Source organism: Caulobacter sp. FG121 (genome assembly GCF_057809815.1).
The window spans coordinates 1-57,461 of record NZ_JBMDKR010000002.1; the positions used below are offsets into that span (position 1 = coordinate 1).

Consider the following 57,461-nt stretch of genomic DNA (forward strand, 5'->3'; position numbering starts at 1 on the left):
GTGGAGTGCTCTAAAAGCTCTTGTCCGAGACTCCAGAAGCTCTTGTCGCGCTTCAACCGCCCCAAACGGGACCGGGATCGGCGCAGGCAGGATGAGGATAATATTCCTACATCAATTTTCGCAATAGGAAATTTATCCTGTCGCTTTCCCGCGTTCCTCGGGAGCCCCAAGGGCTTCGCCGAACGGAATGCAAAGTCGCGAAGGAATTGGCCGGTCAGGCCGCGCGGATGCCGCTGCCGCTGTCGCCGTGGACGCCCACGACGGCGTCGTAGCCGAGGATCATGTCGACGTCCCGGCCGTTGGTCGCCAAAGGCAGCCTGAGCCAAAGCAGGGACATGTGGCCCGCGCCGCGCCAGGACAGGCTGTGACAACCCACGCCCGGCCGCCGCTCGTCGACCACCTTGTCGAGTTCCACGCGCCAGTAGTCGGCGGCCTTGGCGCCGTAGACGTCGCCGAGGGAGCGGCCGGTGATCTCGCGACCGTAGACGCTGTAAAGGCCCGTGCCGGCAAGCCGCAGGCGGTAGTCGCGGCGAACGCCGGGGACGATGTCGATCAGGCTGACCGTGGGCAGGAGGCGCTTGAAGTCTTCGGGACGGATGTCCGCCCGGCCGGGAAGCCGGCCGGCCTGGCGCAACGAGGCCCAGTAAGCGAACAGCTCTTCATGGGCGCGGGCGGCTGTCGCCGAAGCGCCCAGTTGCGCGGCCATCTACAGAATCCTTAACAACCCCTTGGAATCACCCGTGATTCACTATCGCTTAACCAGCGAATCGGGGGCAAGCGAAATTAGCCTTCGCGCGCCAACTTTCAGTTCGGGAGTCAAGGCCCGGGCAGAAAAGCTGAGTCTTCACAACGACAAAGGGCGGCGGGCCGAGCCCGCCGCCCTCGACGTTTCCGTTCCGAAAATACGCTCTAGCGCTTCTTCTTGGCGGCCTGACGACCGCCCTGTCCCAGACCCATCTGCTTGGCGAGGTCCGAACGCGCCTTGGCGTAGTTCGGCGCGACCATCGGGTAGTCCTTCGGAAGGCCCCACTTCGCGCGGTATTCTTCCGGGCTGATGTTGTACTTCGTGCGCAGGTGGCGCTTCAGCGACTTGAACTTGCGGCCGTCTTCCAGACACACGAGGTGGTCCGGCGTGATCGAGCGGCGAACCGGCACGGCCGGTTCCTTCGGCGCGACTTCGACGGTCACAGAGCCGCTGGCGACTTCCGTGAGCGCCTTGTGAACGTTCTGGATAAGGCTGGGAATATCATTCGCAGCCACGGAATTGTTGCCGACATAAGCGGACACGATGTCCGTCGTCATCTCGATGATCGCGGATTTGTCTTCCATCTGACCTTGTTCCATCATGGTGGAGATTGAGCGCGAACGGAATCGGCGCGCACAGACTATGACGCCGGTGCATATAGCCCCTCATTGAGAGGCACAAGCACTTCGCGTCTAGAAATCGGCGTGACTTACTCCACAACGGACCAATTAAAGCAACGGCGCCTTCAATCAATCGAAGGCGCTTCACTCTTGCGTTTCTGAGTTCAGCAAGGAAGTCAGCCTCTGCGCAGATCGCCGGACAGCGCCAGCATCGCGGCGCGCTGAGGCTGTGAGAACTCATCCAGCGCCTGGTCATCCCCATCCCGGATGGCTTTGATGAGAGCCGGCGTCAGCGCCGACGAGAGTGACCAGTTCCAGTATCGCAGCACGGTTTGAGCCCGGTCTACCGCGATCGTGTCGAACAGCGTCAGCACACGTTCAAGACCCGGGTTGATGTTACCTGCGGCATCCGTCTCCGGCCGTCGCAGCGCCCGCCAGAGCAGACGCACATTGGTTTTCGGCAGACCCGTCGCCTTGCAGAGAATCGCCAGCGGCTCACCGCCCGGATCGGTGAATATCTTGGCGCCGGTCATCGGCTTGAGGCCGGACAGATAGGAGATCTCCTCGGCGACCTCGCGGGTGAAGCTCTCCGACGCGACCTGAACCGCCTCGTCGAGGCTCTCGAACGGGCTGCGGGCAATGGCCGCCCGGTTGCGCTGCCGCCGCTCGATGAACTGCAAGGCCTTGCGGGTCAGCGGATCCTGCCAGTTTTCGTCCGCGGCCATGGAGAAGACGTCGCTGACCGCTTCCTGCAGGACTTCGCGGGATACGGCGAACCGCTGGAGGATAACGCGGCGCGCCTCGGCGTCCGACCACCAGAACATCACATAGGCATGGCTTGGCCGAAGCTCGCTACGCCGCAGAAGCAATGGAATGTGGCGGGGATGATCGCGGGTGCCGGCCACAATGGTCTCGACGGCCTCGTGGCTCAGCCTGGCCAGCTCGTTGCGCAGAAGGGCCTCGATGACCGCCGGCTCGTCATGCTGGACCAGTTCGTCGCCGACCAGCTCGTTGAGGCCCCGGCGAGCCGCGATCAGGCGGCGATGCTCGGTGGTGGCGGTGCGCACACAGTCGATCAGATCGCCGTCGCCGACGGTCGCACTGTTCTCGAGCAGCGCGCGGGCGACCTCCAGGTCATCGCGCATCAGGAGCCGGGCGAGACCGGTCGGGATATCCGACACGTTGGCTATCCGCCGGGCGATGCGGATGCGTTCGTCCAGCCCTGCCTCGCGCAACAGTTCGACGATCAGATCGGCGGTCATCGACCGTTCGAAGGTGTTGACCCGGCTACCGGGCAGGCAAACCACGTCGGCCAGCCGCTTGAGCAACGTCGTCCGCGACCGTACGGCCGGCCTTGCCGCGAACGCCTCGTCGGCGCCGGCAGGATCGATAATGGGTCGGACGGCGGGATCGCTCATGGGTCTCGGGGCACGGAAGGGGCGCGGCGGGGGAACGCGCCGCCGCCCTCCAATGACAACAGACCCTTGTTAACCGGTCGTGACTGTCGACTATTTGAAGTCGCGCTTTTCCCAGTATGGCCAGATGTCCGGCAGGTCGGCGGAGACCTTGTCGGGATAGGCGGGCGCGCGCTTTTCAAGGAAGGACATCACGCCCTCCTTGGCGTCGCCCTGGGCGCCGCGGGCCATGATCGCGCGGCTGTCGGACATGTGGGCGTCCATCGGATGCGGCGCGCCGGCGTTACGGTAGAGCAGCTGGCGGGTCAGGGCGATCGAGACCGGCGCGGTGTTGTCGGCGATCTCGCGAGCGAGCGCGTAGGCCGCCGGCAGAAGATCTTCCGGCGCGTGCAGCGAGCGAACCAGTCCGCCGTCCCTGGCCTCCTGGGCCGGGAACACGCGGCCGGTGTAGCACCACTCCAGCGCCTGCTGCAGGCCGACGATGCGCGGCAGGAACCAGGACGAGGCGGCTTCCGGCGTGATGCCGCGGCGGGCGAACACGAAGCCGAACTTGGCCTCGGTCGAGGCCATGCGGATATCCATCGCCAGCTGCATGGTCACGCCGATGCCGACGGCCGCGCCGTTGACCGCGGCGATGACCGGCTTGAGGCTGTCATAGATGCGCATGGTCAGCAGACCGCCGCCGTCGCGATAGACGCCGTTGACCTTGTTGGCCTCGCGCGGATCGCTGTCCTGCTTGGCATAGTCAAAGGTCTTGGCGCCGCCGCCGAGGTCCGCGCCGGCGCAGAAGGCCCGGCCCGCGCCCGTGACCACGACCACCTTCACCGCATCGTCGGCGTCGGTGATGTCGAAGGCCTGGATCATCTCGGCCATCATCTGCGTCGTGAAGGCGTTCATCCGGTCCGGCCGGTTCAGAGTGATCGTCGCGACCCCGTCCTTGACGTCGTAGAGGATGGTTTCAAAGGTCGGATTGGCCATGACGGGCTCCTGTAAAGGTCGTTGCGGCGGATGAAGACCGCCGGACGCGGGGGAAGGCAAGAGGCCTGATCAGGCCGCCTTGCGCTCCGGCGTGAAGCTCACGCCCAGCTTGCGGATGGCGTGGACGAAGTTGTTGGGGGCGATGTCGATGTCGCCGGTCCAGCGCATGTCGGGGAACCTGGCCAGGATCTGGCGATAGGCCTCCTCCAGTTGGATCTGCGCCACCCGCTTGCCGATGCAGGTGTGCGGGCCGTAGCCGAAGGCGATGTGCTTGTCGGCGTTGGCGCGATCGACGATCAGCCGGTCGGGATCGGCGAACACCGCCGGGTCCCGGTTGGCGGCGCCGTAGTACATGATCACCTTTTCGCCCTCGGCGATCATCTGGCCGTTGATCTCCGCGTCACGGGTCGCCGTGCGGCGCATGTAGATCACCGGGCTGACCATGCGGATGAACTCGTTGACCGCGCCGGGCAGCAGGTCCGGGTTGGCGATGAGCCTGGCCTGCTGGTCGGGGAACTCGGTCAGCAGCTTCATCGAGCCGGACAGGGTGTTGCGGGTGGTGTCGTTACCGGCGAACACGATCAGCAGCCAGGACCCGTCGAGGAACTCGTCGCTCAGCTGTTCACCCTCGACCTGCGCCCGGGCGATGGCTGTCAGCAGGTCGGCCTGAGGTTCGAGCCGGCGCTTGTGCAGCATGTGCCGGCCGTACTCGAACATCTCTTCGACGTTGCTGTTGAAGTCGGCGATGAACTGCATCAGCTCCAGCGTCGGCGCGACGCCGGCCGTCGCCTGCTGCGTGGCCAGGTTCTGGGCCATCTCCAGATAGTGCATCCACTTCAGGAAGCGCGGCCGGTCTTCCGGCGGCACGCCGAGGATTTCGCACAGGGTGAACAGCGGCAGCACGGCGGAGAAGTTCTCCACGAGATCGCACTCACCCTTGTCGGCCATCGCGTCGAGCAGGCGCGTCACCTCCGCGCGTACCTTCTCGGTTACGCCGCGCAGATAGGACGGCGTAAAATAGGGCATGTGCTCACGGCGGAGCTGCAGGTGGTTGGGCGCGTCCATGTTGATCATGGCGTCCATCGAGGCGCGGTAGAGCAGCGCGTGGCGCTGTTCCGGCCGCCCCTGGGCCATCAGGATGCCGCCGCGCTGGCTGGAAAAGGTCTCCGGATCACCGTTGACGGCCATGACGTCGGCATGGCGCGTGACGGCCCAGAAGCCGGGGCCCTCGTGGCGCGACTCGGTGTGCCACATGACCGGCGCCTGCTCGCGCATCCGGGCGAAGTCGGCCCATGGCTGACCGCCGGCGAAGCTGAGGATATCGGTCAGATCGACGCCCGGAAGCGTCGGGTAGGTGACGGGAAAATTCGGTCCCGCGCGGCCGTCGACCGCCGTCTCGCTGATCAGTTGCATGACCGCATACTCCCCAAAATATGGCTGGCGGTGGGACCATAGGCGAGCGCTCCGCCGGGGCAATCGTCACGTTGCGTCACCTTCCGCCACGGCGCCCTTTCCAGAACGCCTTCCCCGCCCGTAAAGTGATCAGCGATCAGGCGCGCAGAAGACGTTCCGGTCATCACGGCATCAGGGAGCGGACGCGTGAGCGACACCATCGAGGCGGACTACATCATCGTCGGCGCCGGCAGCGCCGGCTGCGTTCTGGCCAATCGGCTGAGCGCCGACGGCAAGACCAGGGTCCTGCTGCTCGAAGCCGGCGGCGATGATCGCCCGACGAAGAACCCGTCTCAATTCATGTCCAACCTGATGATCCATGTGCCGGTCGGCTATTCGCAGACCCTGAAGGACCCCAAGGTCAACTGGCTGTACAACACCGAGCCCGACCCCGGCACCGGCGGCCGCACGCACGTCTGGCCGCGCGGCAAGGTGCTGGGCGGCTCCTCCTCGATCAACGGCCTGCTCTACATCCGCGGCCAGGACGCCGACTACGACAACTGGCGACAGCTGGGCTGCGAAGGCTGGGCCTGGGACGACGTCCTGCCCTACTTCCTGCGCTCGCAGCACCAGGAGCGGGACGCCGGCGCGTTGCACGGCAAGGGCGGCCCCCTGAACGTCTCCGACGTGACCACCAAGCACCCGGTGTCCGATGCGGTGGTCGACGCCTGCGAAGAGGCCGGCATCCCGCGCCGCGCCGACCTGAACGGCGGCGACCAGGAGGGCGTGAGCTACTACCAGCTGACGGTTAAGAACGGGCAGCGCTGCTCGGCCGCCGTCGCCTATCTGCATCCGGTCATGGGCCGTCCGAACCTGCGGGTCGAAACCAACGCCCTGGCCTCGAAAGTGCTGTTCGAGGGCAAGCGCGCCACGGGCGTGGCGTTCACCCAGAACGGCGTGAAACGGACGGCTACGGCGAAGGCGGAAGTCATCCTCGCCGGCGGCGCGGTGAACTCGCCGCAGCTGCTTCAGCTGTCCGGCGTCGGCCCGGCGGCTCTGCTGAAGGAACATGGCATCGCGGTCGTCAACGACCTCCCCGGCGTCGGCGAGAACCTGCAGGATCACTACGTCATGACCCAGACCTACCGGCTCAAGGCCGGGACCGTGTCGGTCAACGAACTGACCAAGGGCGCGCGCTTCGTCGGCGAGGCGATGAAGTTCCTGTTCCAGCGCAAGGGCCTGCTGACCCTGTCAGCGGCGCACATCGCGGTGTTCTGCAAGTCGCGGCCGGACCTCGCCCATCCCGACATCCAGTTCCACATCCTCCCGGCGACGATGGATACCGACAAGCTGATGAACGAGCAGAAGATGGAACTGGAGGGGCAGCCCGGCCTGACCATCGCCCCCTGCCAGCTTCGTCCGGAAAGCCGTGGCCATATCCGCATCAAGTCCGCCGATCCTTCGGCCTACCCCGCCATCGTCGCCAACTATCTGAGCGATCCGCTGGACCAGGAAGTCGCTGTCGCGGCGCTGAAGTGGGGTCGCAAGATCGGGTCCCAGCCCGCATTGGCGCCCTGGATCGATCACGAGATGATGCCGGGATCCGACTTCCAGTCCGACGAGATGCTGCTCGAGTACGCTCGCGCCGCCGGCACCACGATCTACCACCCGGTCGGCACCTGCCAGATGGGCAACGGCCCGCGCGCCGTGGTCGACGCCCAGCTGCGGGTTCACGGCGTGGAGGGCCTGCGGGTCGTCGACGCCTCGATCATGCCCCGGCTGGTCAGCGGCAACACCAACGCCCCGACCATCATGATCGCCGAGAAGGCCTCGGACATGATCCTCGGCAAGTCCGCACCTTCCGCCCTCGCCGCCTGACCCTTTCGTCCCCACTCAAGTCGAGCAGTCTGACCGCCATGCACCCGATCCACCACGCCCGCACGATGCCCGACAAGGTCGCCTACATCATGGCCGCCACCGGCGAGTCCGTGACCTACGGCGAGCTCGACCAGCGCGCCAACCAGGGGGCCCAGCTGTTCCGGTCGCTGGGCCTGAAGCGGGGCGACGCTGTCGCGGTCTTCATGGACAACAGCCCCCGCTACTACGAAATCCTCTACGCCACCGAGCGGGCCGGCCTCTACATCACCTGCATCTCGTCCAAGCTGACGGCCGGCGAGATCGAGTACATCGTCGGCGACTGCGGCGCGAAGGTGCTGATCGCCGGCAAAAGCCTGGCGGGGGTCGCCACGGAAGCGGCCGCTGCCCTCCCCGGGGTGAAACTGTACATGTGCGACGGCGTGGTCCCGCCGTTCGAGAGCTTCGAAGACGCCCGGGCCGCCTTCCCGACCACGATGATCGATGATCCTTCGCCGGGCATGACCATGCTTTATTCGTCAGGCACCACCGGACGCCCAAAGGGCGTGCGCCGACCCCTTCCCGAGGGCGGCGTCGGCGAGACTCCCGGTCCGCTGATGATGCTCCTTGTGGGGCTCTACGGTTCGACCCCTGACAGCGTCTACCTGTCGCCGGCGCCGCTCTATCACGCCGCGCCGCTGGGCTGGTCCGCCGGCATGCTGCAGCTGGGCGGCACGGTCGTGGTGATGGAGAAGTTCGATCCGGAAACGGCGCTCAAGTATATCGAGCAGTACAAGATCACCGTCGCCCAGTGGGTTCCGACCCACTTCGTCCGCATGCTGAAGCTGCCGGAAGAGGTTCGCGCCAAATACGACGTGTCCTCGCTGCAGGCCGTGTTCCATGCGGCCGCGCCCTGCCCGGTGCCGGTCAAGGAACAGATGATCAGCTGGTGGGGGCCGATCATCCATGAGTACTACGCCGGCACCGAGGGCAACGGCCTTACGGCGATCAACTCCGAGGAATGGCTCGCCCACAAGGGCTCAGTCGGCAAGGGCCTGACGGCCGAGGTCAAGATCTGCGACGAGGACGGCAACCCGCTGCCCCCACGCCAGGAAGGCGGCGTCTATTTCGCCGGCGGCGGGGCCTACGAGTACCACAACGACCCGAAGAAGACCGCCGAGGCCAAGAACCAGCACGGCTGGACCACCCTGGGCGACGTGGGCTGGCTGGACGAGGAAGGCTTCCTCTACCTGACCGACCGCAAGAGCTTCATGATCATCTCCGGCGGGGTGAACATCTATCCGCAGGAGATCGAGAACCTGCTGGTGACCCACCCGAAGGTCGCTGATGTGGCGGTGGTCGGCGCGCCGGACGACGAGATGGGCGAGAAGGTCGTGGCCGTCATCCAGCCCGCGAACTGGGCCGAGGCCGGCGACGAACTTGCCGCGGAGCTGAACGAGTTCGTCCGCGCCAATCTCAGCGGCGTGAAGCGGCCCCGGCAGATCGACTTCATGGAACAGCTGCCGCGCCACGACACGGGCAAGATCTACAAGCGCCTGATCCGCGACGCCTACTGGGCAGACCGCGCCGCCAAGATCGGCTGATCGCGACAACGGGCGGCCCGATCGGGGCGAGGGTGTGAAGCATGAAAAAGGTCGTTCGCATCGGCGGCGCCGGGGGATTCCTCGGCGACTCGTCCGTGGCCGCCCCGCAGCTGCTGCGCGGGGGACACCTCGACTACATGATCCTCGACTATCTGGCCGAGGCGACCATGTCGTCGCTGGGCCAGCTGCGCGCGGCGCGGCCCGACCAGGGCTACGCTCGCGACTTCACCGACTGGGTCTGGAAGGACAATCTGCGCGAGCTGAAGGCGCAGGGGGTGAAGATCATCACCAACGCCGGCGGGCTCAATCAGCGCGCCTGCCGCGCCCGGATGGAAGAACTGGCGGCCGCCGCCGGACTGTCGTTCCGCATCGCCGTGATCGAGGGCGACGACCTGGCCGGACAGCTGCCGGACCTGGCGACGCGCGGCCTGAAAGAGATGTTCACCAACGCGCCCTTCCCCGATCCGGCGAAGGTGTTCAGCGCCAACGCCTATTTCGGCGCCGCCCCGATCGCCGCCGCCCTGGCCGCCGGGGCCGACATGGTCATCACCGGCCGGGTGGTCGACAGCGCCCTGACGCTGGGCCCGCTGATGCACGAGTTCGGCTGGACCGAAGCGGATCACGACCGGCTGTCGGCCGGCTCACTGGCCGGGCACGTCATCGAGTGCGGGGCGCAGGCGACAGGCGGCCTGTTCACCGACTGGGAGGACGTCCCCGACTGGGCGCACATCGGCTATCCGGTCATCGAGTGCCACGCCAACGGCGACTTCATCGTCACCAAGCCGCCGGGCACCGGCGGTCTGGTCTCGCCGGCCGCCGTGACCGAACAGATCCTCTACGAGGTCGGCGATCCGCAGGGCTATGCCCTGCCTGACGTGATCTGCGATTTCACGGAGGTGCGGGTCGAGGCCGCCGGCGAGCAGCGCGTGCTGGTCACTGGCGCGAAGGGCTATCCGGCCAGCGGCCAGTACAAGGTCTGCGTCACCTGGGGCGACGGCCATCGTTTCATCGGCGCCATGCCGGTGGTCGGCCGCGACGCCGCCCGCAAGGCGCAGCGCCAGGCGGACGCGGTGCTGGAGCGGGTCGGCGAGATGCTGCGCGATCGCAACCTGCCGCCCCTGCGGGACCAGCGGGTCGAGATCCTCGGCGCGGAGGCCAGCTACGGCGCCAACGCCACGCCGCAGGCCCAGGGCGTGCGCGAGGTCGTCGCCCGCATCGGCGCGGAACATGACGACGCGGCCGCCCTCGGGCTGATGATGCGAGAGTTCGCCTCCCCGACGACCTCAATGAGTGTCGGCACCACCGGCTGGTTCGGCGGCGCGCCGACCATCACCCCCGTGGCCCGCGTGTTCTCGATCCTGCTCCCGCGCGAGGCCTTTCCCGCGACCGTGTCGATCGGCGACCAGACCCTGACCGTCACGCCAACGGCCGGCGGCGGCTTCGATCCGGCGAAGGTCATCGCCCCGCCCCGCCCGGCCGATCCGGAGCCGGAGGCCGACATGGTCACCGTACCGCTGGTCGATCTGGCCTGGGCCCGGTCCGGCGACAAGGGCGACGCCTTCAACATCGGCGTCATCGCCCGCGACCCGGCCTGGCTGCCCTGGATCCGCGCGGGCCTCTCCGAAGCACGGATGCGGACCTGGTTCGCGCATGAGTTCGAGGGCGCCGTGAACCCGAAGGTCATTCGCTACGAGCTGCCCGGGATGAACGCCCTGAACCTGCACTTCATCCAGGCGCTGGGCGGCGGGCAGTTTTCCAGCCTGCGGCTCGACCCGCTGGCCAAGGGCAAGGCGCAGCAGCTTCTCGACATCGGCATTGATGTGCCCAGAGCCCTCGCGCCCCGGCTCTGACGTCGTTCTGCAACGGCCGCTTGCCTGCCCCAGCGTCGCCGGCGCTCAAATGCGCCAACAGCCCGGCCCAGGAAGGCCGGCGATCCTGGGAGAACGACCATGAAACTCGACAGCAGCGTATCCGCCGTGGTCACCGGCGGCGCGTCCGGTCTCGGCGCGGCGACGGTAAAGGCGTTGCGCGACCTCGGCGTGAAGGTCGCCATCTTCGACCTCAACCCCGAGACCGGCCAGAAGAAGGCCGAGGAGCTCGGCGCGCTGTTCTGCGAGGTCAATGTGATGGACGAGGCCTCGGTCGACGCCGGCTTCGCCAAGGCCCGCGCGGCCCATGGCCAGGAGCGCTATCTGGTCAACTGCGCCGGCGGGGGCCGGGGCGGCAAGACGATCGCCCGCGACCGGCAGACCGGCGAGATCAAGCCGTTCGTCGTGTCTGACTTCGAATGGGTGCTTGGCCTGAACACGGTCGGCACCTTCCGCTGCATCGTCAAGAGCGCGGCCGGCATGGCGACGCTCGAGCCCGACGAGGACGGCGCTCGCGGCGCCATCGTCAACACCGGCTCGGTCGCGGCCGAGGACGGTCAGGTCGGCCAAGTCGCCTATGCGGCGTCGAAGGCGGCCATCAAGGGCATGACGCTGGTCATCGCCCGCGACCTGGCCAACGAGGGCATCCGCATCAACACCATCCTGCCCGGCATCATGGCCACGCCGCCGATGCTGGGGGTCAAGACGCGCGCACCGGCGATCTTCGACAGCCTGTCGGCCTCCGTGCCGTTCCCGCGCCGGCTGGGCCATCCGGCCGAGTACGCCGACCTGGCCGTGACCATGCTGCGCAACGGCTACTTCAACGGCGAGACCGTCCGGCTGGACGGCGCCATCCGCATGCCGCCGCGCTAGGCGCTTTCATTTAATTCAAGGATGTCTGAAATGTCGAAACCCCTTCGCGCGCATACCGCCGTCGGAGAAGACTATCTGGCCAAGGGGACCATCGAGGTCCGGCATGCCTTCCCGTTCCCGCCGTCGGCGGTCTGGGCGGCGCTGCTGGATGGTGACGCCTGGACCCGGTGGCTGCCGATCACCAAGGTGACCTGGACCAGTCCGGCGCCGTTCGCCGTCGGGACGACCCGCACCGTCGAGGTCGGACCGCAGGTCATCGAGGAGACCTTCTTCGGCTGGGAAGACGGAAAGCGAATGGCGTTCCGCTTCGAGCGGTCGTCGCTGCCGTTGTCGGCGGCCGTTGAGGACTACCGCGTCGAGCCGACCGCAGGCGGCTGCGAGCTGGTCTGGCGAGGCAAGGCCAGCGCCCCGTTCCCGCTCGGCTGGCTGATCTCCCGCCAGCTGGCCGGCGGCCTGCGCGCCGGTATGCCGAAACTCGAGGCGCTGATCGCGTCCGACCCGAAGCGGTTCGGCCTCTAGCCACGCGCCTCGCGGGCAGGCCTTGCCGTCGGGTCGTGGTTGAAACCGCCGCCCGCAAAGGGCATTGAGTCTCCAACAACTGTTTGAAGGGAACTGCGCCATGAAGGAAGTCGACTACAAGGATCTGGCGAGTCTGGTCGGTCAAGAGATCGGCGTCTCGGACTGGGTCCAGATCACCCAGGAACGCGTCAACCAGTTCGCCGAGGCGACCGGCGACCATCAGTGGATCCACGTCGACGTCGAGCGGGCGACCCGCGAGATGGGCGGCCCGATCGCCCACGGCTACCTGACCCTGTCGCTGATCCCGTTCCTCGGCGCCGGCCTGCTGAAGGTCAACGGCGTCACGCGCGGCATCAACTACGGCAGCGACAAGGTGCGCTTCACCAACATGGTCCGCGTCGGCAAGAAGGTGCGCATGCGCCAGAAGCTGCTGGCCGTGGAAGCCAAGGCCGGCGGCCTGCAGATGAAGAACGAATGCTCCATCGAGATCGAGGGCGAGGATCGCCCCGCCTGCGTCGCCGAGACCATCTCGGTCATCTACGGCGGCTAAGTTCAATGCTCCCCTTCGGGGGAGCTGCCGGCGAAGCCGGCTGAGGGGGCCCCCGCGATCCAGGCGGACCCCCTCCGTCTCGCCTTCGGCGATCCCCTTCCCCGATGGGGGAGGATCACAGCAACGGCCGCGGAGCGATCCGCGGCCGTTTTCTGTTGGGCGTGAAGGCGCCTATTCCTTGAAGGAACGGTCTTCCTTCATACGGGTCTCGAAGGCGCTGATTTCCTGGTCCGCCTTGTCCTTGGCGTAGCCGTAGCGCTCCTGGATCTTGCCCGCGAGCTGGTCGCGCTTGCCGGCGACAACCGTGAGGTCGTCATCGGTGAGCTTGCCCCACTGCTCCTTGACCTTGCCGGTCATCTCTTTCCACGAACCTTCGATACGGTCCCACATGGCGGTGCTCCTTGCATGACGAAGGCGTCCACGGACGCCGTGCAGGAAGAACCGTCTCGGAACGCCTAGGTTCCACGCTGAACGGCGTTTCCGGGGTTTGACCGGGGGCATCGTCCCGCCCAAGCTGCGGTGTCTGGAGCGCCGAATCCCGCGCCCGCGACACCTTCAGGCGGCCGAGGTCGCCCCCATCCCACAGATGCCCCGGAGCGTTATGTCCGCCACCGCCAAACCCGTCCCGCCCGCCGCCCGCAAGGTCCCGGTGCGCATCGAACAGCTCGGCCGGGTGCGGGTGGACGACTATGCCTGGATGAAGGACGACAACTGGCAAAAGGTCCTGCGCGATCCGTCGCTGATCAAGGCCGACGTCAGGGAACACCTGACCGCCGAGAACGCCTACACCAAGGCCATGCTGGCCTCGACCGAGGCGTTGCAGACCACGCTGTTCGAGGAGATGAAGGGCCGCATCAGGGAGGACGACGCCTCCGTGCCGGATCCCGACGGGGCCTGGGAATACTACAGCCGCTACGAAGCGGGGGCGCAGCATCCGATCCATGCCCGCCGGCCGGTCGGCAAGACCGACGGTGAGGTGATCCTGCTCGACGAGGAGGCCGAGTCGAAGGGCAAGGCCTTCTACCAGGTCGGCGCGGCCAGCCACACGGCCGACCATCGCTGCTATGGCTGGGCCGTCGATGAACAGGGCTCGGAGGTCTACCGCATCCATGTCCGTGACATCGCAACGGGCGCGGCCATCGGCGAGCCGGTCGAGAGCGTGTCCGACTTCGTGTTTTCGCCGGACTCGAAGTGGATCTTCTGGACCCTGCGCGACGACAATGGGCGGCCCGCCAAGGTCTTCCGTCGCCCGGTCGGGGGCGCGGCCAAGGACGACGTGCTCGTCTACGATGAACCGGACGAAGGCTTCTTCATCGGGGCGGGCGTCACCCAGTCGCGACAGTGGATCGTCATCGGTTGCGGCAACCAGGAAACCAGCGAGGCCTGGCTGATCCCGGCCATTGACCCGACCGCGGCGCCGAAGGTGGTCGAACCGCGCCAGGTCGGCATGCGCTACGACGTCGATCACTGGAACGACCATTTCGTGATCCGCACCAATGCCGACGGGGCGGTCGACTTCAAGCTGGTCACCGCGCCCGAGGACAAGCCGGGAAAGGCGAACTGGGAAGACTGGGTCGCGCCCGCGCCGGGCGTCCTGATCCTGGGGACCCTGCCCTTCCGCGACCATTTCGTACGGCTGGAGAAGGTCGACGCCGTCAACCGCATCGTCATCACCGCCCGGGGCGGCGAGGAGCATGTGGTCGACTTCGACGAAGCGGCCTACGCGCTCGGACTCGAGGGCGGCTATCAGTACGACACCGCCACGCTGCGCTTCACCTACACCTCGATGACCACGCCCCGGCAGTGGATCGACTACAACATGGCGACCCGCAAACGGACCCTGCGCAAGACCCAGGAGATTCCGTCCGGCCATAACCCGGCCGACTACGAGACCCGCCGGCTGAACGCCCGCGCGCCCGACGGGGCGGAGGTTCCGGTCTTCGTCCTGATGAAGAAGGGGACGCCGCTGGATGGGTCCGCGCCGCTGATGCTCTACGGCTATGGCAGCTACGGCATTTCACAGGAGCCGGGCTTCTCGATCCGCAATCTCAGCCTTGTCGACCGGGGCTGGATCTGGGCCGTCGCCTGCGTGCGCGGCGGGGCCGAAAAGGGCTGGAGCTGGTTCCTGGATGGCAAGAAGTTCAGCAAGCGGAACAGCTTCACCGACTTCATCGCCTGCGCCGAGCACCTGCATACGGCCGGCTATGGCGCGCCGGAGCGAACCGTCGCCTACGGCGGCTCGGCGGGCGGGCTGCTGGTCGGGGCCGTGGCCAACCTGCGGCCGGACCTGTGGGCCGGCATCATCGCCGCGGTGCCGTTCGTCGACGTGATCAACACCATGAGCGACACCAGCCTTCCCCTGACGCCGCCGGAATGGCCCGAGTGGGGCAACCCGATCGAGGATCCGCAGGCCTACGACTACATGTTCAGTTACAGCCCGTACGATCAGGTGTCAGCGAAGCCCTATCCGGCCGTGCTGGCGACCGGCGGGCTGTCCGATCCGCGCGTGACCTACTGGGAGCCGGAGAAGTGGACGGCCAGGCTGCGTGACTTTTCGACAAGCGGGAACCCGATCCTGCTCAAGATCAACATGGACGCCGGTCACGGCGGCGCCTCGGGCCGGTTCGACTTCCTCAAGGAGATCGCGCTGGACTACGCTTTTGCTGTCTGGGCGGTGGATCGGGGATGGACGACAGCTTGATCATTCGGGCGGCGACGGCGGGCGACGCGGAGGCCCTTGCGGCCATCTATGGCGACGCCTGTCTGCACGGCACGGGCACCTTCGAGGAGGAGCCGCCCGGCGCGGCGGCCATGGCCGAGCGGCTGGCGGCGATCCGGGCCAAGGGTCTGCCCTACTACGTCGCCGAACTGGACGGGCGGGTCGCGGGCTATGCCTACGCCTCGCCGTTCCGGCCGCGCACCGGCTATCGCTACACCGCCGAGGACAGCGTCTACATCGCGCCCTGGGCCAAGGGGCGTGGCCTGGGCAAGATCCTGCTGACGCCGGTGATCGCCGACTGCGAGCGGCTGGGACTGCGCCAGCTGATGGCGGTGATCGGCGGGTCGGAGAACGCGCCGTCGATCGCCCTGCACCGCTCGCTGGGCTTCGAGCTGAAAGGCGTGATGACCGGCGTCGGCTTCAAGTTCGGCCGGTGGATGGACATCGTGATGATGATGAAACCGCTGAACGGCGGTGTTGAGACCTTGCCGGAAGGGCCGGGGCTGCCGCTGGGCGGGGGGTAGGGTGCGTGGTTCGAGACGCGGACCCGAGGGTCCGCTCCTCACCATGACGAACACAAGCGCAAGCCAACTCTGCCCGTCATCCTGAGGAGCGATCCCTCAGGATCGCGTCTCGAAGGACGCATTGCCATCGCCCCGCCCCCTCCCTACTTTCCCGGTCATGCAGGCCCTGCGCACCCTGGTGATGATCCTGATCGCGACGCTGTTCGTCGCGGGCGGGACCGCGCGGGCAATGCCTATGCCGGCCGGGCAGCCGCCCTGCCACGAAGCGCCCGCTGACCACGGCAAGTCTGTCCCCGCCCAGGCGGCGATGACCTGCTGCGTCGGTTGCCTGCCGGCGCCGACCGAAGCCGCATCCCTGGCGCGCGCCCTTCCAGCCGAACCCCCCGTCTACGCCGCCGTCGAGCCCCGGCTTGAGGGTCGCCCCACAGCGCCAGAGCCTGAACCACCTCGCCTTTTCGTCTGAAGCCTCGAACCGTTATTCTCGACCTCAGACAGAAGGAGGGTCCGATGACCCCCAAGACCCGCGCGCGCCTTTTCGGCGCGACCGCCCTCGCCGCGAGCGTGATGCTCGCCCCCGCTGCGTTCGCGCAGGACCACAGCACACATGACATGCCGGGCATGGCGGCGTCCGGGCCGGACAAACCCGCCGCATCCGTGGCTCCCGCCGAGGCCGACATGGAGTCCATGGCCGGCATGAGTGGCATGATCAGCCCGCTCGGCCCCTATGCCGCCAACCGCGACGCCGGCGGCACCGCCTGGCAGCCGGACGCCACGCCGCATGGCGGCATCCACCTTATGGCCGGCGGCTGGATGGTCATGGTCCACGGCGAGTTCAACGCCGTCTACAGCGACCAGTCCGGCCTGCGCGGCGACAGCCGGTCGTTCGCCGCCGGCATGCTGATGGCTATGGCCCAGCGCGATCTCGGCCCGGGCAAGCTGCAGATCAAGGCCATGCTCAGCCCTGACCCGGTGATGGGCCCCGAGGGCTACCCCCTGCTGCTGGCCACCGGCGAGACGGCCGACGGCGTGACCCACCTGGTCGACCGTCAGCATCCCCACGACCTCTTCATGGAGCTGTCAGCCAGCTACAGCCTGCCGGTCGGCGACAAGGGCAGCCTGTTCGTCTACGGCGGCCTGCCCGGCGAGCCGGCGTTCGGCCCGCCGGCCTTCATGCACCGCACGGCGGCGATGGACAGTCCCGAGGCGCCGATCAGCCACCACTGGTTCGACTCGACGCACGTCACGTTCGGGGTGGTCACCGGCGGCTTCACCTGGGACCGCTGGAAGGTCGAGGCCTCGGCCTTCCGGGGTCGCGAGCCCGACCAGAACCGCTGGGACATCGAGACCGGCGACCTCGATTCCCGGTCGGCGCGGGTCAGTTTCAACCCGACCGAAAACTGGTCGCTGCAGGCCAGTTGGGCGGACATTACCAGCCCCGAAGCCCTGGAGCCGCTGGTCGACGAGAAACGGGTGTCCCTGAGCGCTCTCTACGGCCGGGCTTTCGGCAGCGCCGGCTTCGCCTCGGCCACGGCCGGCTGGGCGCGCAAGGACAAGGACGGCGAGACGCTCGACGCCTGGCTGTTCGAGAGCGCGATCCAGTTCAACGACGCCTGGACGGTGTTCGCCCGTGCAGAACAGGTCGACCAGGCCGAGCTGGCGCCCGGGAACATCTACACTGTGCGCAAGGTGTCGATCGGCGCGATCCACGACTGGCGGCTGAGCGACGACATCAAGCTCGGCGTCGGGGCGCTGATCAACGGCTTCGACATCCCCTCGCCCCTGTCGGCCAGCTATGGCGACGCTGGCGGCGGGATGGCGTTCGTGCGGCTGAAGATCGGATAGCTACCCCCGGAGGGCCCTCGCCAGGGCGGCGGCGTCATAGGGCTTGTCCAGCGCTGTGACGTCGTCGAGGCCCTCGACTGCATCACGCTCGGTATAGCCACTGGCGAGGATGATGCGCAGGTCGGGTCGCTGGACACGCGCCTGCCTGGCCAGGTCATCGCCCCGCATTCCCGGCAGGCCGATGTCGGTGAACAGGATGTCGATCCGCGCGTCGCTGTCCAGGATCGCCAGGGCCTCTGTCGCGTTGGCCGCTTCCAGCACCGCGAAGCCGAGATCAGCGATCAGGTCGACCGCCGCAGCCCGGACCAGACCCTCGTCCTCCACCACCAGCACCGCCTGTCGCCCATCAACCAGACTGGCAGCCACCTTGCGGGCGAGATCGGCCCGGCCATACGGCTTGGACAGAAGGGTCACCCCTTCATCCAGGCGACCGTGATGCACGATGGCGTTCTCGGTGTAGCCGGAGGTGTAGAGCACCGCCATGCCGGGCCGCAGAGCCTTCGCCTCGCGAACGAAGGCCGGAGTCTTCACCCTGCCGGGCATGACGACATCGGTGAACAGCAGATCCACCGCCTGGTCTCCGCGGAGGATTTCCAGCGCCGCGTCGGGCCCATCCGACTGGATGCAGTGGTAGCCGAGATCAGCCAGCATGGCGCACGCCGCTTCGCGCACGGCCGCATCATCCTCGACCACCAGAACCGTCTCGCCGTGGCCGCCCGTCGGAATATCGCGACGTTCCGCAGGAGCTTCCGAAGCACGGGTTCGGGGCAGATAGATCTTCACCGTCGTTCCCTGGCCGGGCTCGCTATAGATCTGGATGTGGCCCTTCGACTGCTTCACGAAGCCGTGGACCATGGAAAGGCCGAGCCCGGTGCCCTTGCCCTCGACCTTGGTGGTGAAGAAGGGCTCGAACACCCGCGCGATGGTTTCGCGGCTCATGCCCTGCCCCGTGTCGGACACCGCCAGCATCACGTACTGCCCGGGTGTGATGTCGCCGTCCCGGGCCGCGTAGCGATCATCCAGCTCGGCGTTGGCCAACTCGATCATCAGGCGGCCGCCGCCCGGCATCGCGTCGCGGGCGTTGATGGCCAGGTTGAGCAGGGCGCTTTCGACCTGGGCAGGGTCGGCGACTGTGTTCCACAGGCCGCCGGCGATGATCGTTTCGACCTCGATCGTCTCGCCGAGCGTCCGGCGCAGCATCTCGGTCATGGTCTGGACGAGCCTGGCCAGATTGACCACCTCCGGCTCGAGCGGCTGGCGGCGCGCGAAGGCCAGCAGCTGACGCGTCAGGTCCGCAGCCCGGTCGGCCGCATGGGTGGCATTGGCCAGCCGGGCGAGCGCCTTCTTGTCTGTGAGGTTGCGCTCGATCATTTCGAGGTTGGCGCGGATCACCTGCAGCAGGTTGTTGAAGTCGTGGGCGACGCCGCCCGTCAGCTGACCGATGGCCTCCATCCGCTGCGCCCGGCGCAGCTGCTCCTCGGCGCGCTCGCGTTGGGTAATGTCACGCGACGACCCGACGATCCGCGTGACGCGGCCGGCATCTTCATGCACCGCCGCGAGCGTGGACTCCCAGGTGATGACGCCGACCCCGGGGACCTCGGTCGAGTCGCGGATCGCCGTCGCCGCTCCGGTTTCGATGACCCGGGAGTAAAGCTCGACAAGGCGCGGCCCCATGACAGGGAAGGCCTCCATGACGTCGCGGCCGCGCCATGGCGTCATGTCGCCGCCGAGCAGTTTGGCCAGCGCCGGGTTGAAGTCGCCGATCAGAAACCGGCCGTCCGGCGTCACGTCGAAGGTGTAGAGATAGTCGGGGATGTTCTCGAACACCGCGCGGACCAGATTGTCGGCGTCGCGTTTGCCGGACTCGGCGGTGTCCCTCTCGTTGAGCGCGACGCGCAGACGCCAGTTGGACCGGGCCATCGCCGCGACCGTGAACCCTAGCCCCGCCAGCGCCAGACCGCCAACGCCCAGCGAAAGCCAGAGACTCTTGTGCTCCTCGGCCTCGGCCAGGGCCTCACGGCCGGCCAGCAGGTTGTCCTCCTCGGCCACGATCTCGCGGACGATGACGCGAATTCGATCCATCTGGATCTTGCCAAGCCCCGTGGCGATGTTGGCCTGGGCGGCCGCCAGATTGCCTGAACGGCTGAGCAGGAGATTGCGCTCAAGAACATCGAGACGGGCTTCCATCGCGTCGGACAGCCGGTGCACCCGCGCGGTCTGGACGGGATTGTCTGCGGTCAGCATCCGCAACCGCGCGAGTTGCCCGGGCATCCGGGATTTCGCTGCGGTCCAGGGCTCGAGATATTCCTCCCGCCCGGTCAGAAGATATCCGCGCTGGCCCGTTTCCGCGTCCTGCAGGCTGGAGAACAGGCCACGGACCGTTTCCAGAACCTGGTGGGTGTGGGTGACCTGATCCTGGCTGCGGCGCAGGGAAACGGCCTGCGAAAAGCCGGTATAGGCCGTCAGGCCCGCCAGCAGGACGATCAGCAGGATCGGAAGAAGCAGTACGCGCTTCATACTCACGGCGGACATCCGATCTTGGCCGCCGGGGCGGGCATAAAGGGCAGTACACAATCTAGATCAGCGGATCGGTGAAGACCACAGGTTGTGAGGCGTCAGCGACCGAGGGTCCGTCGCGCGACACCGCGGACTGCGCCGGACCATGCGCCACTGGCCAGACCAATGGCCAGCGCCAGCCCCAGCAGCGCGGAGGATGGCGGGGCGACCCTGAACACCGACGCCAGCACCGGCACGTACAGGATCAGCGCCAGGGCCCCGCCTGCGATCACGGCGATTCCCCAGTAGATCTTGCGGTGCGGCGCGAAAAGTCGACCGCCCGAGGTCGAGGCGTCCGCGAGGGCCAGCACCAGGTTTCCGATCACCAGGGTCAGGAAAGCAAGGCCGCGGGCCTCGGGCTCGGAAACCTGTCCCAGCGACCAGACATAGAGTCCCAGAACGCCCGCCAGGACGCCAAGGCCCTGTATCAGGGCCAGGCCGATCTGGGCGGGGCCGAACAGGGGTTCGTCGCGCCGTCGCGGGGGACGCTGCATGGCCGTTGCACTGCCGGGTTCGGCTTCGAAGACCATCGCGCAGACCGGGTCGATCACCAGTTCAAGAAAGACGACGTGCATCGGAAACAGGAGTTGCGGCAGGCCGAGCACGATCGGAATGAGGGCAAGCCCGGCGATCGGCACATGGATCGCCGTCACATAGATCAGGGCCTTGCGCAGGTTGACGAAGATGCGCCGCCCGAGTTTCACGCCGCCGACGATGGAGGCGAAGCTATCGTCCATCAGCACCAGGTCGGCCGACTCGCGCGCCACATCCGTGCCTTTCCGGCCCATGGCGATGCCGATGTGGGCGGCTTCGAGCGCCGGGGCGTCATTCACACCGTCGCCCGTCATGGCGACGACCTCGCCGGCGGTCTTGAGCGCCTCTACAATCAAAAGCTTCTGTTCCGGCGCGATACGGGCAAACACCCGCACGCCCGACAGGCGCGCCGCCAGATCCCGCGGCGACAACGCGGCGATCTCCGGGCCCAGAAGCACGCCGCCGCTGACGTCGAGACCGGCGGCGGCGGCGATGGCCAGGGCTGTCGCGGGATGGTCACCGGTGATCATGATGACAGAGATGCCTGCAGCGCGGGCCTCCGCCAGGGCCGCCGGCACATCCGGGCGTACAGGGTCCAGGAAGCCTACCAACCCCTCGAAACGGAACGGCGCCGAGCCTGGGTCTTCCGGGAAGGCCCCTTCGACGGCGCAGGCGGCGACGCCCAGCACGCGCAGGCCCTGGCCCGCGAAACTCGTGACAACGGCCGTCAGACGCTCGACGTCCAAGGGGGGAAGCCCGCAGAGAGCAAAGATCGCTTCGGGTGCGCCCTTGGCGGCCGCCGTGCGAGCCTCGCCCCCGTCTCGCCAGACCTGGATCACCGCCATCCGGTCCGACCGCAGGGGCCAGACCCGTTCGGGTTCAGCACCGCTTCCCGTGGGCCCCGACAGGTCCCTGATCGCCCGGTCCATCGGATCGACTGGCCGAACCGCCGACGCCCGGCCAGCGGTAGCGAGCAGCGCAGCGCCGGAGCCTTCGCCCACCCCGGCGGCGGTGACGGTCCGGTCTTCCGCCTCGGTCCACAGTCGCGCGACCCGCATCCGGTTCTCGGTCAGGGTGCCGGTCTTGTCGACGCGGAGAACCGTCGCGCCGCCGAGCGCTTCGATAACCGCCCCGCGCCGGACGAGCACCTTGTGGGTCGCCAGCCGCCAGGCGCCGAGGGCGAGGAACACCGCCAGCACCATGGGGAACTCTTCCGGGATCAGGGCGATGGCGACCGTGACGCCCGCGAGTGTCCCCGCCACCCAGTCGCCGCGCAGCAGACCATAGGCGACCGCCACAACGATGCAGAAGCCGATCGCCATCACGCCGAGCCAGGTCACCAGCCGGCCGGCGGTCTTTTGAAGCGGCGTCGGCTCCTGAACGATGCCGGCGAGAGAGACGCCGATCCGGCCGAGCGCCGTTCTCGGGCCGGTGCGACTGATCCTCGCCACGCCCTGGCCGCTGACGACCAGGGTTCCGGAATAGAGGTTGGGGCCGGCCTCGTCGCCCGGCGGCCGGTCAGGGTCGGGCTTCTGGTCGGCGCAGAGCGGGCGTTTGGACACCGGGGCTGACTCGCCGGTGAGCGCCGATTCATCGACGCCGAGCACGTCACCGGCCACCAGCAGAGCGTCGGCGGGAAGCCGCTCACCCTCCCCGACCAGCACAATGTCGTCGGGCACGAGCTCGCGCGCCTCGATCAGCCGTTCCGCGCCGGCGCGGATGACTCTCGCGCGGGGTTGCGAGAGGTCGCGCAGCGCCGCAAGGGCGCGCTCGCTTCGAGCCTCCTGGATCACCACCAGTCCGATGGTCGCCAGGGCGCCGCCCATCAGGAACAGGCCCTCGGCGAGATCGCCCAGCATCAGATAGAGTCCCGCCGCCCCGACGAGCAGCAGGAACATCGGCTCCCGCATCGTCTCGAGGATGATCCGGACCACGCCACGCGCCGCCGGCGGCGGGAGCGCGTTGGGCCCGACCTCGGCCAGCCGCCTCGCCGCCTCCAGGTCATCGAGACCTTGCAAGGCGCGCCCATTCGTCTGTTGGGCGGATCCTCGCCCGTTTGCTTCAGCCACCTTGTTCAGTGAGACAGCAAGACGGGGCAGACCGTGGCGCGCAGCGCGTGGTCCGTCGCGCCGCCGAGGAGGAACTCCTGGGCCCGCGAATGACCAAAGGCGCCCATGACGAGCAGCCGGGCGCCCTCGCGCTCGAGGTAGGCCTCCATCGCTGTGCCGATCCTCTCGACCCCGATGTCGATCTCGTCACGGACCGCCGGAACGCCGTGCATCAGGAGGTGACGGACCACATCCACGCCGAGCTCGAACGTCGCATCCGCCTTCTCGTTGACCACCGTCAGGACCCGAACCTGTCCGGCGCGCTTCAGCAGGGGCAGAGCATCGGCGAGGGCGCGGGCCGCGCCGCGGCTGCCGTCCCAGGCGACGACCGCCACCTCGGGCCACACGGCCAGATCCCCGAGCGCGCCGGGCTGGTAGATCAGCACCGGTCGACCGCAGCCAAAGACGACCGCCTGGGCGACATCCAGCTGGCGGTCAATGCCGGCGAGACGGGGCAGGAGGCAGAGGTCGCGCGATCTCGCGCGCCGGGTGACGTCTTCAGCCCGCTCAAGATAGTTGGTCCGCCCCAGGATGGCGTCCTGGAAGACCCCGGCCACCTTCGCCGACGCGGTGAAGTGATCGAGACCCGCCTTGCAGGCGGCGCGGCACCGCTCCTCTTCCTGACGTCCGAGCGCGCTCAGACCAATCAGGTAGTCCGCCAGGCGGTTGCTGTGCAGCGGGATGTCGATCTCGATCGCCAGCCCGGTGAGCCTGCCGCCAAGACTGGCCGCGAGAGCGACCGACTCGTCGATCAGTGCGTCCGGCATCGGAGCGGGATAGCTGTCGATGTGTAGAAGCAGGTCGAGGCAGGCCATCGGGGCAACTCCGTTTAAGGGTCGCGCGATGGTGGCGCCCGTCGACCGGGCGGGCCTTGCTCTATGTCATGACCGGATCGCACGGGCCGCACAGCGGCGCGGACCCCGAATGCCTGACACGGGGGCTTGTTCCGCCTGCCCGGCCGGGCAGGACAGCGCCGGGGCAGAATTCCGGATGTCAGGCGATGGGAAGAAGTGGCTGGGGAACTAGGAAAATCCGCTATAGCCCCCACAAGCGCAGAAACTCTCGCATTATCAATGCATTAAACTAGGACTATAACCTGGCTGAAGGAGCTTCGTAGCAACCTTCACAACTACGGTGCAGGTGCCGGCCGAACTTAGACATAGGCCGATACCGGGACGTCAGACTTGGGAGGAAAGCCGACGTGCTAACCAGCCTCGACCAACTACCACCATGCGCCGATGTTGTTGAAAGAGTCGTCGCGGCGTTCATCGGGCGCGAAAATGAGCAACGTTCTTGCTCGCTACCCATCTAGCAGGGGGAACTATTCTGCAGTTCCGTTAGGGCGAGGCGAGACCGACCCCGACTTCGGGACGCTCCAGCCTTTTTCAACAATATCCGCCAAAAGCTGACATTGACGCGCAAGCGGAATGCGGACGTCAATTTGGCTCCGTCGCCACCGCGATTCAGCCTTCCTGCATGTCGTTGTTCATCTCGACAGACCGATGCCGCGCCACCGGCGAACAGACCGATGCGCTTCCCAACCCCAGATTCGACCAGCTATCGGATGAAGGCAGTGACGACGTTCAAGCCAGTTCAGTGCCCTCGCCATTATTCGTGGCAGCGAACGCGGTGTGGCCATCGAAACACGTACCGAAACTACTATCATGTTCACTAGAAGAGATAAGTGTCGTCCCGCGAACAGGTCCCCCGAGTGCCTTTCCAAATCTTTATGGTGGTTGATGGACCAGAGCGAGAAGTCCAAATCGAGTCTGTTTGCGAAGACATCCGACCCGATCGAAGATCGAGCATCCAGGGCCCTACCGTAGTCATGCCGTCAAAATTATCGTTGACGCTTTTCGCCCCTCTGCATTGATTAGGGTCATCACAATAAATGATCTGGTTTTCATCAAACTGAAGCAAACTTCCGGCAATTTCCCTGTACGATAAAATATTCCTATCAATAAATAGCTGAGCCGTATATTTTCTATACACTTTTCGTCTATTAAAATCAACGAGAAATGCCTGCTTGCCGACTACAGTTTCATCAAAACTCACGACTCCGGTTTCTATAGTCATTCCTTTATTATACCACGTCTGGTCACAAACATACACAGCGAGACCTGGTGACAGCGCGTGGCTTGGGGAGGCGAAAATGGTCAGACCCAGAGCGGGCGCCAAAAATGCGATGCGAAGACGATACATTCACCCGCTCCTAAAAGGCCGCAGCGTCGACGCGGCGGCAGGTCCCGGTTTCTACGAGTTGCGCTTGAACGCCCTTTCCAGAACTGATGGTGGACTGCGAAAGCTCTCCTGATGCCAGGCTGATGTAGGTAAGTGAGATATCGACAATCGTCTGATTGCCATTGTTACCGGTTACAGTAGTGGGTTCGCAGGAGCTCTGAGGGCTCTTGCAATAGCCGATGATATACTCCGTGCTAACTCGTAAGTCGGTGAATATTTCCGGGCTGAGAATCCATTGATTTGTCGAAGCATCTAGTTGATATTTTGCGGTCACGATCCCTGCGGTAGTATCAATCCTGTAAACCTGCCTATGCCGGGCCGTTCCTCTCAAGTCAGGCCTGGGCTCATTCCGCTTGACGGTGTCAAACAGATAAGTCGTGTTCGTGACATCACAATCAAAGAACAACTGTTCAGCCGTCGCCCCGCTGGGGGTCATGGCGGCAGTTAAGAGACCAAAGAACAATAGATTAATAGACCGCGTCATATTAACCAATCCTTTTTTACAAGTCGTCTTGGCGATCTGAAAGCAACTCGCTCCGCCGGAGCGGTCTCCATACTGGGAATCAAAAATCGATGAGTATCGCGAGATAAAATATTCTCGGCATTTTCCCATCTAACTATGGCCAGGCAATTTCCTACTGGTGCCTGAGGGACGACTGTTCTGGGAAGGCACGGGCCATGGCCGTTACCTCTTCGCCCCGATGACAGGAGGCCTGTCTCACGGCCAAATCCGCCAGTTCGGAGGTGAAGCAACTGGCCACAGGCGGCTTACCTCCAGCGGCCTCGCTCAAGAGATGGCCGCAACCAGTTTCGCCCACCCGAGTTTCGAGCATCAACCGTTACGGTGCACATAGATGTAGATGGCGGCGGCACCTTTGGGCAGGTGCTCCCCCCAATTGTAGCACTGGCCAGGGCTCACCCGAATGGTAGCCAAGGCTGAACTTGGCCTGACAGTCTCGACTCGCATCCCCCCCACCCAAGTCGCGGAGCCGTCATTGCAGAAGCGACCGACGACATACATGCTGCCATTGTTGGTGCTGGTCTTGATATCGAACCCGACATTCAGACCTTCCATCGACCTTTGGGAGCCGTACATGTTCGGATACCAGCCCTGCGAGGTCTGCCAGACCTGAATCGTTTCGGCGTGGGCGCTTACGGGGAAGCCCAACAAAGCGACCCCCAACACAGCGGCAACTGTCTTCATAGTCTTTGATCCTGCTTGTCACAGCGGACGCCCGCGTGGCGCCGATACGAGCACAATTCTGGCCCACCCCGTGACGAGCAGAAAGCTATGGAAAACCTTAGGTGCGACGTTAGAGTCCTGCCAGTAGCGCCGCGATCTCGCTCTCCCGCGTCACTCCCAACTTGCCGAAGATCGCCTTGAACTGTGACTTCACCGTTTCTGCTGAGACGCCCCGCTGCTCTGCAATCTGGCCGCGGCGCACGCCCTTCACCACCAGCAAGGTGATCTCAGCTTCGGCCGGGGTCAGTCCAAAGGCGGCGCAGATTTGCCCTGGCAGTTCAGCCAGCGACCTAGGCTTCATCGTGACAATGACGCGCGGGTGAAACGTCATCGACCAGGCGTCACGGGGCAGGCTCGCGACCTCGACCCTTACCGGGGCCCCATCCTTCTGGCGCAGTATCAGGGTCTGCATGGGCTGATCTGGTCTGTGGATCGCAAACCAGACAGAAGCAGTCAGTTGCTCGGTGGCAGTGTCACACCAGCCCACCAACCGTCCTTGGCGCAATGCAAGTAGGCCGTATGAAGAGACAAGGTCCTCGGCGGCCCGCGTCATGCCGCGCACCCGGCCTGTCTCGTCGCAAAGGAAGGCGACAGCCGAGATCGCGTCCAGCGTTCCAAGGGCGAAGCTGGCAGCGCGCCCTTCGATGAGGCTCTGCAGTCGAACGGCGTCGAGCACATGGGGAGCAAGACGGGCGAAGGTCTGGTTCTGCTCGTCGGTCGCGTGCCCTTCCCTGGCAGAGCGTAGGGTCGCAATGCCGACGAACCCCGTAGCCGAACGATGCAGAACCGCCTGGCTGCCGCCGCCCACATCGTATTGGCGACAGGCCTCGCCATACTCCGGAAAGCGTCGCGTCCAGTCGTCGGACGCATAGTCCACGCCGCTGAACACTTCCATGGGCGCCGACCGGATGCCGTTGAGGACACGCGGATTTAGCAGCGGATCCCCCCTCATGGTCGCGTTGAGGTCCAGCCACAGCTGGGGATCAACGTTGCTCGCCCAGTCGAAGGTCATAACGCCCGGCTTGACGCCGACGAGATTTGCGCTGCGCGCGCCGGTGGCCCGAGCAAGGGCGTCGAGCGCCTCAATCCACCGATCTCCGTCGAGGGCAGCCTCGCGCAACTTTTCGACTACTGCCTGCTCGTCACTGACCAAGGCCATCGGTGACACCCCTCTCGGGAGTCACGTTCCACTACAAATAACACCGCAATCAAGACGCTTGTGGTGAGTCTGGTCAGGATTTCAGGGCCGTCGATCGGGCATTGAGCCATCCCCCTCCCGGGGGATGCCGAAGGTCACGGGACAAAGTCACAAAAGGCCGCCAAGTCAGATTTCTCGGGGACCGGTCCATGCAAATGTACATCGGCTATGAGCACTTCCCGTCTCATAGCCCACCGTTTCGAGACCAGGATCGGGTCCGCAGCCACCTCAGCCATGGCGCCGCGGAACCGCTAAGCCCTCGCCAGCGCGATTGTTTGCAATTGTTGGCCCGCGGGCTCCGCATCGCTCCGATTGCTGACAGGCTGAAGATCACCACCGTCACCGTCGAGCTGCACCTGCACAAGGCGCGGCAGAAATTGGGCGCTCGGACCCTGGCAGAGGCGGTGGCTCTCGGGGTCTACTATCAGCAAATCGAGCCGATCTGACGATCACGGAAGGCAAAGAGGTCCGACGACCTCCACACAGAGACCCTAGACGATGTACGCGTACCAAGCCGCGACATCGACCTTTTGCCCGAACCACCGGAGCCTCACCGCTTCAGCCGATCCATCGACCTCCGGCGGCATTCCCATCCTGGCTTTCCTGACTGAAGCCGCCCCTGACGGCTGCAGCGCGCCACCTTCATACTGTCTGCTCGGACCGTGTCACATAAACCGTCGCGCTGATGATGACCCCCGCTCCGGCCAGGGTGATCAGGCGCGGGAGGTCGCCGAAGAACAACCAGCCGGCGGCCAGGGCAAATATGATGCGACTGTAGTCAACCAACCCCATGACCGAGGCATCGCCGCCCTGCATGCCCTTGATGTAGCACCCTTGGGTCAGCAAGCTGACAGCGCCCAAGGCCGTGAGAAGCAGGGCTTCATGCCCCGAGGGCCAGCGCCACAGGACAGCGGCCCAGGGCGCGATGAGGACCAGCCCCAGCAGGGACGCGTAGGTCATCAAGGTGAAGGGGGAGTGATCCCTCGTCATCGCTTTGACGCTGAGGATGGTCAGAGCAAACAAGATCGCCGCACCTAGCGCCGCCATCTGGGCCAAGGTCGCGGACGATGACAGGCCGTCGGGTCTGACGATCATGAGCACGCCGATGAAGCCTGCCACGGCCGCTGCCATTCGGGCCCGCGTCACCTTCTCGCGCAGCAGCAGCCCCGCCAGCACCACGAGGAACAGCGTGCGGGTAAAGGACAGGGCGTTGGCCTCGGCAAGGGGAAGGCCCTGAATAGCGATGTAGGACAGCACCAGGCCCGCGATGCCAAACCCGGAGCGAACCAGCATCAAGCCGGGGCGCGGCGTGCCGAAGGCGGCGCGGGGCAGGCGCAGGATGAAGGGCAGCATGAAGAGCAGGCCAATAGCTTGCCGCCAAAACAGCATGACGGGCGTGGCCCATTCCCCGCCCAACTGCTTGATCAGGATGGTTTCAGCGGTGAAGCTGGCGGCAGAGGCCAGCATCCACAGGATGCCTTGCAGGCTGGCGGACCGGCCGGTCAGGGCAGATCACCCAACAGAAGGGCGGCGCCCTCCGCCGTCCAATCGGCGTTGAGCTGAGGCTGAAGGCCAATCGCCTGGGCGACTGCTACGCCGATTAAGCCGCCGATGCTCTCGCAGGTGAGCGCCGGAACGCGCCAGCCGCGAGAGCAATAGCCAAACTGGCCCATGGCCTCCCCGGTCCGGGGATCCAGCAGTACCCCGCAGTCGTTCATGAAGAAGCACCGACCTATCGAGCCGGTCTTTCCGAAAATTTGTAAGTCGGGCTGAACAAATGTAGCCGAGCGGGGCCACAGTCGGCCCACGTCGATGCATCTGCGATACTCTCCGCTCATCGTCTGAGGTGGGGCATGTCCATGCGCGGCATAGACTAGCGTCGCCAGATCCACTCCATTCGTTCCCCCCAGAAGCGCCACCCGATCGGTGAACATCTCTAGATCGGGGCCCGTCCAAGCACTCGCCTTGCAGCTCAGCGCGCCGGGAATGGCGCGAAACCCGGCAACCATGTCCCCGAGATCGCAGGACAAATGGCTGTCCGGCGCCATGCGTCGAAGGGCGGCATCCACTCGCGCGAGCCCCAACTTGGCCATCAGCAAGTCGGTCGTTGTTCCGTCCGAGGCCGCGAGCATCAGGTGGAGCATATGTCGGTCAGTCAGCCGGATCGCACTGTCGAGCAGATTGATGACACCGCCGCCGATACGGAACTTCTCCGGCGAGATCAGGGTTTCCTGATCCAGACTGTCAGGCGGCAACGTCCCGTCGGCCAGTGCTTCGAAATAGGCGACGAGCACGGCAAGCTTGAAGCAGCTGCCGATAGGCCATGCCCGGCGCATGCCTAGTTCGACGGCCTCCCCTGACCGCAGATCGCGCAGGAAGAAGTGATAGCCGCTGGTGTAGCGTTCAAAGATCGCCTCGATGCGACTGGTGTCCATCAAACCCTACTGAGCTCGGCGACATCCGTCTTGGACAGCCGATCAGCCTTCGCCCGCAGGTGCGCCACGATCATGTCGCCGATAGGAATATTCATCTCGCGCTCATAGGCGACGAAATTGGACGGCGGATTGACCTCAAGCACATAGGGACATCCCGCCTTGTCGATGATTATGTCCACGCCGGTGAACTCGTACTCGGCGGCCTTGGCGGCAGCGAGCGCCAGCGCTTCCACCTCGTCACCAAAACTCATCTGCTGTCCGCCCATACGGTATGGCATCCCGCGAAAGTCGTCGTCGGCCACGGCATACTTCAATGAGGCGACAACCATGTCGCCAAGCACGCACAACCGCGCCACATGGGCCGCGTCAATGTACTGGCGAAGAATAAACTCGTCGCCAGTGGTGCGGAGATAGTCGCACACGGAACGAAGGGAGCGCATCGATTCGACGATGATCGTGCCGATCCCCATCGTCCCGCCGGCAATCTTCAGGACGACCGGGAACCCGCCCAACGCGTCCACGTAGTCCGTGAGACTGTCATTGTCGGGAGGCAGGCGGTGAATTGTGCGCGGCTGCGGCAGCCCCAACATCTCCAGGACGGCGCAGTGCACTGTTGTATCGCCAGGGTTAGTAAAGCGCGTAGACCCGCAGTCCCTGAAGGTGGCGACGAATGGCCGCGTCAGCAGCGTTTCGAGCCGAACCGACCCACGGCCTGCGTTGAACAGCATGTCGCCGGGGACAAGCTTCGGAAGGTCACCATAGTTTGCAGTGAGACTGTCGAGAGCCCGAAAGACGATGCCCGCGCGGTTGCAGGCCTCTTCGACGATGCGCACCCGCTCATGGGCCGAAGCGCCGTCGCCTTCGTGCAGATGATAAAGGGTCTGGGTCATGAAGCGTCCGCGATGAGCGCCGCCAACGAGGGCCTCAACTGGACAGTCGGAGGCTCCTCAAGGCACGACATGTCTTCCCCCTGTCCTCGGTAGGTATTCAAGCTTGGCGACCGTTCGGAGGGCTCCCCCAAGGCCGGCGCTTGCCTCGCACAGCCGAACTCAAGACCAGACCCCAACCTGCTGCTGCCTCGCCCTTGATTTGCGTCACCGCAGACCGGCCATCAACCTATGGAATTCCATAGGCGAGAGGTCAGGATGTTCGTAGGTCCCGCTGATTTTCAAGGTGAAACCGCACGGCACACACCCGAAAAGTGCTCGTAGGACCACCGCATTACCCCGCCTTCAACGATCTCCCGGTCGGTGAAGACCAAGGCTCGACCACTGGGTTGATCAATCACCAGCGCGTTGTAGTTCGTCGTGACTTCCACGCCCTCGCCCTTCCTCTTCACCACAAGTTCGCCGGCTGCGCAGGCCTGCGGGCACACGCGAACCTGATGGGCGGTCACCTCCAGCACGAAGTTCTCGCCTGGGATGGTTTTGTCGAAGAGGGCTCCCCGCACGAGGACCGCCTTTGACCGGGCCGGGAACAGATCCAGCGTAAACCGCGTCGGCGATCGCGCGCCTCCCACGCCTTGGCGATAGCCGGCACACTCCAGACGGCTGCTAGGGGCGGCGGCGCCCGGCGTGCCGGCGAGGGTCGCGATTATAGTTGCAAGGACCACGGGGCTCACGATCGCACAGTCCTGGTCACGTCTTCGCCGACAGTCTGGCGACCACGCTGGCAATGCCTACGTCCGACATGCCAAGCTTCCTCTCATGCTGGTCATTCAGGATATCTGGTCGCGGTGGGGCAAGGCGACGCGGTCGGCAGGGGACATGCATCGCCGGCCCAAACTGGCTGCGAGCTATCCATTGCTTCTTCCCCCGGACGGCTGGCCGGCCCCTGGCAACCCGGCGCAGGCATGGCGTCACGAGATCCGTTGTCTCGCCCAGGAGCAGCACGAAGTCCGCGAAACTGCGGGCCCCATCGCTTCGGGCGTTTGGTCGCACGACGAGATCAATCACCCTTCAAATCTGCGCTGGACGTTTTCGGGCGAGGCGGTGCGACTGACTCTGGATCGTCCGTGGTCGTCGATGCTGCGGACGAGCTGGCCCACTCATCTCCCATCCCCGCTGTTCACTCTGCTGCCCGGCCAAGTGGCGCGGATCGACTGGAACTCCCGGTGCGCCTCTTCCATGATGGGAAGCAACCGATCCTACTTCTATGAGCAGCATGTGTGCTGGCTCGCCAATTCGAACGCGCCCACCAAGCGGATGTTTGAGGACGGGGAGACGGTGAAACACATAGATCTACGGACCAGGATTTATTGAACCGGCCTCGCCGACAGTGGTTCGCGATGGCCGTAAACTGCGCGGGGCCATTCCCGCTCAACCCCACTCTGCACGTGGGTTGGAGAGGGCGCGTCAAGAGGGTGCCCGCGGGTCGCTGTGCGCACCCTCCAGCACCCGGATGATGGCGCCGGTTTCCCAAACCGTATTGCAGGCCTGGGAGGCCACACGACGGCGTCCGGACTGCTCGATGAGTATGGTGTAGTAGGCGCCATCGAAGCAGGGGCGGATCCCCCCCGCGTACAACGGCATCCCGGGCGGTGCGTAGTCGGGTTCAAAAGGCAGGCAGGGACTGGCGAACGCGCTATCCAGCCTAGCGGCAAGGTCTGGCGCGAGCTCACCGGTCGTCACTTTTCGCGTGGGCAGCGGCTTCATCGCCGGATAGAGCGCCTGCACCCGCTCACGATTGACGTAGTAGTCCACGCGCAAGAAGCGCCAGACGCCATCACCCTCCTTGGCGACGATGGTCGCTGTCTCAAAGGGTTCCGGCTGGGTGTAGCCTGCGCCCACAGTCATGGTCAGCACGATCGATCCTGTCGGGGAGAGCGGTGCATCTGGGCCCTGTACCCGCCTGGCCGCGTCCAAGACGGTGTCTGGGTGCGGAGGAAAAGAGGCCGGCCGCGCCTGTCCGACGCGATCCAAGTCGACCTCCCGAAGCCCGGCGCATGCGGGAGGCAAGGCGTCATGCAGCTCGATCGTCCGGGCGCTCTGGATCGGCGGTGGAGGCGGCGGAAGGGGCGTCGGCGCGGGTCTTGTCTGAGCCAGGCTAAGACCGGGTTCGAGCGCCAAAGTCAGGCATAGAAGGCTTGGAAGGCCAACCACGAAGATGTCCCGAACTTTCATGCCGTTCGGCTGCCTCAGTACACGCGCCATTTGCTGTCGATCACAATGCGGCGCTCGTCGACGAACCTGCGGACCGGAAAAGCGTAAGTGTCTCCGGGATTCTGCCCATAGTAGGGCTGGGTAAATTTGATCAGCACGAAGTAGGTTTCGACACCGTCGCCCACCGCCTTCGTCACCGTCCCGGCCTTGTCGGCGATCAGGTACCATTGGATGGGCGTAGCAGCCTGGCGCACACCAGGGCCGACATCGTTCTCCCAGGTGCCCGTCCCGTCCGATTTCAGCCAGACACAACCGTTTCGGTCGTCCGGCTGGGAAACCCCACCCTCGCAGGCCGGCGCCTCGGTAAACTCACTTGGGAAATCCGCTGTTCCGCCCAGATAGCCTTGCACCGGTTTGCCTTGGTAGGTCAGGTCGGAGAGTTGACTGGAGGCGACTGCAAGGGTCAACGAAAGGAACAGGGTGAGCATGGCGGTAGTCCTCGGTAGGCTGCGCGTTTGAACTTCCATTAGGCGTGCAGGCCCGATGGCCCAGCAAGCTACGGATTTCGATAGGTTCGAGGCCCCGCTCGCTCAGCGAACTGCAGACCGAGGCTGGCCCCCGCCGCAACTTCAGCATTGGTCTCCGCGCCCCGACCTCGCAGCAATTGAAGGGGCGCCGATCGTCACCGGCGCGCGCAGCTAAGCGGACCCGCTGAAGGGCCGGACTGAGGCAGATGCGGCCGTTCGGAAATAAGCCGAAAGCCAACATTGGGCTGCCAGCCCGAAAACGGACATTCCCAACGTCCGAGATGAGTCAGGAATCAACGTCACCCGGCTTCACGTTCAACGTCCGCAACGGGTCAGAAGTGGAAGCCCCTGCTGCTTTCGCCGCCTATGAGCAGCGAGACGAAGCAAGCCAGCAAGTCTAGGGTACAGCTACCGCGAGCACTACCCGATGGCGGAAAGAAACTGGGGCGAAGTCGGAAGCACCGTTTGGCCTCTCGTCCGCGACATCGCGGTGCGGGGTGATGAAGACAGCTGAGGTCTGCTTCTCGGCCGCATGGTGAGGTCGGCTCCTGCCGCAACCTCCCCGCAGCTTCGCCGCCGTGGATAATCGTCGATCATGCGCTCGACTGGAGCCGATCCACGGGCTCCAACTGCTCGCCTGCGGCGCTGCGAATTTCGCGGCAGTCGTCACAGAGCTTGAAGGTAAGGCTGTCTTGGACGCTGATCCCGTCCTCGACCAGACGCACATCTGTGGCAGGATCGTCGCCGCAGATCGAGCAGACCTCCCTGGTGCCCGCGGCTGTGAGGGTGGCACGGACCATCGCTGCCTGAGTGGGGTTGCGCAGCTGCAAGGCGGCGAACCACTCTTCGGTGTGAGGCTTGCCGCTGGAGACGAGGCTCGGGGCATGGGCGCGCAGCCAGGCCAGCGCCACGCCCCGCCGCTGCGTGTTGAGGCGGACGAGCTGCTCGTAAAGTTGGTGCAAGCGGGCGAAAGTCTTCAGGCCGTATTGCTGCTGGAGGTAGGCGTAGCCTGTCAGATTGCGCTCATAGCGATCTGAGCCCTCCACATTCCGCTGGGTGTCGAGGCAGTAGGACTCGACGTGGTCCCGGGAGCCTCGCGCGGCGTCGGACATGGCGGGGAGGCTGTACTGCCAGGGCGTCGCCTCGACCAAGGCGCGCCAAACTTCCAGGTAGCCGGAGGCCTCGTAGGCGGCGAGCACCGCGGCATCGTGCTGCGGCTCGGCGATCAAGAGAGCGATGACGTCATCGAAAGTCTGGACCGCTGGGTCGAGCTTGCGGACATCGGCCAGGACCGCGTTGGTGGCTGCCACCATCACGGCGGTCATATCCTGATGGTTAGCCCAGCGGGCCGAGGTGCCCTTGTCGATCACGATCGTCGCATCCGGGACCTGCTCGAAGGCTTGGCTTCGCAGGAGATCGCCCGGCGAAAGATAGTCCGGGTCGCCGCCGAGAGGGCGGCCAGCGGCGGCGTAGGCTTGGGCGACCAGCCGAGAGCAGAACTGGCGGCGGCTGGCCTTCGCCCGGATCGGCGAAATCGACTGGACCGCCTCCAGAACTGTGTACTGCGACCCGACCTTGCTCCGGGCGTAAACGCAGATCGCCTGGGCCTCCGCAGGTGTCAGTTGTTCGCGGGGGCGGAGCACATAGAGGGCCCGGTCAGCAGGGTAGTGCAACCGCTGGGTGTTGCGGGCGTGGACCCCGGTGTTGTTCGCCTCAATGATCGAGTGGCTCTCCACGTAAATCATCGCGTGCGAAATATCGGAGCGGGTGCGGCTACGGATTGCTTGGCTAGTGAGCGAGTTGTCGGCGCTAAGGATTACGTCGCCGGGGCGCAGCTTGGTCGCGTCTAGACCCTGCAATCCGGTCGAGGTGGTCAGCTTGGGCGGCTTCATGGGAAGAATATGGCCGCGCTCGTAGCCCAATCAACTCCCGCGACTGGAATTTGCGGCGCTCCAGCGGCGAACGTCTGCTTGCTGGACTGTCTCCAATGTCTTCAGCTGGCGCTTAGCCGTCTCAAGCGCGCCAGTGTTAGCGCGGCAACTCTGGCAGCGTCGGGAACGCCACCTTCGCCATGGCGTCCGCCAGCGTCCTGAGTGATGCCCCCTGCCCGTAGGCGCGGCTGACCGCTTGGCTGGCATGGCCGGTCAGTTGGTCATGGATCTCTTCGGAGAGGCCGCTGTCCCTACAGGCCCGCTTGAAGCTGTGGCGGAAGGAATGGAACGACTTGTCGGGGCTGTTGAAGCCCGTTTCGCCCAACTCACCGGCGTTTTCTGTGCACCAGTAGCCCCACCACTTGGTGAACCGGCGCGTGGACTTCAGAGCGCCTGTGGGGTCGTGCGGCAGGTCGGGGAAGAGGTAGGTCTCGCCTGCATCCCGCAGCCCCTGCACATAGTCGTGGAAGCCCAATTCGACCATGCGCGGGTGCAGTGGCACTTGGCGGCGCGATTGGCGTGTCTTGAGGGTTCGCTGGGTTAGATCGAGATAGCTGATGGCGTCGTCGCTACGGCGAATGTCAGCCACCAGAGCCGCCCCGACTTCCTCTATCCGGACGCCGTGCAACAGGCAGAAGATCGGCAGCCAGTAGTGGACGTCCCGGACGATTTCGGAACCTGGCTGGTGGCGATAGCCAAAGACCCCGCCGTCCTTGTCGCGTCGAACGACGGCGCCCTGGAACAAAGGCTTGGCGAAGATCGCGGCAATGTCTTCGTTCGAATAGGCAAGGCGCTCGCCGCGATCGTCCGGCTTCAGCTTCGGCATCGCGCCGGCGACGGGGTTACGTTCAATGAGCCCGAGGCGAAGGGCGTAGGCGAACAGTCGCTTGTAGGCCGAGAACCACTTCCAGACGGTCTTCGGCGACAGGTGCCGGACATCCCCGCCGGCGCCGAGAGTGGCGATTACCTCGCTGAAAGAGAGGTCGTTTGCGGCCGGCTTCTTGGTGTTTGGAAAGTTGCGGAGCTCGACGAGGAAGGCGTCCATCTGGACAGCGCTGATGGTGCTGATGTCCGGATCGCCGAGGTATTCCTCAAGCCGGCGCACATAGCCGCGCAGCTGGGCTTCGTCCTTCGGCTTTTCGGACGCCACGAACTTGCTGAGGAGGTCCTTCAGCTTCATCCCTGCAAGGCGCTTGGTGTCGCCGGCGAGGGCGATGGATGCCGCGCTCGACTGCGTCGCCTGGTCCCCCTCCTCCGGCCATCCGAAAAAGTCGTCGCGTCTGAACCGGCCGATATAGGTTTCGACGTCCAGCCATGCGGCGGCGAAGGTCGGCCTCAGACGAGGAATGGCGGGGTGCGTGGCCGTAACGGGCAGGCCGGCGTCCTGAAGGACAAGCGCGAGGCGATTGTCGAAATCAGCGACATCATCCGTCCGTCCCTGCTGCAGGGCAAAGACCAACTGGGACCATGCCAGGTCGGCGTCGGAGAACGGCACTGGCTGATCCGCGAGACCGTTGAAGTGATCGTCGTAGGCAGTCTGGATCGACACCTGCCGCCAGCTGTCGATGGCCGCCAGCGCCTTCCCGCGATCGATCCGGGCGCCGACCCTATTCCCGGTCGGGCGACTGCTCGACGGTTCTGGCCTTCCCCGCGCTGCGGCGATTTTCCGATCTATATCAGCCAGAATTTCCAACCCCAGCCGCGCGGCTTCATACTTGTCGGTAGTGCCGAGGGATTTCCATATCTGAGCTTTGCCGCCAAAGGCGTGGCGGACGTCAGAAGGGATGTCCTTTTTGACGCCGTAAATGCCCCTTTTCCCGCGTGGGTGGACATTCTGCATAAAGCTCATTCCGTAGCAGGTATCCGTAGCAACCAAGGCCACGGAAACCCTTACGTTGTAAGGACTTCAATGTCTACAAGCGCTCGGGGAAGAAGTGGCTGGGGAACTAGGACTCGAACCTAGAATGACGGTACCAAAAACCGCTGTGTTACCATTACACCATTCCCCAGCAGGAACGGCGGGGCTGTTGAGGGCCCGGCGTCGCGAGGGGCGTCAGATAGCGCAGGCAACGCGCCGATGCAACGCCGTCCGGAGGGTTTCTGATGGTCGCTTGCGGTCCCGGGAAGTCGCCTCTATAAGCCGCGTCCTTACGTCGGAGTGTAGCTCAGTCTGGTAGAGCACCGTCTTCGGGAGGCGGGGGTCGAAGGTTCGAATCCTTTCACTCCGACCATCTTTCCCGCGCCCCGCGAAATCACTAGCCAAAGTCGATTTCGCGGGGAGTGTTGCCCCGTGTTCATTTGACGCGAACGCCCGCCGCTATAGCTTGGGCGTTCAGTTTACCCGGGGTTCCCGATGAAGCAGTTCCTTCTGACCATGGCCGGCGTGTTCGCTGGCCTGGTATTGTTCTTCGTCGTGATCCCGTTCCTGGTCATCGGCTCGATGATCGGCGCTGCCAGCAAGCCCAAGGACACCACGCCGGCGCAGGCCGTGCTGGAACTGGACCTGCGCGGCGGCATGACCGACCAGGATCCGCACAATCCCTTCGCCGCCTTCTCCGGGCCAGGCATGTCGGTGGTCTCGGTGATCGAGACGCTGCGGCACGCCGAGACCGACGGCAAGGTGAAGGGCATCTTCGTGCGCCTGCCCGAAGGCGGGATGCCGCCGGCGACGGCGGACGAGCTGCGTCTGGCCTTCCTGCACTTCCGCAAGGCCGGCAAGCCGATCTGGGCGCACAGCCAGGGCCTGTATCCGTCAGGCGCGGTGGTCTCCACCTACATGCTCGGCGCGGCGACCGACGCTCTCTGGATGCAGCCGGACAGCTCCTTCCAGGCCGTCGGCATGGCCAGCGAGGACATGTTCTTCAAGCGCTTCTTCGACAAGTACGGCGTGAAGGCCGAGTACGAACAGCGCATGGAGTACAAGAACGCCGTCAACCCCTACCTCTACAGCGACTACACGCCCGCGCACCGGGAGTCCGAGACGGCCTGGATGGGCTCGATCTATCGCACCGGCGTGCTGACCGCGGCCATCGATCGCAAGAAGGAGCCGGTGGCGTTTGTCCGGCTCGTCGAGGCGGGCCCCTATTCGGCCGAGGACGCCGCGAAGAAGGGCCTGATCGACCGCGTCGGCCAGGTTCGCGAGGCGTCCGACGCCCTGATCGCCCGGGTGGGCGGCAAGGCCAAGCTGGTCGACTTCGACGACTACATGAGCCACGCGCTGCGCACCGAACGGCTGGCCAACAGCATGAAGGGCAAGCCGGTTGTGGCCGTCATCGGCGCCGAGGGCGCGATCATGACCGGGCGCGGCGGCGGCGGAAATCCGTTCTCGACCGAGGACACCGTCTGGTCCGACGACATCGCCGGCGCCTTCTATGACGCGATCGAGGACAAGGACGTGAAGGCCATCGTCTTCCGCGTCTCCTCGCCCGGTGGATCGGACACCGCGTCCGAACAGATCCTGGCCGCCGTGAAGGCCGCCCGGAAGGCCGGCAAGCCTGTCGTGGTCAGCATGGGCACCTATGCCGCGTCCGGCGGCTACTGGATCTCCTCCCAGGCCAACGAGATCGTCGCGCAGCCGACCACCCTGACCGGCTCGATCGGCGTCTACGGCGGCAAGATGGCCCTGGGCGACGCCCTGGCCCGGTTCGGCGTCGACGTCCGCTCGACCACGGTGGGCGGCGAGTACGCCAACACCTTCGGCACGGGCACGGGCTTCACGCCGTCGCAGCGCGCCGCGTTCGCCGGCTGGATGGACCACATCTATGACGGCTTCGTCGCCCGGGTGTCCGAAGGCCGCGGCCTGCCGAACGATCGCGTGCGCCAGATCGCCAAGGGCCGGGTCTGGACCGGCGTCCAGGCGCGCCAGTTGCACCTGGTGGACACGCTCGGCGGCTACTACGACGCGATCGACCGGGCCAAGGCGCTGGCCAAGCTGACGGGCGACGTTCGCATCCGCCACATGGAGGAGGACAGCTCGCCGTTCGAGGCCTTCAGCCGGATGTTCGGCGTCAGCTCCAGCGCGATCCGCACGCTCGCGGCGGCCGGCTGGGTCATGGGCGATCCGCGCGCCTCGGCGATTCTGGACGAGATGGCCGCCTCGCGGCTGCGGGCCAGTCCGTCAGGCGCGGCCGTGCTGGCTCCGACGCCCCTCCATCAAGGCCGGTAGACCGGCCGAGAGCGGGTGAGACGATCTGAACCCGTAGCGAAGGGATCGACGTCAGCGGTCTAGCCCGAGACCTCGCCAGCCGACAGCACGCCGCCGGCGATCAGGATGTCCGTCATGGGTTTCAGGCGGTCTCCGTAGCGTTTCCAGCGTCCTACGGAGCTGTGATAGACCTGCTGTCGCACCTGGACAGCGCTGGCGGTCGCTACGGGCGCGGCATTTTCATGAAAGGCCAGCACCGCATCGTTCCAGGGCAGGCCGAGCCATGCCATCAGGCGGCGCGCCTCGCCCTCGTGATCCGCCACAATGTCCTCGTAGGCGACCTCGATGAACCGATCCGCGGGCAGGGTCGCGCGCCAGTGGCTCATGAGCCCGTCGAAACCCAGATAGAAGCGCGCCGTAGCCTCAAGCGAATAGACCCAGTCGTAGTAGACAAAGCCCGTGGCGAACACCTGCCGGAAGATCGCCAGACAACTGTCGACCGGATGGCGGCGCAGGCAGACCATTCGGGCGTCCGGCAGCGCGGCGTTGATCAGACCCGCATAGAGGAAATTCAGCGGCGTCTTGTCGGTAAACCGCGCCGCCGGTCCGACGCGGGCCCGGAGAGACGCGAGATAGGCGGACCCGAGTCGAGGGACGTCCGACGGCTGCAGCCCCCTGATCGTCGGTCCGTCGATCAGCTCACGCGTAGGTGCGCCCGCCAGCTTGCGGGTCAGGATAGCGAGATCCATCGGTTCGCCCGCCGAGACCACTGACGGGTGGCTGCTGACGATGCGTTCAACGAGGGTTGTGCCGCTGCGCGGCAAGCCAAAGATGAAGATCGGGTCCTCCGCCGGCTCTCCCGGAGCGGCGTTGGCGGGCGCGGGGGCCGTCGCGCGGGCGGCGGCGAACAGCTCATTCTGCCACGCCTCGAGCGATGTCGCCCCGGCGGCCTTCGCCGCCTTGGCGCGCAACAGCCAGTCGAAGGACCGCAAGGGGTCGCCCAGGTCCTCGGACAACTTGGCCAGGGCATGCCCGATGCGGAGGGTGCGGTCAGCGTCGCCGGCAGCCCGCTCGAACAGACGCTCAAGGGGAGCAGCGAGGCTGCTGCCAGCCGTCTGGGGTGCAAGCTGCACCAGCGCGCACATCGCCCGATCGTTCTCGGGGTCCAGCGCGATGCAGCGTCTCCAGGCCTGCTCGGCGGCGGCGAAGTCGCCGAGATACTGCTCCGCCCAACCGAGGTTGAGCAGATGTCCCGGGTCATCAGGAGCCAGCCGATGGGCCGCGCGGAAACAGGTCGTCGCCTGCGTCTGATCACCGGCGCGACTGAAGACCACGCCCAGGATGTCGAACACGGTGGCGTCCGGTGGACCGAGGGCCAGCGCCTGCCTGGCGGCCATCAGCGCCGATCCGGTCCTGTTCAGACCGATCAGGCAGCGGGCGAGGCCGGCGCCCCAGGCGGCATTCCCCGGCTCGATCGCCAGGGCGCGCTGATAGAGGTCCAGGCCCTGGTCAAAGGCGCGTCGGTCGGTCGCGATCTGGCCCAACAGGGCGAAGGCGTCGCCGTTGCGGGGGTCGGCACGGACGACCTCGAGTGAAAGGCTGTGGGCCTCGCGCGCCTGCCCCCGGCGGTAGTGCGCCCAGGCGCGGATCAGAAGCGGGGAACTCTCGACAGGCATGGCTCGGGCCTAGCGGTCCGCGGGACAAAAGAAAAGGGCGGCGGGGTTACCCCCGCCGCCCCAATTCCTACGTCAGAGACGTGACTACCACTTCTTCGACATGCTGAAGAACGCGCGGCGGCCGATCACGTCGTAGCCGTTCAGAGCCGCGGTACCGATGCGGAACTGGGCGGCGGACTGCGCCGGCGGACGTTCGTCGAAGGCATTCTGGATGCCCGCAGTGATCGTCCAGTCGTTGTATTTGCGGCGCACCGAGAAGTCGTGGGTCGCATAGAACTCGGTGTACTGCTTGTAGTAGACGAACGGCGCGAGGCTGGCGCCGGTCGTGCTCGTCGTGGCCAGCGGACCGGTGCCCAGCAGAGCCGTGCAAAGACCGGTCGCGTTGTCCGTCGTGCGGCGGCACTGGGTCTGGTAGGTCGAGAGCCTGAAGGTATCGCCACCGTAGACTTCGGTGTCCGAACCCTTGCCCAGGATGTCGATGGACCAGTTGAAGGTCCAGTCGCCGTGGTCGAACCGGGTGTTGATGCTGCCGCTGAAGTCCGGACCGTCATAGTTGAAGGTCGCGCCGTTGTAGTCTTCCATCGCCGAAGCGCCGAGCAGCGTCACATCATCCTGGAACTGCCAGGTGAACTGACCGTCGATGGTCAGCTTGCCGAGGTCGAAGTCGTGCTGGAAGCGGACCGTGAGGTCCATGCCGGTGTTCACTTGTTCGGCCACGTTCACGTAGCTGTTCTGGATCGACTGGATCGCGAAGGCGCCAGCGCCGCCGACCGGGTTCACCGCGCCGTTACGGACGATGAGCGTGCAGTAGGCGCTCGTGGCCGGGTTGGGCGCCGAGTAGCACTGGTTGGCGATGTTGCTCGCGCCGAACTGACGGATTTCGTCGTTCAGCGTGATTTCGAAGTAGTCGACGGCCACGCTGAGATCGATGAAGTCCGGCGTCCAGATCACGCCCAGGGTCTTGGCTTCCGACGTTTCCGCCTTCAGCACACCCGCGCCGCCACCGGTGATGATGGTAGCCGAGCTCGAACCCGCCGCGGTGTAGCCGAGCGGGACGCCGGCCGCGGCGCAGTTGGCCTGGAGCTGCGCATCGCTGCTGGTTTCATACAGGATGCAGGGGTCGATGGAGGCTTGACCCAGGAAGCCCGTCTGGTTGGCGAGATACAGTTCGTACAGCGCCGGGGCGCGGAACGAGGTGCCATCGGTGGCGCGGATGCGCCAGGACGGGGTGATCTGCCAGTTCAGGCCGACCTTGTGGGTCGAGTCGGAGCCGTAGCTGTCATAGTCGGTGTAACGGCCCGACACCTGCAGATCGAGGCTTTCGATGCCCGGGAGGCCCTTGAAGATCGGCACTTCCAGTTCGCCGAAGAGTTCCTTGACCGTATCGCTGCCGGCGGTGCGGCCAGCGGCGGTCGAACCCCACAGGTTGCCCGGGGCGCAGATGACCGACGCCGGGGTGCCCGAGGCGCAACCGCGCTCGTTCTGACCGGGCTTGTCGTCCAGCGCGTCCTGGCGCCAGCTGAAGCCGAAGGCGGCGCCAAGCGGGCCGGCCGGCAGCGTGAGCAGGTCGCCGGAGACCGAGCCTTCAACCGTCTTCTGGGTGTAGGTGGTGTTGCCGGTCTCGTGCTTGAACAGGAAGTCACGCTCGGCCTGGGTGAAGTCGCCGTTGAGAACACGCGAGCTCAGCCACGGAATGCCGCCCGGGAGCGAGGCGCAGCTACGGCCGGAAACGCCGAGGAGAGCCGCCGGGTTACAGGCCAGGGCGTTCGCCGAGGTGGCGAGGACGGCATCGTTGTAGATGATGTCCGCGCCGTACGTCGCGTCAGAGCTGCTGTACTGGTAGAAGATGTCCCAGTCCCAGCCCGCCAGCATGGCGCCGAAGTCGCCACGCAGGCCGACGACGCCGCGCCAGTAGTCGACCGTCTGATCGCGGTCGGACTTCAGCGGGATGATCGGCTGGTAGGAGCCGGTTTGCTGCAGCAGGGCGTTCCAGCCCGCCGGGACGTTGGCGTTGGTATTGACCACCGTCGGGAACAGCTGACGAACGCCGTACTGGACCGACTCGCGACGGTTCAGCAGCAGTTCGCCGTACAGTTCAGTGCTCGGCGTGATGTCGTAGCCGCCCGTAGCGTACAGGCTGGTGCGCTCAACCGGGCTCAGGATCGACGCGCGCGCACTGGGGGCCGAGTCATAGTGGCCGTACGGGAAGGTCGCCGGGAAGCCGGCGCGGGCCTGACGGGCCATGCCGGGGATCGGAATCGGCGTGGCGCCGAAGTTGCCGGCCAGGTTGTTGGTGCCGCCCGAGTTGCCCTGCAGGGCGGTCGGGTAAACCACGCCCGGATCGGTGTAGATCAGGCGACCGTAGTTGGTCGTCGTAATCGTGCGCTGGACCAGGTTGTAGCACTTGTAGGTGTCGGAGCCCGTTTGGGCCGGATCGGTGTTGACGAAGTCGACGAGCGCGCCGCCGTTGGCCGAGGACCGCAGGTAGTCCATCGAGCACGAGGTGTCGTCGCGGTCGCCGCGGTGCAGGACTTGCTGCTTGTACCAGTCGGCCGACACGTTGATGTAGCCGCGGTCGAAGGTCTTGCCCCACGACGCGTTGAGGCGGCTGACTTCACCGCCACCCTCGAACGACCGGTCGGTGAAGGCCGAAGCCTCGATGCCGTCCAGGTTCGTGCGGGTGATGATGTTGATAACGCCGGCGACGGCGTCGGAGCCGTAGATCGACGAGGCGCCGTCCTTCAGGATTTCGAAGCGCTCGACGATCGAGGTCGGGATGACGTTCAGGTCGACCGGGCCGACGGTGCCGCGCGTACCGGCCGGGCCGACGCGACGGCCGTTCAGCAGAACCAGGGTGCGCGTGGCGCCCAGACCGCGGAGCGAAATCGTGTTGGCGCCCGGGCCGCCCGTGGTCACGAAGCCGGTCAGCTGGTTGTTGACCTGGAACGAGCCGCTGGCCAGCGAGGACTGCTGGAGGATCTCGGAGGTGTCGACCATGCCCTCGAGCGTCGAGGACTCGGCGGTGATCACCTGGATCGGGGCGGAGCTGGTGAACTCCGTGCGCTTGATGCGCGAACCCGTGACGACCAGCGCCTCGACTTCGGTGTCGTCGGTGGCCTGCGTCGACGCGGGCGCCGGCGCGGTTTGGGCGAACGACACGGTGGGGGCGGTGACGGCGAGCGCGGCGGCGAAGCCGGCGATCACGGTCGAGCCCATTAGAATCTTGCGGTCCAGCATTTGGTTTTAAATCCCCAGTAGCCCGATGAATCAACGATCGCGAACGACCATCCACGGGATACCCATCCCGCGCGGTTTAGCGAAACTAGCAGCTTCGCGTCGCCCGACAAGAATGATGACGCATTTTCGCCCCATAGCCACCCGGGCGTAACAATCCCGCCACAGTTTCCCTTACGACGGGCAATCTGTGCCCCCATTACAAGCGCTTCAGGAAAGGCAAGATCAGCTTGGCGAAACCGCGATTGTAGCTAGATTGGCCGCATCGGGCCGCTCGTCGGCCGCGTTTGACGCGTCTGGACCCTGTCCAGGGGGAATCATTCCCGCAGCGCGCGAACGAAAACCAGATTCCGAGGGGTCATCGTGACGCCGCACATTCGTACGCTTTGTATTGCCGCCGGGGCGCTGGCGATTCTGGGGCTGGCCGCGGTCATGCCCGGCTACGCCCGACAGGCCGCCGCGCCGGCCACGGCGCCCGCCGCCGGGCCGCCGAGCGCCGATGATTTCGGGCGCGAGGCCGCGATTCGCGGCGTCAGCGTCTCGCCGGACGGCAAGCATATCGCGGGGATCCGCTCCCCCGATGGTGTGAAGGCCTATGTGTCGGTCTGGGAGACGGCCAACATGGCCAAGGCCCCGGTCAACCTGCTGTGCGGCGACCGCTCGCAGTGCCTGAGCGTCGGCTTCCTCAAGAATGACCGGATCGTGGTGCAGGTGCGCCAGACGATCACCCAGGGCACCAACCGCACCCACCTGTTCCGCTTGTTCACCACCGACCTTGAAGGCAAGGTGTGGCGCAATGCGCTGGGGACCACCGACCAGACCCAGGGCCCGAACGCCCGGGTGGCCTCGACCCTGCCGACCGACCCGAAGAACATCCTGATCCAGAGCTTTGAGGACGGGAACTACTATCTGCTCAACCTCTATACCGGCGAGCGGAAGAAGACCTTCACCGCGTCCGACAAGTTCGGGAACGAGCAGATCGACCTGAAGGGGGAGGTTCGCGCCCGCCAGTCCGTCGATTTCGAGAACGGCAAGGTCTATATCGCCCAGTGGATCCGCAATCCGGCCAACGACCAGTGGGAAGAGCACTTCCGCTACTTCGCCGCCGATCGCGAGCCGACCGACATCGTCGGCTTCAGCGAAGATCCCAACATCATCTATGTGCGCAGCACGGCCGGCCGCGACAAGGCGGCGATCTATGAGTACGACATCGCCGCCCACAAGCTTCTCGAGCCGATCTTCGAGATCAAGCTGTTCGATGCCGGCGGCGTCGTGCAGTCGGATGCGGCGAACAGCAACGGCAAGCTGCTGGGCTTCACCTACGACGGCGAGATCACCAAGACCTACTGGATCGACGAACGGCTGGGCGCGATCACCAAGGGGCTGCGCGCGGCCTTGGGCGTGACCACCGTTCCGGTGCAATGGACCGATACCGCCACCGGCGAGAAGTCGCGCTACTCCACGGCCGACGGCGCCGACGTGACGGTCAACAGCTGGTCCGATGACTTCAAGTATGTCGTCGTGGTCAAGTCGGGTCCGAGCCAGCCGCCGGAGTACTTCCTGCTGACAGACGGAACGAAGCTGACCGCCCTGGGCGCCTCGCGTCCCTGGCTGAATACTGCCGCCTTGGGCGACACGCGGATGGTGCAGTACCCTGCCCGCGACGGCCTGATCATCCCGGCCTTCCTGACCACCCCGAAGGCGTCGATCTACGGTCCGGGCCCCTACCCGACCATCATCGTCCCCCACGGCGGCCCCTGGGCCCGCGACTTCATGGGCTGGGACGGCCCCGGCTGGGTCCAGTATTTCGCCGCGCGCGGCTATGCGGTGATGCAGCCGCAATACCGCGGCTCCGACGGCTGGGGTCAGAAGCTCTGGCGCTCCGGCGACGCGGAGTGGGGCCAGAAGATGCAGGACGACAAGGACGACGGCGTGAAATGGCTGATCGCCCAGGGCATCGCCGCCCCGGATCGCGTGGCCATCCACGGCTACTCCTACGGCGGCTACGCCGCCATGGCGGCCTCGGTGCGGCCGCACGGCCTCTACCAGTGCGCCGTCGCCGGCGCCGGCGTGGCCTCGATCGATCGCTTCCGCGAGATCGTCAACCAGAGCCGCATCCTGCGGGAACTGCAGCGTCCGACGATCCAGGGCCTGTCGCCCGCCGATCATGGCGCCGACGTGTCGATCCCGGTGTTCCTCTATCACGGCGACCGCGACGTGACGGTGCCGATCAGCGAGTCCGAGCGCTTCGTCGCGGCGCTCAAGGCCGCCGGCAAGCCCTACAAGTACATGCCGATCAAGGACATGGGTCACCAGTCCAACCGCTGGGAGCCCGGCCAGATCGCCGAGGTCCTGACGGCGGTCGACAGCTACCTGCGCAACGACTGCGGGCCCGGCGGGCTCTAGCCCTCCGGTCTCACGGCCAGAACTGACGAAGGGCGGGGAGCGATCCCCGCCCTTTTTCGTTGGGCGGCGGGGACATGTACCGCAGGTACGTGTCCCCCAAACCCGCCGCTCGATTAGGGGACACGTACCTGCGGTACATGTCCCCGGGACGCGGCTTTCCGGCTTCACGCCGTGTCCGGCTGAAGGATGAGGAGGGCGCGGCGCGCTCCGGGCTTGCCCGGATGTTTGTTGGTAGAGGGTGCAAGCGGTGGGAAGACCGTCGCGCGCCGCGAAGTCCGTTATCCGGTGGCCGCCGGTAGGCAGCCCTCTTAGGGCTTGGCCGGCAGAAGCCTCCGGCGGGCGGGGGGAGGCTGACCCTCCCCGGACCGTGAGCGTAGCCCCCGCTCACCTGCCGCTCCTTCGGCCAGAGGCCGTTCCGGTCTGATCTCGCCGCCCGGCTCCAACGCCGGCGATGAGGGACCTGAACGACTGGCGCCGTCGGAGCTTCCCGCTCGAACTCCACCCCGCCGCCGCATCGGATCGCCTGGCCGAGACGCCCTCCCCTGCAGCGGGATGGGGTGAGTATGGGGGTGGGCCGATGGGGTGATGGACAGATTGTTTTGCGCTGTAGCGTAGCGGGGACGGAGGTGAGGGATTTCAGCGGGTTGGGCGCGGGGATCGGCCGGTAGCGCTCGGAGCTTCCTCCCCACGCCGTGGGGAGGGGGACCGCCGGGACGGCGGTGGAGGGGCGGCGCGGACGCCAGCGGACCCATCCTGAATTCCGGTCCTTCCGGCCCGTCCGGTGCTGCCCCTCCACCCTGTTTCGCAGGGTCCCCCTCCCCGCTTCGCGGAGAGGAAAGAGCAAACACAAAGAAAAAGGGCGGCGGACCGAAGTCCGCCGCCCCCAATTCAGGACTGATCCGTGGATCAGAACTTCAGCTTGCCACCCACGTAGAAGTAGCGGCCGAGCACGTCGTAGGAGTTCGGGTCGGTGTTGCCATCGTTGGCGTTGTCGAACACCGGGGGCTGCTCGTCGCCCAGGTTGCGGATACCGCCGAAGATTTCGACCGTATCGTTGACCGCCCACTGAGCGTTGACGTCGTGGTACCAGTAGGAGTCGACGCCCACGTAACCACCGTCGGCGAAGGCCGGGATGTTGCCCTGGTTGTCCATCGAGTCCCAGTAGGTGCCCATGTAGGTGAAGCGCACGGGTCCGATGTCGTAACCGACGCGGAGGACGGCCTTATATTCCGGCAGCGTGGCCGAGATATTGTAGGCGCCGATCGTGCCCTTGTAGTCGATACCGTCGAGCACATAGGAGTCGAGGTAGGTCAGGTTCAGGCCGATATCGATCTTGTCGCCGAACGAGTCGGGCTTGCTGCCCCACCAGCCGAGGCCGAGACCGTAGTTGACGCCGAGGTCGACACCCTTGGTGCGCAGAGCGGACACGTTGCCGAGCGGCACACGGATCTTCAGCTCACCGGTGGTGTCGCGGTAGGTCAGGGCACCGACGGCCGCGTCGTTACAGGCCGCCGAAGCGAAGCTGCCCGAAGCGTAGCAGGCGTTGATCGTGCCTTGCGTGCCGCCGTTGATCGAACCGATGTAACCGTCGACCTTGATGTCATAGTAGTCGAGGGTCAGCTTCAGGCCCGAGATGAACTCCGGCTGCCAGACCAGGCCGACGGTGTAGGTGTCGGACACTTCTTCGGCGAGGTTCGGGTTGCCGAAGAAGAAGGCTTCCAGCTGCGAGTTCGGCTGAACGTAGCCGATCGTGTTGGGGTTGGCGCCGAGTTGGGCCGTGCACATCGCCAGCGTGGTGGCGTTGGTGACCGGAGTCGCCGCACCCGTGTTGACGTTCGCGGTCGAGCAGGGATCGGTCGCCGCAGGGAAGCCCTGGTCGCCGGCCTGGAACAGTTCGAACACGTTCGGGGCGCGGCTGGCGCGCTGGTACATGGCGCGGAAGCGGAGACCGTCGAAGGGCTCGTATTCGCCGCCGACCTTGTAGCTCGTGACGTTGCCGACCGAGCTGTAGTCGGACCAGCGAGCGCCGAGTTCGAGGCCGAGGTATTCAACGCCCGGGACGTCCTTCACCAGCGGAACCACGGCTTCGCCGTAGATTTCGCCGACGCTGTAACCGCCGCCAACACCCCGTTCCATGTTGAAGCCGAAGATGTCGCCCGAAGCGTGGGCGGCGTCCGGCGTGTAGGAGAAGGAGTCTTCACGGTATTCAACACCGACGGCGACGGCGACGTCACCGGCCGGCAGGGTGAACAGCTTGCCGGACGCGATGGCCGAGGCGGTGGTCCGCTCGAAGATCGTCTGGTCGGTGAAGTTCAGGCGAATGAAGTTTGCGCCTGCCGTGGAGATGCTGCCGGCGCCGAACAGGTTGACCGGGATACAGGTCGGGAAGATCGCGAGGGCCGCGGCCGAGCAGGCGGCGGTCGTGCCGGACTGCGAGGCGTACAGGCGCGAACGCGAGACGTCGTTGCGGGTCGAATCGGTGAACTCGGTCCGGCCGTAGCTGACGTAGCTTTCCAGGGTCCAGTCGTTCGGCAGGTCGACGTTCAGGCCGAAGTTGACGTTGAACGTCTTGTTGTTGTGGTCCTGCTGGCGCGCGCCGACTTCAATCATGCGGCGGCGGAACACCGCGTTCGCAGCCGGGGTCGGGCGGGAGGCCAGGGCGGCCAGGGCCGTCGGCGACAGGAAGGGGTTGGTGACGGCGATGCTGACGCCGGTCGCCGGGGTCGGGGCCAGCTGGGCGCCGTTACGGTTGTCGGCGTAGCTGACTTCGAACGTCGCTTCCACGGCGTCGGTGATGTCGTAACGGCCCAGGACGGTGGCCGTCCAGCGCTCGTCGAACGACAACAGCGGGTTGACCGGCGAGAAGTTGTAGCGGTCGTTGACGGCGGCCGTCATGTCGAAGTCGTTACAGAAGCCGCGAATCGCGCCCGAGGGGCTGAAGGAGAGGTTCCGCGAGGTGGCGCCGGCGGCGCAACCGGCGGCCGTGGCCTGGGGCGCGAAGGGGTTCAGCGGAACGTTGTCCAGACGAGCCGTGCCCGTGGCCGAACCGCCGGCGTTGCTGTAGTAGGACCAGGGACGATCGCTGGTGTCCGGCATGACCGCGTCGCGGTCGTAGTAGGACAGGTAGGTCGTGACGTTGCCACGGCCGTCGGCGGTGTTGGCGCCGGCCAGGACCGACAGGTTGAACTGCTCACCGTCGCCGAGACCCGAGATGCCGTACTGGGTGCCCAGTTCCAGGCCTTCGTAGTTCTTCTTCAGGATGAAGTTGACGACGCCGGCCAGGGCGTCCGAGCCGTACACGGCCGAGGCGCCGCCCGTCACGACTTCAACGCGGTCGATGAGACCGGTCGGGATCGTGTTCAGGTCGGTGGAGGAGAAGCCCTTGGTCGCCGGCGTGGTGCGGCGGCCGTTGACCAGAACCAGGGTGCGCTGCGGGCCGAGGCCGCGCAGGTCGACCGTGGCCGTACCGTCCGAGGGGTTGTTCGACGCGGCGGTGAAGCCCGGAACAACTTGCGGCAGGGCGTTCAGGATCTGCTCGACCTGCAGGCTGCCGGTCGTTTCGATCTGCTCAGCCGTCACGGTCGAAACCGGGCTGTTGGCGACGTAGTCCTGGCGCGCGATGCGCGAGCCGGTGATGACGACGGCATCAACGGTGGTGTCCTGCGCGAACGCAGGCACGGCGGCGGCGATGGCCGCTCCGCAGATGATGGTGGACGCCAGCAGGCGACCGCGCGTGGATTGGAGCCTCAAGATAATTCCCTCCGGTTCAGCGCGGCCCGGGGTCTCCGGGAATCGCGCCCCCTCAAAAAGTCTGGACGAATAGGACTCCGGGCGCTCTGAACGCCCGGTTGAGCCGATCCTTGCTCCCCACGGAAACAGGGGTCAACGGAGATTACAGGAACGTCACACCACAGCCGCGAGAATGTCGCACATTGGCAACAGCGGGCCGCCCGAAAGGCGAGTTTGGGGCGCGGAATTCCCCGATTCGGGGTCGGGGCCACCAAAAAGGACCCTGCGATGTTGAAGCCGTGGCGACTCGGCGCCGGTCAGCGCGGCTTCATGCAGAGCCAGCGAGTCCGGTGGTGGTCCAGAAGGTTGTCGACCCAGCCCGTGATTTCGGGGCGGACCAGATTCTTGTTCACCGAGAAGTAGACCGGGGCGATCGGGGCGTCTTCCAGCATGATGTGCTCTGCCCGCGCCATCAGCGCCGCGCGCTTGGCCACGTTCGGCTCGTTGTCCGCCAGCGCCATCAGCCGGTCGTACTCGGGGTTGTTGTAGTCGCCGTAGTTCTGCGGTCCGTAGAACGAGCGCTGCAGGTCGAGGAAGCTCGTCGGGTCATTGTAGTCGGCGATCCAGGCCGCGTCGGCCACCTGGAAGGCGCGAGTGCGGTAGTCCTGGTAAGCGATCTGGGTCTCCTCCTGGGCCAGGGTCGCCTCGACGCCGATCTCCTTCCAGTCCGCCTGGACCGCCGGCATGAACAGCATGGGGTCCGGCGTATTGCGGTGCTTGATTTCCAGCTTCAGCGGGTGGCCGGGACCGTAGCCGGCCTCGGCCAGCAGGCGGCGCGCCTCGGCCTGGCGCTTCGCCAGCGGCCAGTTGGCCCAGTGGGCAGGCTCGGCGCCGCTGTAGTTGGCCACCCCGGGCGGGGTGAAGTTCTTCGCCGGCAGCTGGCCGCCCCGCAACAGCTTCGTGGCGATGAAGTCGCTGTCCACGGCCATGGCCAGGGCCTGGCGAACCCGCTTGTCGCGGAACGGCGGATAGCCGGTCTTCGGGTTGTTGTTGAAGGCAAGGTAGACGACGCCGAGGTAGGTGTTGGTCCGCACATAGGCCGGCATCTTCGTGCGCAGGAAGGCGATACGGTTGGACTGGATATCGGTGTTCACATCCAGCTCGCCGCGGGCCACGCGGCGTTCGGCCGAAATCGAGTCATTGGTCGGGTAGTAGTAGATCTCGTCGACGCAGACCTTGTCGGCGTCCCAGAACAGCGGGTTCTTCACCGACCGCACGTAGTTGCCCAGCCGGAACTCCTTGAGCACGTAGGCGCCGTTGCCGACGAAATGCTCCGGCTTGATCCAGTCCTCGCCCCAGCGCTCCACCACATGCTTCGGCACCGGATACATGGTGTGATGCTTGGCCAGCTCGACCAGATAGGGGGCGGGATGGGTCAGCTCGATGCGCACCGTATGGGCGTCAGGGGCCGACACGCCGAGCGTTTCCGGCCGCGCCTTGCCCTCGTTGACCGCCTGGGCGCCCTTCACGAGGAAGAAGACGGAGGCGTATTCGGACGCCGTCTTCGGATCGAGCAGCCGGCGGAACGAGAAGACGAAGTCGTCGGCCGTGACCGGCACGCCGTCGGACCACTTCGCGTCGCGCAGATGGAAGGTCCAGACCAGGCCGTCGGGGCTGATATCCCAGCTCGTGGCCATGCCCGGGATCGGCTTGCCGGCGGGGTCCGACTGGGTCAGGCCGACCAGCATGTCGCTCTGGATGCGGTCTTCCCAGGTGCCGGTCGACAGATGCGGGTCCAGCGTCTGGGGTTCAGAGGCGTTGCCGTATTGCAGACAGACCTTGCCCGGCGGGCAGGCCGGACGGGCCGGCGCCGACTGACCACAGGCCGCGAGGCCCAGCACGGCGAGGCTGACAAGGAAGAGATTGCGGATCACGCGGCCCGGCCCTTCAATGGCGGTCTCAGTGTTTCGGGAGTCGCCCATGTCATCGCTCGCCCTGCGCCGGAATGCCGGCGCCGTCGTGGCCGCCGGAGCGGTAGTATTTCTGGCTACAGGGGCCAGTCTCGCCGCCTCGCCGATCAAGGGTCGCGCCGCGCCCTTGCAGGCGATCGTCGCCTGTCGGCAGATGCAGGATCCGACCGAACGGCTCGCCTGTTTCGACGCCGCCGCCGCGTCGCTCGACGCCGCCGAGAAGGCCGGCGAGGTCGTGGTCGTCGATCGCGCGCAGGTGCAGGAGGCTCGCAAGGCCGCGTTCGGCTTCAACTTCCAGATGCCGTCCTTCATGACCGGCGGCGAGCGGACCGAGGCGCTCGACAAGATCACCGCGACCGTCGAGTCGGCCGGCCAGGACGCGACCGGCAAATGGACCATCCGCATGACCGACGGTGCCGTCTGGCGTCAGGTCGACAATGAACGGGTGTCGCGTGAGCCCAAGGCCGGGACCACCGTCGAGATCCGGTCGGCGACCATGGGCAGCTTCATGATGACCATCGGCTACAGCCACATCCGCGTGCATCGCGACAACTGACCGTCGCATCCTAGCGGTCCTTCGGATCGAGCGCGTCCCGGAGGCCGTCGCCGATGAAGTTGAAGGCCATAAGGGTCACGATCATCGTCGCCGACGGGAAGATCAGGAGCCAGGGCGCCATCTCCATGTCCTGCGCGCCCCCGGCGATCAGGGTTCCGAGCGAGGCCATCGGCGGCTGAACGCCCAGCCCGAGAAACGACAGGAAGCTCTCGGCGATGATCACCGCCGGGATGGTCAGGGTCACGTAGACCACCACCGGCCCCAGCAGGTTGGGGACGATGTGGCGGAAGATGATCTGGCTGGAGGACAGGCCGGCCGCCCTCGCCGCCTCGATGAACTCCTTGCTCTTCAACGACAGGGTCTGGCCACGCACGATGCGGCTCATGGTCAGCCATTCGACCGCGCCGATGGCCAGGAAGATCAGGAAGATGTTCCGGCCGAACGTCACCATCAGCAGGATGACGAAGAAGATGAACGGCAGGGAGTACAGCGTGTCGACGACGCGCATCATGATCTCGTCGATGCGGCCGCCGAGGTAGCCGGCCGTCGCGCCCCAGGCCACGCCGATGACCAGCGAGACGCTGGTGGCCACCACGCCGATGGCCAGCGACACGCCCAGACCCGCGAGCAGCCGGGCCAGCAGGTCCCGGCCCAGCGAATCCGTCCCGAACAGATGGCCGCTGTGCAGCGGGGCCATCCAGACGTCGGTCTTGGTCACCTTGTCGTACGGAAATGTCACGAGAAACGGCCCGACAACCGCCAGCAGGACCATGACGGCCAGGACGACCATGCCGGTGACCGCGGCCTTGTTGCGCAGCAGCCGGCGGGTCGCGTCGTCCCACAGGGAGCGGCCCTTGACCGCGTTCCGAAGGAGCTCGGCCCGGTCCGGCGAGCCGGGGATCATGTCCAGCACGCTCATGACAGCCTCACGCGCGGATCGAGCGCCGCGTAGACGATGTCCGCCAGCAGATTCAGCACCAGGATGAGCAGCGCGTAGACGATGACCATGCCCATCACGACCGTGTAGTCGCGCTGCAGGGCGCTGTTGACGAAGAACTTGCCGAGGCCCGGCAGGTTGAAGATCTTTTCGACCACCAGCGAGCCTGTCAGCAGGCCGGCGGCGGCGGGACCGAGGTAGCTGACCAGCGGCATGAGGGCCGCGCGGAGGGCGTGCTTGCGGACGATCAGGTGCTCCGGCAGGCCCTTGGCCCGGGCGGTGCGGATGTAGTTGGAGCGCAGCACCTCGATCATCCCGGCCCGCGTCAGGCGGGAGATGATGGCGATCTGCGGCAGGGCCAGGACCGTGATCGGCAGGACCAGGTTGGCCAGCGCCCCGTCGTTCCAGCCCGCGGTCGGCAGCCAGCCGAGCTTCGAGGCGAACACCAGCACCAGCAGCGGCGCCGTGACGAAGGTCGGGATGCAGACCCCGAGGATCGCAACGCCCATGGTCAGGTAGTCGGCGATGCGGTTCTGGCGGAGGGCCGCGATCACGCCGAGGCTGATGCCCACCAGCATGGCCAGCAGGATCGACAGGACGCCGAGCGTCGCGCTGACCTTGTAGTTGTCCTTGAGGATCTCGAGCACCGTCTTGTTGCGGTACTTGAGCGACGGGCCGAAGTCCCCGACGGCGACGCCCTTGAGGTAGTTCAGATATTGCTCGGGCAGCGGGCGATCCATGCCGAAGCGGGCCATGACGGCCTTCTCGACCTCGGGCGCCAGCTGCCGCTCATTGACGAACGGGCTGCCAGGCGCGGCGCGCATCATGAAGAAGGCGATGGTGACGACCAGCAGCAGGGTCGGAACGGCCACGAGCAGACGGCGGAACAGGAAACGCAGCATGTCGGCTCACTGGCGCGGGGAAGGGCCGCAAAGACATTGCGAAGGTTTCATCGGGCCCCGATGATGTCAACGAACCCCAGTGTGGATGAACGAGCCATGACCGAATTTCGCCGCGTCACCGAAGATTTCGCCGTCAGCCCGCAGATCGCGCCCGCAGACATGGCGGCGGCGGCGGCCCAGGGCTTCACCCTGGTGATCAACAACCGGCCCGACGGCGAGGTCCCGGGCCAGCCGTCCAGCGCCGAGATGGAAGCCGCCGCCCGCGCCGCCGGTATGGATTATGTGCATATCCCCGTCGTCGGCAGCCCGAACGACGACCAGATCACCGCCAACCGCGTGGCCATCGAGGACGCCGACGGCCCGGTGCTGGCCTTCTGCCGCTCGGGCACCCGCTCGATCGTCACCTGGTCGATCGGCCAGGCGCTGTCCGGCGTACGCTCACGCAGCGAGCTGTCGGCGCTGGGGCGGCAGGCGGGGTACGACCTGTCGGGGGTGCTGGGGTAGCGGGGCGGCTTCAGCCCCCGAAATCGTCGCTGAAGCGTTCGATCTGGTGCATGCGTTCGTGCAGCACCGTCACGATGCCGACAGCGCCGTCCCCGAGCACCTTCCAGTAGATGAGGTGTTTCTCGTATCGACAGACATAGCCGTCGACACCGAACTCCGCCGGAATGGCGCGCCAGGGGAAACGCCGCGCGGCAATGGCCTCGAAGCGCGCGAACAGGCCCTCGACGTAGGCTCTCGCCTGATCCTCGCCCCAGGCCTCCCGCGTGTACTGGTAGATTTCGTCGATCCGGCTCCCCGCGCCGTCACTGACGCGCCAGCCGGTCACTCTTGCGGGCTGCCGTTGCGCGCGATCAGGGCCTCCGCCGTCAACGGGCGATAAGCGCTGTCGGGAGCGGAGAAGGCGCGCGTCAGTTCGGCCTTGAGCCGTTCGAAGGCTTCGCTTTCGACCCGCGCCTTGTCCCGACGGATGAGGTCCCGCACGTACTCGCTGACATTGTCGTAGGCGCCGGCGTCGCCGACATTCGCGGCGACAAAGTCGCCAAGCGCTCCGCCAACCCGGACATTCAAGGTCATGGTCCTGGACATGGGAGGCCTCACACTCTCGACTGTCCCGATATAGTGGAATATTCTTCACGGATCAAGCGGGCCTGACCACGGTCCTGGAGCGGTCCGGGCCCGATTGCGCCGCCCCTCCACCACGATCCGCATGGTCCCCCTCCCCGCAATGCGGGGGGGGACCGGCGAAAACTAGTGCCCGCCCAGCGTCACCCGCGCCGCCATCGCGGATGGCTCCGGTTCACAGCTGGCCACGACGAGCTGCGCCGCGACGAGGCAGAGGAAGGCGAAGGCCGCGCGCTGGAGCCTTTTTGAGACAAAGATCGCCGCTGTCGTCGCCATTTTGAGCCATCTCCACTGCCGTGGAGAGACCGTCCGCAAGTCCGGCGCCGGACTTTGACTTGCGCGAGTGGCAGTCGCCGAAACCGGCTTCCACTTTCGGCTGCCGCGCGGGGCGCATCACAGGTCCGTCACGCAGCCGTCGTTTGTCCGTGATCAAAATTCCACTAGTTAACGACATCGACGCAGCCTCGGGGGCGGCGAAAGGAACTGTATGGCAGGGGTGTTCTGGACCTCGGATCTCGATTTCGAGGGTGGACGGGTAAGGGTTCGCGCCACTGGCGCTGACCTGGCGATCGACCGTGACCTGATCGTCGATGTGGCGCTGTGGAGCGCCTACTACGTCCCCGTGCGACTCAAGGGCCTCGTGACATCGCTGTTTCGGCCGGGGCCGCGCGTCTGGTTCGCGCCGGATGCGCCGCGGCCCTGGTATCTGCTTTGGCTGGCAGCCTGCTGGGGCGGGGTGCGTTTCGCGCGATCGGCGGACGCCGCGGAAGCGGCTGTCTTCTTCGAGGACCGGACGATCAGCCAGCCACCGGCCTGCGACCTTGAGCGACAGTTCAACTTCCGTTGCGACGATGTATCCAAAAGCCATGTCGCCAGCGTGTTCGAATATGTCTTCGGCTACGCGCTGACCGTCGATCCCGAGACCTGGACAGGTCCGGCGGTCGAAAAAGGCGAGGACAACGGCGCCCATGACGGACGGATCGTACAGTGCCCGACCCCGCCCCTGCCCGGCCGCGTCTATCAGCGGGTCATCGACACGGTCGACGGCGACCACGTGGTCGATCTGCGCACGCCCTGCGTGGCCGGCGAGCCGGTGCTGACCTTCATCAAGCGCCGTCCCGTGCGAGACCGGTTCGCCAACTACAACACCACCGTGTCGCTGCATCGGCCGGACGACCTGTTTTCGGCCGAAGAGCTTGCGACCATCCGCCGGTTCTGTGCGGCGATGAATCTCGACTGGGGCGGTCTCGATATCCTGCGCGACCGTGCCGACGGACGACTCTATATTGTCGACGTCAACAAGACCGACATGCCGCCGCTGCGCCTGCCGTGGCGGCAGAAACTCGAAGCCATATCCAGACTGTCAAAGGCATTGCTGACCATGATCGACGGCAAGACCGCGGAG

The 57,461-nt window shown here is 65.8% G+C and carries 47 protein-coding genes and 2 tRNA genes (1 of these 49 running past the window's edge); 18 read left to right on the forward strand and 31 right to left on the reverse strand.

Translation table 11 applies throughout. The annotated features are described in order from the left end of the window. Positions 1-214: 214 nt before the first annotated feature. From mopJ to ACODSL_RS05955, 5 genes are all read right to left on the reverse strand, one after another. Positions 215-706, reverse strand: coding sequence for a motility/cell cycle regulatory protein MopJ (gene mopJ / locus ACODSL_RS05935; RefSeq protein ID WP_488899742.1), 492 nt, complete (start codon positions 704-706; stop codon positions 215-217). A 203-nt stretch (positions 707-909) separates the two neighbouring features. Continuing rightward, positions 910-1,329, reverse strand: coding sequence for a Ros/MucR family transcriptional regulator (locus ACODSL_RS05940; protein ID WP_488899743.1), 420 nt, complete (start codon positions 1,327-1,329; stop codon positions 910-912). A gap of 212 nt (positions 1,330-1,541) precedes the next feature. After that, positions 1,542-2,783, reverse strand: a complete 1,242-nt coding sequence (locus ACODSL_RS05945; RefSeq protein WP_488899744.1) for a DUF2336 domain-containing protein — start codon at positions 2,781-2,783, stop codon at positions 1,542-1,544. A 90-nt stretch (positions 2,784-2,873) separates the two neighbouring features. Then, positions 2,874-3,758, reverse strand: a complete 885-nt coding sequence (locus ACODSL_RS05950; protein WP_488899745.1) for a crotonase/enoyl-CoA hydratase family protein — start codon at positions 3,756-3,758, stop codon at positions 2,874-2,876. Positions 3,759-3,827: 69 nt separating this feature from the next. Then, entirely contained in the window at positions 3,828-5,171 is a 1,344-nt protein-coding gene (locus tag ACODSL_RS05955; RefSeq protein ID WP_488899746.1) for a cytochrome P450, read from the reverse strand. A 186-nt stretch (positions 5,172-5,357) separates the two neighbouring features. Here ACODSL_RS05955 and ACODSL_RS05960 point away from each other — a divergent pair, with 186 nt between their 5' ends. From ACODSL_RS05960 to ACODSL_RS05985, 6 genes are all read left to right on the forward strand, one after another. After that, positions 5,358-7,028 carry a GMC family oxidoreductase gene (locus tag ACODSL_RS05960; RefSeq protein WP_488899747.1) on the forward strand — a complete coding sequence of 557 codons (1,671 nt, stop codon included), beginning with the start codon at positions 5,358-5,360 and terminating at the stop codon, positions 7,026-7,028. A 38-nt stretch (positions 7,029-7,066) separates the two neighbouring features. After that, positions 7,067-8,608: an acyl-CoA synthetase gene (locus ACODSL_RS05965; protein ID WP_488899748.1), complete on the forward strand. Its 1,542-nt coding sequence runs from the start codon at positions 7,067-7,069 to the stop codon at positions 8,606-8,608. A gap of 41 nt (positions 8,609-8,649) precedes the next feature. Further along, positions 8,650-10,458 (forward strand): acyclic terpene utilization AtuA family protein, encoded by a 1,809-nt coding sequence (locus ACODSL_RS05970; RefSeq protein WP_488899749.1) that lies wholly within the window; start codon positions 8,650-8,652, stop codon positions 10,456-10,458. 99 nt (positions 10,459-10,557) lie between these two features. After that, positions 10,558-11,349, forward strand: a complete 792-nt coding sequence (locus tag ACODSL_RS05975; RefSeq protein WP_488899750.1) for an SDR family NAD(P)-dependent oxidoreductase — start codon at positions 10,558-10,560, stop codon at positions 11,347-11,349. A gap of 30 nt (positions 11,350-11,379) precedes the next feature. Beyond that, positions 11,380-11,868 carry an SRPBCC family protein gene (locus ACODSL_RS05980; RefSeq protein ID WP_488899751.1) on the forward strand — a complete coding sequence of 163 codons (489 nt, stop codon included), beginning with the start codon at positions 11,380-11,382 and terminating at the stop codon, positions 11,866-11,868. Between the two features lie 100 nt (positions 11,869-11,968). Next, on the forward strand, positions 11,969-12,418 hold the full coding sequence (locus tag ACODSL_RS05985; protein ID WP_488899752.1) for a MaoC family dehydratase: 450 nt from the start codon (positions 11,969-11,971) through the stop codon (positions 12,416-12,418). Positions 12,419-12,589: 171 nt separating this feature from the next. Here ACODSL_RS05985 and ACODSL_RS05990 read toward each other — a convergent pair whose 3' ends face one another. Further along, positions 12,590-12,808, reverse strand: coding sequence for a CsbD family protein (locus ACODSL_RS05990; protein WP_488899753.1), 219 nt, complete (start codon positions 12,806-12,808; stop codon positions 12,590-12,592). Positions 12,809-13,004: 196 nt separating this feature from the next. Between ACODSL_RS05990 and ACODSL_RS05995 the strand changes: the two genes are divergently transcribed. From ACODSL_RS05995 to ACODSL_RS06010, 4 genes are all read left to right on the forward strand, one after another. Continuing rightward, positions 13,005-15,119 carry a S9 family peptidase gene (locus ACODSL_RS05995; protein WP_488899754.1) on the forward strand — a complete coding sequence of 705 codons (2,115 nt, stop codon included), beginning with the start codon at positions 13,005-13,007 and terminating at the stop codon, positions 15,117-15,119. Continuing rightward, positions 15,104-15,661: a GNAT family N-acetyltransferase gene (locus tag ACODSL_RS06000; protein WP_488899755.1), complete on the forward strand. Its 558-nt coding sequence runs from the start codon at positions 15,104-15,106 to the stop codon at positions 15,659-15,661. The genes ACODSL_RS05995 and ACODSL_RS06000 overlap by 16 nt, the downstream gene beginning before the upstream one ends. A 157-nt stretch (positions 15,662-15,818) precedes the next feature. Further along, on the forward strand, positions 15,819-16,124 hold the full coding sequence (locus tag ACODSL_RS06005) for a hypothetical protein (RefSeq protein WP_488899756.1): 306 nt from the start codon (positions 15,819-15,821) through the stop codon (positions 16,122-16,124). Between the two features lie 44 nt (positions 16,125-16,168). Continuing rightward, positions 16,169-17,503 (forward strand): hypothetical protein, encoded by a 1,335-nt coding sequence (locus tag ACODSL_RS06010; protein ID WP_488899757.1) that lies wholly within the window; start codon positions 16,169-16,171, stop codon positions 17,501-17,503. On the opposite strand, the gene ACODSL_RS06015 is transcribed toward ACODSL_RS06010, so the two are convergent. The 7 genes from ACODSL_RS06015 to ACODSL_RS06045 form a co-directional block, all read right to left on the reverse strand. Then, positions 17,504-20,020: a CHASE3 domain-containing protein gene (locus ACODSL_RS06015; RefSeq protein WP_488900282.1), complete on the reverse strand. Its 2,517-nt coding sequence runs from the start codon at positions 20,018-20,020 to the stop codon at positions 17,504-17,506. Positions 20,021-20,118: 98 nt separating this feature from the next. After that, on the reverse strand, positions 20,119-22,611 hold the full coding sequence (locus tag ACODSL_RS06020; protein WP_488899758.1) for a cation-translocating P-type ATPase: 2,493 nt from the start codon (positions 22,609-22,611) through the stop codon (positions 20,119-20,121). A 56-nt stretch (positions 22,612-22,667) separates the two neighbouring features. Beyond that, positions 22,668-23,516 carry a universal stress protein gene (locus ACODSL_RS06025; protein ID WP_488899759.1) on the reverse strand — a complete coding sequence of 283 codons (849 nt, stop codon included), beginning with the start codon at positions 23,514-23,516 and terminating at the stop codon, positions 22,668-22,670. Positions 23,517-24,372: 856 nt separating this feature from the next. Then, positions 24,373-24,903 (reverse strand): hypothetical protein, encoded by a 531-nt coding sequence (locus ACODSL_RS06030; RefSeq protein ID WP_488899760.1) that lies wholly within the window; start codon positions 24,901-24,903, stop codon positions 24,373-24,375. A 10-nt stretch (positions 24,904-24,913) separates the two neighbouring features. Next, positions 24,914-25,426, reverse strand: coding sequence for a hypothetical protein (locus tag ACODSL_RS06035; RefSeq protein WP_488899761.1), 513 nt, complete (start codon positions 25,424-25,426; stop codon positions 24,914-24,916). A gap of 348 nt (positions 25,427-25,774) precedes the next feature. Further along, entirely contained in the window at positions 25,775-26,146 is a 372-nt protein-coding gene (locus tag ACODSL_RS06040; RefSeq protein WP_488899762.1) for a hypothetical protein, read from the reverse strand. A gap of 109 nt (positions 26,147-26,255) precedes the next feature. Beyond that, positions 26,256-27,344, reverse strand: a complete 1,089-nt coding sequence (locus tag ACODSL_RS06045) for a helix-turn-helix transcriptional regulator (RefSeq protein WP_488899763.1) — start codon at positions 27,342-27,344, stop codon at positions 26,256-26,258. A gap of 188 nt (positions 27,345-27,532) precedes the next feature. Here ACODSL_RS06045 and ACODSL_RS06050 point away from each other — a divergent pair, with 188 nt between their 5' ends. After that, positions 27,533-27,829 carry a helix-turn-helix domain-containing protein gene (locus ACODSL_RS06050; RefSeq protein WP_488899764.1) on the forward strand — a complete coding sequence of 99 codons (297 nt, stop codon included), beginning with the start codon at positions 27,533-27,535 and terminating at the stop codon, positions 27,827-27,829. Positions 27,830-28,025: 196 nt separating this feature from the next. Here the strand turns inward: ACODSL_RS06050 and ACODSL_RS06055 are convergent, their stop codons facing one another. The 4 genes from ACODSL_RS06055 to ACODSL_RS06070 form a co-directional block, all read right to left on the reverse strand. Further along, a complete protein-coding gene (locus tag ACODSL_RS06055) occupies positions 28,026-28,889 on the reverse strand; it encodes a DMT family transporter (RefSeq protein ID WP_488900283.1) in 864 nt (287 codons plus the stop codon). After that, on the reverse strand, positions 28,886-29,818 hold the full coding sequence (locus ACODSL_RS06060) for a serine hydrolase (RefSeq protein WP_488899765.1): 933 nt from the start codon (positions 29,816-29,818) through the stop codon (positions 28,886-28,888). The genes ACODSL_RS06055 and ACODSL_RS06060 overlap by 4 nt, the downstream gene beginning before the upstream one ends. Beyond that, positions 29,818-30,708 carry an ATP-grasp domain-containing protein gene (locus ACODSL_RS06065; RefSeq protein ID WP_488899766.1) on the reverse strand — a complete coding sequence of 297 codons (891 nt, stop codon included), beginning with the start codon at positions 30,706-30,708 and terminating at the stop codon, positions 29,818-29,820. Before ACODSL_RS06065 ends, ACODSL_RS06060 begins: the two co-directional genes overlap by 1 nt. A gap of 278 nt (positions 30,709-30,986) precedes the next feature. Next, positions 30,987-31,439 (reverse strand): hypothetical protein, encoded by a 453-nt coding sequence (locus ACODSL_RS06070; protein ID WP_488899767.1) that lies wholly within the window; start codon positions 31,437-31,439, stop codon positions 30,987-30,989. Positions 31,440-31,524: 85 nt separating this feature from the next. On the opposite strand from ACODSL_RS06070, the gene ACODSL_RS06075 reads away from it, so the two are divergent. Further along, positions 31,525-32,079, forward strand: coding sequence for a hypothetical protein (locus ACODSL_RS06075; RefSeq protein ID WP_488899768.1), 555 nt, complete (start codon positions 31,525-31,527; stop codon positions 32,077-32,079). A gap of 93 nt (positions 32,080-32,172) precedes the next feature. Here ACODSL_RS06075 and ACODSL_RS06080 read toward each other — a convergent pair whose 3' ends face one another. The 5 genes from ACODSL_RS06080 to ACODSL_RS06100 all read right to left on the reverse strand — a co-directional run bounded on the left by ACODSL_RS06080 (position 32,173) and on the right by ACODSL_RS06100 (position 37,386). Then, a complete protein-coding gene (locus tag ACODSL_RS06080; RefSeq protein ID WP_488899769.1) occupies positions 32,173-32,622 on the reverse strand; it encodes a hypothetical protein in 450 nt (149 codons plus the stop codon). Positions 32,623-32,954: 332 nt separating this feature from the next. Further along, entirely contained in the window at positions 32,955-33,407 is a 453-nt protein-coding gene (locus ACODSL_RS06085; protein WP_488899770.1) for a hypothetical protein, read from the reverse strand. Positions 33,408-34,039: 632 nt separating this feature from the next. Continuing rightward, the gene (locus ACODSL_RS06090; protein ID WP_488899771.1) at positions 34,040-35,368 is read right to left on the reverse strand and encodes a YiiX/YebB-like N1pC/P60 family cysteine hydrolase; all 1,329 of its coding nucleotides are present in this window, start codon (positions 35,366-35,368) and stop codon (positions 34,040-34,042) included. Positions 35,369-35,474: 106 nt separating this feature from the next. Next, positions 35,475-37,226 (reverse strand): DUF6538 domain-containing protein, encoded by a 1,752-nt coding sequence (locus ACODSL_RS06095; protein WP_488899772.1) that lies wholly within the window; start codon positions 37,224-37,226, stop codon positions 35,475-35,477. An 86-nt stretch (positions 37,227-37,312) separates the two neighbouring features. After that, positions 37,313-37,386: transfer RNA gene (locus ACODSL_RS06100), tRNA-Gln, on the reverse strand. A 145-nt stretch (positions 37,387-37,531) separates the two neighbouring features. Between ACODSL_RS06100 and ACODSL_RS06105 the strand changes: the two genes are divergently transcribed. Continuing rightward, positions 37,532-37,608: transfer RNA gene (locus ACODSL_RS06105), tRNA-Pro, on the forward strand. Between the two features lie 122 nt (positions 37,609-37,730). Next, positions 37,731-39,542, forward strand: a complete 1,812-nt coding sequence (gene sppA, locus ACODSL_RS06110) for a signal peptide peptidase SppA (protein ID WP_488899773.1) — start codon at positions 37,731-37,733, stop codon at positions 39,540-39,542. A gap of 59 nt (positions 39,543-39,601) precedes the next feature. Here sppA and ACODSL_RS06115 read toward each other — a convergent pair whose 3' ends face one another. Together ACODSL_RS06115 and ACODSL_RS06120 are read right to left on the reverse strand one after the other, a co-directional pair. Beyond that, the gene (locus tag ACODSL_RS06115) at positions 39,602-41,197 is read right to left on the reverse strand and encodes a sulfotransferase family protein (protein ID WP_488899774.1); all 1,596 of its coding nucleotides are present in this window, start codon (positions 41,195-41,197) and stop codon (positions 39,602-39,604) included. 84 nt (positions 41,198-41,281) lie between these two features. Then, positions 41,282-44,434, reverse strand: coding sequence for a TonB-dependent receptor plug domain-containing protein (locus tag ACODSL_RS06120; protein WP_488899775.1), 3,153 nt, complete (start codon positions 44,432-44,434; stop codon positions 41,282-41,284). Positions 44,435-44,794: 360 nt separating this feature from the next. Between ACODSL_RS06120 and ACODSL_RS06125 the strand changes: the two genes are divergently transcribed. Continuing rightward, the gene (locus ACODSL_RS06125) at positions 44,795-46,837 is read left to right on the forward strand and encodes an alpha/beta hydrolase family protein (protein ID WP_488899776.1); all 2,043 of its coding nucleotides are present in this window, start codon (positions 44,795-44,797) and stop codon (positions 46,835-46,837) included. Between the two features lie 906 nt (positions 46,838-47,743). On the opposite strand, the gene ACODSL_RS06130 is transcribed toward ACODSL_RS06125, so the two are convergent. Both ACODSL_RS06130 and ACODSL_RS06135 read right to left on the reverse strand, forming a co-directional pair. Further along, positions 47,744-50,587, reverse strand: a complete 2,844-nt coding sequence (locus ACODSL_RS06130) for a TonB-dependent receptor plug domain-containing protein (protein ID WP_488899777.1) — start codon at positions 50,585-50,587, stop codon at positions 47,744-47,746. 296 nt (positions 50,588-50,883) lie between these two features. Then, positions 50,884-52,548: a peptide ABC transporter substrate-binding protein gene (locus ACODSL_RS06135; RefSeq protein ID WP_488899778.1), complete on the reverse strand. Its 1,665-nt coding sequence runs from the start codon at positions 52,546-52,548 to the stop codon at positions 50,884-50,886. Between ACODSL_RS06135 and ACODSL_RS06140 the strand changes: the two genes are divergently transcribed. Continuing rightward, positions 52,547-53,092: a hypothetical protein gene (locus ACODSL_RS06140; RefSeq protein WP_488899779.1), complete on the forward strand. Its 546-nt coding sequence runs from the start codon at positions 52,547-52,549 to the stop codon at positions 53,090-53,092. The two genes, ACODSL_RS06135 and ACODSL_RS06140, sit on opposite strands and share 2 nt — an antisense overlap. Before the next feature lie 10 nt (positions 53,093-53,102). On the opposite strand, the gene ACODSL_RS06145 is transcribed toward ACODSL_RS06140, so the two are convergent. Both ACODSL_RS06145 and ACODSL_RS06150 read right to left on the reverse strand, forming a co-directional pair. Continuing rightward, the gene (locus tag ACODSL_RS06145; RefSeq protein WP_488899780.1) at positions 53,103-54,011 is read right to left on the reverse strand and encodes an ABC transporter permease; all 909 of its coding nucleotides are present in this window, start codon (positions 54,009-54,011) and stop codon (positions 53,103-53,105) included. Beyond that, entirely contained in the window at positions 54,008-54,931 is a 924-nt protein-coding gene (locus ACODSL_RS06150) for an ABC transporter permease (RefSeq protein WP_488899781.1), read from the reverse strand. The genes ACODSL_RS06145 and ACODSL_RS06150 overlap by 4 nt, the downstream gene beginning before the upstream one ends. Positions 54,932-55,027: 96 nt before the next feature. On the opposite strand from ACODSL_RS06150, the gene ACODSL_RS06155 reads away from it, so the two are divergent. Beyond that, positions 55,028-55,435, forward strand: a complete 408-nt coding sequence (locus ACODSL_RS06155; RefSeq protein ID WP_488899782.1) for a TIGR01244 family sulfur transferase — start codon at positions 55,028-55,030, stop codon at positions 55,433-55,435. A gap of 10 nt (positions 55,436-55,445) precedes the next feature. Here ACODSL_RS06155 and ACODSL_RS06160 read toward each other — a convergent pair whose 3' ends face one another. The 3 genes from ACODSL_RS06160 to ACODSL_RS06170 all read right to left on the reverse strand — a co-directional run bounded on the left by ACODSL_RS06160 (position 55,446) and on the right by ACODSL_RS06170 (position 56,332). Beyond that, complete coding sequence (locus ACODSL_RS06160) at positions 55,446-55,760, reverse strand: type II toxin-antitoxin system RelE/ParE family toxin (RefSeq protein ID WP_488899783.1); 315 nt, start codon at positions 55,758-55,760, stop codon at positions 55,446-55,448. Next, positions 55,757-56,020 carry a ribbon-helix-helix domain-containing protein gene (locus tag ACODSL_RS06165; protein WP_488899784.1) on the reverse strand — a complete coding sequence of 88 codons (264 nt, stop codon included), beginning with the start codon at positions 56,018-56,020 and terminating at the stop codon, positions 55,757-55,759. The genes ACODSL_RS06160 and ACODSL_RS06165 overlap by 4 nt, the downstream gene beginning before the upstream one ends. 162 nt (positions 56,021-56,182) lie before the next feature. Continuing rightward, the gene (locus tag ACODSL_RS06170) at positions 56,183-56,332 is read right to left on the reverse strand and encodes a hypothetical protein (protein WP_488899785.1); all 150 of its coding nucleotides are present in this window, start codon (positions 56,330-56,332) and stop codon (positions 56,183-56,185) included. Between the two features lie 211 nt (positions 56,333-56,543). Here ACODSL_RS06170 and ACODSL_RS06175 point away from each other — a divergent pair, with 211 nt between their 5' ends. Continuing rightward, positions 56,544-57,461 carry the 5' portion of a hypothetical protein gene (locus tag ACODSL_RS06175; protein WP_488899786.1) on the forward strand. Its footprint extends 12 nt past the window's final position, so the window shows 918 of its 930 coding nt (coding positions 1-918); it begins with the start codon at positions 56,544-56,546; its stop codon lies beyond the right edge, outside the window.

Bases quoted from the DNA above. Each gene is read 5' to 3' on its own strand.
- mopJ (WP_488899742.1), bottom strand. From the start codon at position 706: ATGGCCGCGCAACTGGGCGCTTCGGCGACAGCCGCCCGCGCCCATGAA.
- ACODSL_RS05940 (WP_488899743.1), bottom strand. From the start codon at position 1,329: ATGGAAGACAAATCCGCGATCATCGAGATGACGACGGACATCGTGTCC.
- ACODSL_RS05945 (WP_488899744.1), bottom strand. From the start codon at position 2,783: ATGAGCGATCCCGCCGTCCGACCCATTATCGATCCTGCCGGCGCCGAC.
- ACODSL_RS05950 (WP_488899745.1), bottom strand. From the start codon at position 3,758: ATGGCCAATCCGACCTTTGAAACCATCCTCTACGACGTCAAGGACGGG.
- ACODSL_RS05955 (WP_488899746.1), bottom strand. From the start codon at position 5,171: ATGCAACTGATCAGCGAGACGGCGGTCGACGGCCGCGCGGGACCGAAT.
- ACODSL_RS05965 (WP_488899748.1), top strand. From the start codon at position 7,067: ATGCACCCGATCCACCACGCCCGCACGATGCCCGACAAGGTCGCCTAC.
- ACODSL_RS05970 (WP_488899749.1), top strand. From the start codon at position 8,650: ATGAAAAAGGTCGTTCGCATCGGCGGCGCCGGGGGATTCCTCGGCGAC.
- ACODSL_RS05975 (WP_488899750.1), top strand. From the start codon at position 10,558: ATGAAACTCGACAGCAGCGTATCCGCCGTGGTCACCGGCGGCGCGTCC.
- ACODSL_RS05980 (WP_488899751.1), top strand. From the start codon at position 11,380: ATGTCGAAACCCCTTCGCGCGCATACCGCCGTCGGAGAAGACTATCTG.
- ACODSL_RS05985 (WP_488899752.1), top strand. From the start codon at position 11,969: ATGAAGGAAGTCGACTACAAGGATCTGGCGAGTCTGGTCGGTCAAGAG.
- ACODSL_RS05990 (WP_488899753.1), bottom strand. From the start codon at position 12,808: ATGTGGGACCGTATCGAAGGTTCGTGGAAAGAGATGACCGGCAAGGTC.
- ACODSL_RS05995 (WP_488899754.1), top strand. From the start codon at position 13,005: ATGCCCCGGAGCGTTATGTCCGCCACCGCCAAACCCGTCCCGCCCGCC.
- ACODSL_RS06000 (WP_488899755.1), top strand. From the start codon at position 15,104: ATGGACGACAGCTTGATCATTCGGGCGGCGACGGCGGGCGACGCGGAG.
- ACODSL_RS06005 (WP_488899756.1), top strand. From the start codon at position 15,819: ATGCAGGCCCTGCGCACCCTGGTGATGATCCTGATCGCGACGCTGTTC.
- ACODSL_RS06010 (WP_488899757.1), top strand. From the start codon at position 16,169: ATGACCCCCAAGACCCGCGCGCGCCTTTTCGGCGCGACCGCCCTCGCC.
- ACODSL_RS06015 (WP_488900282.1), bottom strand. From the start codon at position 20,020: ATGAAGCGCGTACTGCTTCTTCCGATCCTGCTGATCGTCCTGCTGGCG.
- ACODSL_RS06025 (WP_488899759.1), bottom strand. From the start codon at position 23,516: ATGGCCTGCCTCGACCTGCTTCTACACATCGACAGCTATCCCGCTCCG.
- ACODSL_RS06030 (WP_488899760.1), bottom strand. From the start codon at position 24,903: ATGTATCGTCTTCGCATCGCATTTTTGGCGCCCGCTCTGGGTCTGACC.
- ACODSL_RS06035 (WP_488899761.1), bottom strand. From the start codon at position 25,426: ATGACGCGGTCTATTAATCTATTGTTCTTTGGTCTCTTAACTGCCGCC.
- ACODSL_RS06040 (WP_488899762.1), bottom strand. From the start codon at position 26,146: ATGAAGACAGTTGCCGCTGTGTTGGGGGTCGCTTTGTTGGGCTTCCCC.
- ACODSL_RS06045 (WP_488899763.1), bottom strand. From the start codon at position 27,344: ATGGCCTTGGTCAGTGACGAGCAGGCAGTAGTCGAAAAGTTGCGCGAG.
- ACODSL_RS06050 (WP_488899764.1), top strand. From the start codon at position 27,533: ATGCAAATGTACATCGGCTATGAGCACTTCCCGTCTCATAGCCCACCG.
- ACODSL_RS06060 (WP_488899765.1), bottom strand. From the start codon at position 29,818: ATGGACACCAGTCGCATCGAGGCGATCTTTGAACGCTACACCAGCGGC.
- ACODSL_RS06065 (WP_488899766.1), bottom strand. From the start codon at position 30,708: ATGACCCAGACCCTTTATCATCTGCACGAAGGCGACGGCGCTTCGGCC.
- ACODSL_RS06075 (WP_488899768.1), top strand. From the start codon at position 31,525: ATGCTGGTCATTCAGGATATCTGGTCGCGGTGGGGCAAGGCGACGCGG.
- ACODSL_RS06085 (WP_488899770.1), bottom strand. From the start codon at position 33,407: ATGCTCACCCTGTTCCTTTCGTTGACCCTTGCAGTCGCCTCCAGTCAA.
- ACODSL_RS06095 (WP_488899772.1), bottom strand. From the start codon at position 37,226: ATGAGCTTTATGCAGAATGTCCACCCACGCGGGAAAAGGGGCATTTAC.
- sppA (WP_488899773.1), top strand. From the start codon at position 37,731: ATGAAGCAGTTCCTTCTGACCATGGCCGGCGTGTTCGCTGGCCTGGTA.
- ACODSL_RS06115 (WP_488899774.1), bottom strand. From the start codon at position 41,197: ATGCCTGTCGAGAGTTCCCCGCTTCTGATCCGCGCCTGGGCGCACTAC.
- ACODSL_RS06120 (WP_488899775.1), bottom strand. From the start codon at position 44,434: ATGCTGGACCGCAAGATTCTAATGGGCTCGACCGTGATCGCCGGCTTC.
- ACODSL_RS06140 (WP_488899779.1), top strand. From the start codon at position 52,547: ATGTCATCGCTCGCCCTGCGCCGGAATGCCGGCGCCGTCGTGGCCGCC.
- ACODSL_RS06135 (WP_488899778.1), bottom strand. From the start codon at position 52,548: ATGGGCGACTCCCGAAACACTGAGACCGCCATTGAAGGGCCGGGCCGC.
- ACODSL_RS06145 (WP_488899780.1), bottom strand. From the start codon at position 54,011: ATGAGCGTGCTGGACATGATCCCCGGCTCGCCGGACCGGGCCGAGCTC.
- ACODSL_RS06150 (WP_488899781.1), bottom strand. From the start codon at position 54,931: ATGCTGCGTTTCCTGTTCCGCCGTCTGCTCGTGGCCGTTCCGACCCTG.
- ACODSL_RS06155 (WP_488899782.1), top strand. From the start codon at position 55,028: ATGACCGAATTTCGCCGCGTCACCGAAGATTTCGCCGTCAGCCCGCAG.
- ACODSL_RS06165 (WP_488899784.1), bottom strand. From the start codon at position 56,020: ATGTCCAGGACCATGACCTTGAATGTCCGGGTTGGCGGAGCGCTTGGC.
- ACODSL_RS06170 (WP_488899785.1), bottom strand. From the start codon at position 56,332: ATGGCGACGACAGCGGCGATCTTTGTCTCAAAAAGGCTCCAGCGCGCG.